The organism is Micromonospora sp. HM134, from assembly GCF_007833915.1.
Taxonomy (GTDB): Bacteria; Actinomycetota; Actinomycetes; order Mycobacteriales; family Micromonosporaceae; genus Micromonospora; species Micromonospora wenchangensis.
Window position 1 is genome coordinate 7443423 of sequence record NZ_CP041061.1, and the last position, 56119, is coordinate 7499541.

Annotated in this window: 57 protein-coding genes (1 of these 57 running past the window's edge); 40 read left to right on the top strand and 17 right to left on the bottom strand. The window is 72.9% G+C overall.

What is annotated here, in order from left to right; genetic code table 11:
* On the top strand, positions 1 to 780 hold the 3' portion of the coding sequence (locus FJK98_RS32435; protein ID WP_145922397.1) for a sensor histidine kinase. It extends 444 nt beyond the left edge of the window; the window shows 780 of its 1224 coding nt (coding positions 445-1224); its start codon lies beyond the left edge, outside the window; it ends in the stop codon at positions 778 to 780.
* Positions 781 to 797: 17 nt separating this feature from the next.
* Positions 798 to 1559 (top strand): LytTR family DNA-binding domain-containing protein, encoded by a 762-nt coding sequence (locus FJK98_RS32440; RefSeq protein ID WP_145923123.1) that lies wholly within the window; start codon positions 798 to 800, stop codon positions 1557 to 1559.
* A gap of 143 nt (positions 1560 to 1702) precedes the next feature.
* Here FJK98_RS32440 and FJK98_RS32445 read toward each other — a convergent pair whose 3' ends face one another.
* Positions 1703 to 3784, bottom strand: coding sequence for a choice-of-anchor D domain-containing protein (locus tag FJK98_RS32445; protein WP_168222597.1), 2082 nt, complete (start codon positions 3782 to 3784; stop codon positions 1703 to 1705).
* Positions 3785 to 3835: 51 nt separating this feature from the next.
* Here FJK98_RS32445 and FJK98_RS32450 point away from each other — a divergent pair, with 51 nt between their 5' ends.
* Positions 3836 to 4030 (top strand): hypothetical protein, encoded by a 195-nt coding sequence (locus tag FJK98_RS32450; RefSeq protein ID WP_145922399.1) that lies wholly within the window; start codon positions 3836 to 3838, stop codon positions 4028 to 4030.
* A gap of 33 nt (positions 4031 to 4063) precedes the next feature.
* Here FJK98_RS32450 and FJK98_RS32455 read toward each other — a convergent pair whose 3' ends face one another.
* Positions 4064 to 5449: a hypothetical protein gene (locus tag FJK98_RS32455; RefSeq protein ID WP_145922400.1), complete on the bottom strand. Its 1386-nt coding sequence runs from the start codon at positions 5447 to 5449 to the stop codon at positions 4064 to 4066.
* A 275-nt stretch (positions 5450 to 5724) separates the two neighbouring features.
* Between FJK98_RS32455 and FJK98_RS32460 the strand changes: the two genes are divergently transcribed.
* Together FJK98_RS32460 and FJK98_RS32465 are read left to right on the top strand one after the other, a co-directional pair.
* The gene (locus FJK98_RS32460) at positions 5725 to 6120 is read left to right on the top strand and encodes a hypothetical protein (RefSeq protein WP_145923124.1); all 396 of its coding nucleotides are present in this window, start codon (positions 5725 to 5727) and stop codon (positions 6118 to 6120) included.
* Position 6121: 1 nt separating this feature from the next.
* Entirely contained in the window at positions 6122 to 7762 is a 1641-nt protein-coding gene (locus tag FJK98_RS32465) for a cation acetate symporter (protein WP_145922401.1), read from the top strand.
* A gap of 135 nt (positions 7763 to 7897) precedes the next feature.
* On the opposite strand, the gene FJK98_RS32470 is transcribed toward FJK98_RS32465, so the two are convergent.
* Positions 7898 to 9025: an NADP-dependent oxidoreductase gene (locus tag FJK98_RS32470; RefSeq protein WP_145922402.1), complete on the bottom strand. Its 1128-nt coding sequence runs from the start codon at positions 9023 to 9025 to the stop codon at positions 7898 to 7900.
* Between the two features lie 90 nt (positions 9026 to 9115).
* On the opposite strand from FJK98_RS32470, the gene FJK98_RS32475 reads away from it, so the two are divergent.
* The 16 genes from FJK98_RS32475 to FJK98_RS32550 all read left to right on the top strand — a co-directional run bounded on the left by FJK98_RS32475 (position 9116) and on the right by FJK98_RS32550 (position 25233).
* Positions 9116 to 9715, top strand: a complete 600-nt coding sequence (locus tag FJK98_RS32475; RefSeq protein WP_145922403.1) for a TetR/AcrR family transcriptional regulator — start codon at positions 9116 to 9118, stop codon at positions 9713 to 9715.
* A 236-nt stretch (positions 9716 to 9951) separates the two neighbouring features.
* Positions 9952 to 10716 (top strand): ABC transporter ATP-binding protein, encoded by a 765-nt coding sequence (locus FJK98_RS32480; protein WP_088643579.1) that lies wholly within the window; start codon positions 9952 to 9954, stop codon positions 10714 to 10716.
* On the top strand, positions 10701 to 12395 hold the full coding sequence (locus tag FJK98_RS32485; protein WP_145922404.1) for an ABC transporter permease: 1695 nt from the start codon (positions 10701 to 10703) through the stop codon (positions 12393 to 12395). Before FJK98_RS32480 ends, FJK98_RS32485 begins: the two co-directional genes overlap by 16 nt.
* Positions 12395 to 12985 (top strand): SRPBCC family protein, encoded by a 591-nt coding sequence (locus FJK98_RS32490; RefSeq protein WP_228543264.1) that lies wholly within the window; start codon positions 12395 to 12397, stop codon positions 12983 to 12985. The genes FJK98_RS32485 and FJK98_RS32490 overlap by 1 nt, the downstream gene beginning before the upstream one ends.
* A complete protein-coding gene (locus tag FJK98_RS32495) occupies positions 12945 to 13619 on the top strand; it encodes a flavin reductase family protein (protein WP_240762510.1) in 675 nt (224 codons plus the stop codon). The genes FJK98_RS32490 and FJK98_RS32495 overlap by 41 nt, the downstream gene beginning before the upstream one ends.
* Positions 13620 to 13897: 278 nt before the next feature.
* Positions 13898 to 14269, top strand: a complete 372-nt coding sequence (locus tag FJK98_RS32500) for a DUF485 domain-containing protein (protein ID WP_145922406.1) — start codon at positions 13898 to 13900, stop codon at positions 14267 to 14269.
* Complete coding sequence (locus tag FJK98_RS32505) at positions 14247 to 15920, top strand: cation acetate symporter (protein WP_145922407.1); 1674 nt, start codon at positions 14247 to 14249, stop codon at positions 15918 to 15920. Before FJK98_RS32500 ends, FJK98_RS32505 begins: the two co-directional genes overlap by 23 nt.
* 187 nt (positions 15921 to 16107) lie before the next feature.
* A complete protein-coding gene (locus tag FJK98_RS32510; protein ID WP_145922408.1) occupies positions 16108 to 17085 on the top strand; it encodes a GDP-mannose 4,6-dehydratase in 978 nt (325 codons plus the stop codon).
* Between the two features lie 77 nt (positions 17086 to 17162).
* Entirely contained in the window at positions 17163 to 18392 is a 1230-nt protein-coding gene (locus FJK98_RS32515; RefSeq protein WP_145922409.1) for an LCP family protein, read from the top strand.
* Positions 18393 to 18653: 261 nt separating this feature from the next.
* The gene (locus FJK98_RS32520; protein WP_145922410.1) at positions 18654 to 19862 is read left to right on the top strand and encodes an LCP family protein; all 1209 of its coding nucleotides are present in this window, start codon (positions 18654 to 18656) and stop codon (positions 19860 to 19862) included.
* Between the two features lie 217 nt (positions 19863 to 20079).
* Positions 20080 to 21000 carry an LCP family protein gene (locus tag FJK98_RS32525; protein WP_240762512.1) on the top strand — a complete coding sequence of 307 codons (921 nt, stop codon included), beginning with the start codon at positions 20080 to 20082 and terminating at the stop codon, positions 20998 to 21000.
* A gap of 86 nt (positions 21001 to 21086) precedes the next feature.
* Complete coding sequence (locus tag FJK98_RS32530; protein ID WP_088643589.1) at positions 21087 to 21422, top strand: rhodanese-like domain-containing protein; 336 nt, start codon at positions 21087 to 21089, stop codon at positions 21420 to 21422.
* Between the two features lie 10 nt (positions 21423 to 21432).
* Entirely contained in the window at positions 21433 to 22224 is a 792-nt protein-coding gene (locus FJK98_RS32535) for a glycerophosphodiester phosphodiesterase family protein (protein ID WP_145922412.1), read from the top strand.
* A gap of 116 nt (positions 22225 to 22340) precedes the next feature.
* Positions 22341 to 23798: an ATP-binding protein gene (locus tag FJK98_RS32540; RefSeq protein ID WP_145922413.1), complete on the top strand. Its 1458-nt coding sequence runs from the start codon at positions 22341 to 22343 to the stop codon at positions 23796 to 23798.
* A gap of 53 nt (positions 23799 to 23851) precedes the next feature.
* Positions 23852 to 24298, top strand: a complete 447-nt coding sequence (locus FJK98_RS32545; protein WP_145922414.1) for an ATP-binding protein — start codon at positions 23852 to 23854, stop codon at positions 24296 to 24298.
* Between the two features lie 53 nt (positions 24299 to 24351).
* Positions 24352 to 25233 carry a DUF5926 family protein gene (locus tag FJK98_RS32550; RefSeq protein WP_145922415.1) on the top strand — a complete coding sequence of 294 codons (882 nt, stop codon included), beginning with the start codon at positions 24352 to 24354 and terminating at the stop codon, positions 25231 to 25233.
* Between the two features lie 32 nt (positions 25234 to 25265).
* Here FJK98_RS32550 and FJK98_RS32555 read toward each other — a convergent pair whose 3' ends face one another.
* Positions 25266 to 26483, bottom strand: a complete 1218-nt coding sequence (locus FJK98_RS32555) for an arginine deiminase (protein ID WP_145922416.1) — start codon at positions 26481 to 26483, stop codon at positions 25266 to 25268.
* A gap of 164 nt (positions 26484 to 26647) precedes the next feature.
* Between FJK98_RS32555 and FJK98_RS32560 the strand changes: the two genes are divergently transcribed.
* The 4 genes from FJK98_RS32560 (at position 26648) to pheA (ending at position 29729) form a co-directional block, all read left to right on the top strand.
* Positions 26648 to 27385 carry a hypothetical protein gene (locus FJK98_RS32560; RefSeq protein ID WP_145922417.1) on the top strand — a complete coding sequence of 246 codons (738 nt, stop codon included), beginning with the start codon at positions 26648 to 26650 and terminating at the stop codon, positions 27383 to 27385.
* A gap of 175 nt (positions 27386 to 27560) precedes the next feature.
* Positions 27561 to 28019 carry a hypothetical protein gene (locus FJK98_RS32565; RefSeq protein ID WP_145922418.1) on the top strand — a complete coding sequence of 153 codons (459 nt, stop codon included), beginning with the start codon at positions 27561 to 27563 and terminating at the stop codon, positions 28017 to 28019.
* A 191-nt stretch (positions 28020 to 28210) separates the two neighbouring features.
* Positions 28211 to 28762 carry a hypothetical protein gene (locus FJK98_RS32570; protein WP_370516964.1) on the top strand — a complete coding sequence of 184 codons (552 nt, stop codon included), beginning with the start codon at positions 28211 to 28213 and terminating at the stop codon, positions 28760 to 28762.
* Between the two features lie 10 nt (positions 28763 to 28772).
* Entirely contained in the window at positions 28773 to 29729 is a 957-nt protein-coding gene (gene pheA, locus FJK98_RS32575; protein ID WP_145922419.1) for a prephenate dehydratase, read from the top strand.
* Between the two features lie 118 nt (positions 29730 to 29847).
* Here the strand turns inward: pheA and FJK98_RS32580 are convergent, their stop codons facing one another.
* The 3 genes from FJK98_RS32580 to FJK98_RS32590 all read right to left on the bottom strand — a co-directional run bounded on the left by FJK98_RS32580 (position 29848) and on the right by FJK98_RS32590 (position 31607).
* Complete coding sequence (locus FJK98_RS32580; protein ID WP_145922420.1) at positions 29848 to 30567, bottom strand: AIM24 family protein; 720 nt, start codon at positions 30565 to 30567, stop codon at positions 29848 to 29850.
* A gap of 151 nt (positions 30568 to 30718) precedes the next feature.
* Positions 30719 to 31063: a metallopeptidase family protein gene (locus tag FJK98_RS32585; RefSeq protein ID WP_194821738.1), complete on the bottom strand. Its 345-nt coding sequence runs from the start codon at positions 31061 to 31063 to the stop codon at positions 30719 to 30721.
* 115 nt (positions 31064 to 31178) lie between these two features.
* Positions 31179 to 31607, bottom strand: a complete 429-nt coding sequence (locus FJK98_RS32590; protein ID WP_088643598.1) for an OsmC family protein — start codon at positions 31605 to 31607, stop codon at positions 31179 to 31181.
* A gap of 163 nt (positions 31608 to 31770) precedes the next feature.
* On the opposite strand from FJK98_RS32590, the gene FJK98_RS32595 reads away from it, so the two are divergent.
* The 3 genes from FJK98_RS32595 to FJK98_RS32605 all read left to right on the top strand — a co-directional run bounded on the left by FJK98_RS32595 (position 31771) and on the right by FJK98_RS32605 (position 34283).
* Positions 31771 to 32484 carry a hypothetical protein gene (locus FJK98_RS32595; RefSeq protein ID WP_145922421.1) on the top strand — a complete coding sequence of 238 codons (714 nt, stop codon included), beginning with the start codon at positions 31771 to 31773 and terminating at the stop codon, positions 32482 to 32484.
* Between the two features lie 165 nt (positions 32485 to 32649).
* The gene (locus FJK98_RS32600; protein WP_145922422.1) at positions 32650 to 33471 is read left to right on the top strand and encodes an HAD family hydrolase; all 822 of its coding nucleotides are present in this window, start codon (positions 32650 to 32652) and stop codon (positions 33469 to 33471) included.
* Positions 33471 to 34283 carry an HAD family hydrolase gene (locus FJK98_RS32605; protein ID WP_145922423.1) on the top strand — a complete coding sequence of 271 codons (813 nt, stop codon included), beginning with the start codon at positions 33471 to 33473 and terminating at the stop codon, positions 34281 to 34283. The genes FJK98_RS32600 and FJK98_RS32605 overlap by 1 nt, the downstream gene beginning before the upstream one ends.
* Positions 34284 to 34285: 2 nt before the next feature.
* Here the strand turns inward: FJK98_RS32605 and FJK98_RS32610 are convergent, their stop codons facing one another.
* Positions 34286 to 34873, bottom strand: coding sequence for a bacterial proteasome activator family protein (locus tag FJK98_RS32610; protein WP_145922424.1), 588 nt, complete (start codon positions 34871 to 34873; stop codon positions 34286 to 34288).
* 71 nt (positions 34874 to 34944) lie between these two features.
* Here FJK98_RS32610 and FJK98_RS32615 point away from each other — a divergent pair, with 71 nt between their 5' ends.
* Positions 34945 to 35790, top strand: a complete 846-nt coding sequence (locus FJK98_RS32615; RefSeq protein WP_145922425.1) for a S9 family peptidase — start codon at positions 34945 to 34947, stop codon at positions 35788 to 35790.
* A gap of 29 nt (positions 35791 to 35819) precedes the next feature.
* On the top strand, positions 35820 to 37034 hold the full coding sequence (locus tag FJK98_RS32620; RefSeq protein WP_145922426.1) for an ABC transporter substrate-binding protein: 1215 nt from the start codon (positions 35820 to 35822) through the stop codon (positions 37032 to 37034).
* An 82-nt stretch (positions 37035 to 37116) separates the two neighbouring features.
* Here FJK98_RS32620 and ddaH read toward each other — a convergent pair whose 3' ends face one another.
* On the bottom strand, positions 37117 to 37902 hold the full coding sequence (gene ddaH, locus FJK98_RS32625; RefSeq protein ID WP_145923126.1) for a dimethylargininase: 786 nt from the start codon (positions 37900 to 37902) through the stop codon (positions 37117 to 37119).
* Between the two features lie 107 nt (positions 37903 to 38009).
* Between ddaH and FJK98_RS32630 the strand changes: the two genes are divergently transcribed.
* Positions 38010 to 38468, top strand: a complete 459-nt coding sequence (locus FJK98_RS32630; protein ID WP_088643606.1) for an Lrp/AsnC family transcriptional regulator — start codon at positions 38010 to 38012, stop codon at positions 38466 to 38468.
* Positions 38469 to 38512: 44 nt separating this feature from the next.
* On the opposite strand, the gene FJK98_RS32635 is transcribed toward FJK98_RS32630, so the two are convergent.
* The 3 genes from FJK98_RS32635 to FJK98_RS32645 form a co-directional block, all read right to left on the bottom strand.
* The gene (locus FJK98_RS32635; protein WP_145922427.1) at positions 38513 to 39625 is read right to left on the bottom strand and encodes a YbjN domain-containing protein; all 1113 of its coding nucleotides are present in this window, start codon (positions 39623 to 39625) and stop codon (positions 38513 to 38515) included.
* Positions 39626 to 39785: 160 nt separating this feature from the next.
* Positions 39786 to 40043: a DUF6457 domain-containing protein gene (locus FJK98_RS32640; protein WP_145922428.1), complete on the bottom strand. Its 258-nt coding sequence runs from the start codon at positions 40041 to 40043 to the stop codon at positions 39786 to 39788.
* Complete coding sequence (locus tag FJK98_RS32645) at positions 40040 to 40657, bottom strand: NTP transferase domain-containing protein (RefSeq protein WP_168222599.1); 618 nt, start codon at positions 40655 to 40657, stop codon at positions 40040 to 40042. Before FJK98_RS32645 ends, FJK98_RS32640 begins: the two co-directional genes overlap by 4 nt.
* Positions 40658 to 40764: 107 nt before the next feature.
* On the opposite strand from FJK98_RS32645, the gene fdhD reads away from it, so the two are divergent.
* Positions 40765 to 41619, top strand: coding sequence for a formate dehydrogenase accessory sulfurtransferase FdhD (gene fdhD, locus FJK98_RS32650; protein WP_145922429.1), 855 nt, complete (start codon positions 40765 to 40767; stop codon positions 41617 to 41619).
* A 60-nt stretch (positions 41620 to 41679) separates the two neighbouring features.
* On the opposite strand, the gene FJK98_RS32655 is transcribed toward fdhD, so the two are convergent.
* A complete protein-coding gene (locus FJK98_RS32655) occupies positions 41680 to 41934 on the bottom strand; it encodes a flavin reductase (RefSeq protein WP_240762514.1) in 255 nt (84 codons plus the stop codon).
* Positions 41931 to 42230, bottom strand: coding sequence for a hypothetical protein (locus FJK98_RS32660; RefSeq protein ID WP_205789330.1), 300 nt, complete (start codon positions 42228 to 42230; stop codon positions 41931 to 41933). The genes FJK98_RS32655 and FJK98_RS32660 overlap by 4 nt, the downstream gene beginning before the upstream one ends.
* A gap of 460 nt (positions 42231 to 42690) precedes the next feature.
* On the opposite strand from FJK98_RS32660, the gene FJK98_RS32665 reads away from it, so the two are divergent.
* A complete protein-coding gene (locus FJK98_RS32665) occupies positions 42691 to 43497 on the top strand; it encodes a helix-turn-helix transcriptional regulator (protein WP_145922430.1) in 807 nt (268 codons plus the stop codon).
* On the top strand, positions 43484 to 43675 hold the full coding sequence (locus FJK98_RS32670) for a DUF397 domain-containing protein (RefSeq protein WP_145922431.1): 192 nt from the start codon (positions 43484 to 43486) through the stop codon (positions 43673 to 43675). Before FJK98_RS32665 ends, FJK98_RS32670 begins: the two co-directional genes overlap by 14 nt.
* Positions 43676 to 43965: 290 nt before the next feature.
* On the opposite strand, the gene FJK98_RS32675 is transcribed toward FJK98_RS32670, so the two are convergent.
* The gene (locus tag FJK98_RS32675) at positions 43966 to 45012 is read right to left on the bottom strand and encodes a DUF4192 domain-containing protein (protein ID WP_145922432.1); all 1047 of its coding nucleotides are present in this window, start codon (positions 45010 to 45012) and stop codon (positions 43966 to 43968) included.
* A gap of 153 nt (positions 45013 to 45165) precedes the next feature.
* Between FJK98_RS32675 and FJK98_RS32680 the strand changes: the two genes are divergently transcribed.
* From FJK98_RS32680 to FJK98_RS32700, 5 genes are all read left to right on the top strand, one after another.
* Positions 45166 to 46080, top strand: a complete 915-nt coding sequence (locus FJK98_RS32680) for a fructosamine kinase family protein (RefSeq protein ID WP_145922433.1) — start codon at positions 45166 to 45168, stop codon at positions 46078 to 46080.
* A complete protein-coding gene (gene moaA, locus FJK98_RS32685; RefSeq protein ID WP_145922434.1) occupies positions 46077 to 47090 on the top strand; it encodes a GTP 3',8-cyclase MoaA in 1014 nt (337 codons plus the stop codon). Before FJK98_RS32680 ends, moaA begins: the two co-directional genes overlap by 4 nt.
* Before the next feature lies 1 nt (position 47091).
* The gene (locus FJK98_RS32690; RefSeq protein WP_088643614.1) at positions 47092 to 47337 is read left to right on the top strand and encodes a MoaD/ThiS family protein; all 246 of its coding nucleotides are present in this window, start codon (positions 47092 to 47094) and stop codon (positions 47335 to 47337) included.
* Positions 47338 to 47349: 12 nt separating this feature from the next.
* Positions 47350 to 48597, top strand: coding sequence for a metallophosphoesterase (locus tag FJK98_RS32695; RefSeq protein ID WP_145922435.1), 1248 nt, complete (start codon positions 47350 to 47352; stop codon positions 48595 to 48597).
* A 126-nt stretch (positions 48598 to 48723) separates the two neighbouring features.
* Entirely contained in the window at positions 48724 to 51918 is a 3195-nt protein-coding gene (locus tag FJK98_RS32700; protein WP_145922436.1) for a UvrD-helicase domain-containing protein, read from the top strand.
* A gap of 109 nt (positions 51919 to 52027) precedes the next feature.
* Here the strand turns inward: FJK98_RS32700 and FJK98_RS32705 are convergent, their stop codons facing one another.
* Together FJK98_RS32705 and FJK98_RS32710 are read right to left on the bottom strand one after the other, a co-directional pair.
* Entirely contained in the window at positions 52028 to 52723 is a 696-nt protein-coding gene (locus FJK98_RS32705) for an A24 family peptidase (protein WP_145922437.1), read from the bottom strand.
* Positions 52724 to 52856: 133 nt separating this feature from the next.
* Positions 52857 to 53831: an EamA family transporter gene (locus FJK98_RS32710; RefSeq protein ID WP_205789332.1), complete on the bottom strand. Its 975-nt coding sequence runs from the start codon at positions 53829 to 53831 to the stop codon at positions 52857 to 52859.
* Between the two features lie 76 nt (positions 53832 to 53907).
* Here FJK98_RS32710 and FJK98_RS32715 point away from each other — a divergent pair, with 76 nt between their 5' ends.
* The gene (locus FJK98_RS32715; protein ID WP_145922438.1) at positions 53908 to 54579 is read left to right on the top strand and encodes a hypothetical protein; all 672 of its coding nucleotides are present in this window, start codon (positions 53908 to 53910) and stop codon (positions 54577 to 54579) included.
* The last annotated feature ends 1540 nt before the right edge of the window (positions 54580 to 56119 follow it).

The window sequence follows — 56119 nt, forward strand, 5'->3', positions numbered from 1 at the left end:
GGGGCGCTCGTCGCGGTGGCCGACGGGCCGCCCGCGCCCGGCCTGGTGCAGGCCACCCTGGAGACCGCGCACTGGGCCGGCAACCAGCTCTCGCTGGCCGAGCTGGACTCGTCCCGGGAGCGGCTGGCCCGCGCCGAGATCCGGGCGTTGCGGGCACAGATCAGCCCGCACTTCATCTACAACGCGTTGACCGCGATCGGGTCGTTCGTGCGCACCGACCCGGAACGGGCCCGGGAGCTGATCCTGGAGTTCGCCGAGTTCACCAGGTACTCGTTCCGGGCGCACGGGGAGTTCACCACCCTCGCCGAGGAGTTGCGTTCCATCGATCGCTACCTGACCATCGAACGGGCCCGGTTCGGTGACCGGTTACAGGTGCGGTTGCAGATCGCCCCGGAGGTGCTGCCGGTGACCCTGCCGTTCCTGTGCCTGCAACCGTTGGTGGAGAACGCGGTGCGGCACGGGTTGTCGCGCAAGCCCGGTACCGGCATGGTGAGCATCGAGGCCCGGGACGCGGGTGCCGAGTGTCACATCACGGTGGAGGACGACGGAGTGGGGATGGACCCGGCCACGCTGACCGCGGGGATCGCCGAGCTGACCCGGGCCGGCAGCGACCCGACCGACGACCCGGGCCAGCACGTCGGCCTCTCCAACGTCGACGAGCGGCTCCGCTCGGTCTTCGGCGACGGGTTCGGCCTGGTCGTCGAGACGGGCCCCGGCTCGGGTACGAAGGTGAGCCTGCGCATTCCGAAGTTCCACCCCGGCGTACGGGCCGGCGCGTGAGCGAGCGGGCCGGCGCGGTGAACGCGTCCGGGTTCCTGCGGGTGCTGGCCGTCGACGACGAGCCACCGGCGCTCGACGAGTTGGCGTACCACCTGCGGGCCGATCCCCGGGTGGCCCGGCTGCACACGGCCGGTGACGCCACCGAGGCGCTGCGGGTGCTGCGGGACACCGACGTGGACGTGGTCTTCCTGGACATCCGGATGCCCGGCCTGGACGGGATGGAACTGGCGCGGGTGCTGCGCCGGTTCGCCCGGCCCCCCGCGATCGTCTTCGTCACCGCGTACGACGACGGCGCGGTCGACGCGTTCGACCTGGGCGCGACCGACTACGTCCGCAAGCCGGTACGCGCCGAACGGCTGGCCGAGTCGCTGCGCCGGGTGATCGGTTCGCGGGTGGTGCCGTCGCACCCGGCGGCGCTGGCCCGCGCCGAGGAGGACCCGACGATCCCGGTTGAGCTGGCCGGGACGACCCGGATGCTGCCCCGCTCCGCGGTGCGCTGGGTGGAGGCGCAGGGCGACTACGCGCGGCTGCACACCGCCGACGGCTCGCACCTGGTCCGGGTGTCCCTGGCCACCCTCGCCGAACGCTGGGCGGACGCGGGTTTCGTGCGCATCCACCGGTCGTACCTGGTGCAGTTGCGCCTGATCGCGGAGCTGCGCCTGGTCAACTCCGGGTACGTGGTGCTGATCGACGCCGCCGAGTTGCCGGTGAGCCGCCGGCACACCCGGGAGTTGAAGGACAAGCTGGTCCGCGCCGCCAAACAGGACTGGACCCGCTGAGCCGGGCGCGGCCATGATCGTCGCGATGTCGGCGATGTTGCGGTGACGCAGTGCCCCGGATGCCGCAACATCGGCCCCCTGACGCGGGAACGGCGAAGGGCGCCCCGGCCGAGGCCGGGGCGCCCTTCGCCGTCGGTGGCGGGTCAGCGCGGGGAGGGGGCACCCACGCCGGAGTCGATCACCTTGAGCCCGCTGCCGGGCGACGTGGCCCGGCCCGTGGGCGGGGTGGCCGTGGCCGGGTAGAGCCAGAGCGTGCCGACCACGTCGGCGACCACATGGGTGTTACCCGAGTGGTTGTAGACGTTGAAGCCCTGCGTGGGACCGAGGATGCCCAGCACCGCGTTGGAGACGGTCTGCCCGGCGGCCGGGTTGAGGTTGCTCGCCGTGGGCCGGGTCATCGCCGAGTCGGCCGGCCACACCGTGAGCACGGTGTTGCTGGTCGGGGTGACCGCGGTGACGTTCATCGCGAGCACCTGGGTGCTCGGGGTCAGCATGCTCGCCGGTGCGGTGACCTTGCCGACCGAGGCCGGCCCGAGCACGCTCGGCAGGCCCTGGCCGATCCGGCTGTCCGCGATCCGGGTCGGCGACATCGGGGTGAACCGCAGGCCGTCCGGAACCGTGCCGTCGTCGATCACGCCCACCACGTCCACCACCAGGTGGGTGGTCTGCGAGGTGTAGATCGAGAACTGCGGTGCCCGCCTGCCGCCGCACTCGGTGCACTCGACGGTCTCCACGATGGCGAGGTTCGGCACCACCTTGCCCGCCGGGTAGTTGACCGTCGACGCGCTCGGTACGTCCCCCTGCCCGGTCCACGCCGTCAGGTAGCCGGCCTTGCGGGGCGAGACGGCGGTGATGTTGACGACCAGCGCCTTGACGTGGGTGTTGAGGTCGCCGAAGCTGAGCCAACTCCACATGATGTAGTCGGCCTTCAGGGGACCGCCCTCCTCCCGGGTGTCGTAGAGGCGGTACGGCTTGATCCACTGGTACTGGCCGCCCTGTCCCCGGCTGGAGAGCGAGTTGTTCCCGGCCCAGACGCCCGCCACGTCGACCACGACGTCCGTCGACCCGGCGTGGTTGTAGACCGACACCTTGCCGCCCGAGCCCACCTTGACGGTGACGCTGTTCGAGCCGAGCCACGACTTCGCGAAGTTGATCGAGGACGCGGTCGGGCGGCTCTGGCCGGCGGGGTAGAGGGTGAGGAAGCTCCCCGCCGTCGGGCCGACGACCGTCACGTTCAGCACGACGGAGCCGACACCGCTGCTCGGCACCCCGCCCCGGCCGGTGACCTGGAGGTCGACCTTCTTACCCGGGCCGATCTTGGCCTTGGGCGCGCCCAGGCCGGACCGGGTGTCCATCAGCCGCTTCGGTGCCAGCGGGTAGTAGCTGCCGGTGACGCCCCGGAAGCCCTCGACGGCCAACTGCACCCGGCGGGTGCCGGAGGCGCTGTCGTCGGCGAGCAGCAGGCTCGCCTGCTGCACCCCCTCTTTGGTCGGGTTGGCCGCGACCGAGACCGTACAGGTCTGCCCCGGGGTCAGCGTCCGGCCGGTGCAGTTCGAGCCGAGCAGCGCGAACGCCTCGGGCGTCGGGCCGCCGAGGCTGGCCGCCCCGAAGGTGATCGGCGCACTGCCGACGGACCGGAAGGTCACCGTCTTGGCCGCGCTGGGTACCGCGATCTCCTGGTAGTTGAAGCTGACCGGGTTGGGCTCGCCGTGCGCGACCGCGTAGTCCACGGACGAGTTCCAGCGCAGCTCACCGCTGACCGTGCCGGTGTAGTAGGTGCTGTCCCGGCAGCTGTACTCGTAGGCGGCGGCGAACGCGTCGACCCGGCCGGTGTCGCTGTCCCGGTCGGCCTGCCGGACCTTGATCCAGCCGGTGACGTGGCCGCAGCCGCGCCCGTCGGAGGCCAGGTCCATGGCGGCGGTGCCGCCGTCGCCCTGCCAGGTCGCCTGGTAGGTCTGACCGGCCGTCCACTGCTCGCCGGCCGGCGGCTGGATGGTGAGCCGCACGTAGGAGCCGGCCCGGGTGGTGTCGACCGCCAGCCGGTCGTTGTCCTGTGCGACCACGGAGACGGTGGAGTTGTCACGGTCGAAGACGTCGGACCGGTAGATCGGATAGCCGCCGGTCTGGTCGCCGACGTCGACGGTGAGGACCGTGTACGGCGCGGTGGGCGCGGCCAGCGCCACCCCCGGCAGTACGGCCAGCGCACAGGCCCCGGCAATGCTCATGCCGAGTAGAGCGCGAAAAATGCGCATGCATTACCCCGTGAAGAAGGAAGAGTGATTGTGGACCACACACTATGGGCGGTGATCACGAGCGGCAAGGCCATATCGATGGAATGCCAAGAAAGGGCATTGCGCCCTTACCGGATCGACGACCGGCACTTGAGCCGGTTCATCCACCACGGCGCGGGCCCGGCGTTCACGGAAACGCGAGAGCGCCCCGACCGGGTGGTCGGGGCGCTCTGCGGGTGACTACTGACGGTCAACCGTCGTGGCGACTGCCGGTCAGCGCCGGTTCGCGGCCGGAGCCGCGCTCGGCTTGGCCTTGCCGCCCTTCAGCGACGTGGCCGACTTGGCCGTGGAGGCCGGCGGGTAGTAGAAGGTGCCCACCACGTCGGCGACCAGGTGCGTGCTGCCGGACAGGTTGTTGACGTTGAACGCGTAGTTCGGGCCGATGACACCCAGCACGCCGTTGGAGACGACCTGGCCCGCGTACGGGTTCAGGTTGCTGGTGGAGGGCTTGTTGACCCCGTCGAAGTCGGCCGGCCAGGTGGTGATGACCGTGTTGTTGGTCGGGGTGACGGCGGTGACGTTCATCGCCAGCACCTCGGTGTCGGGCGTGACCATCTCGGCCGGGGCGGTCACCTTGCGGGTGCCGTTGGCCGGGATGGCCCCGGAGATGCCCAGGTTGGAACGGCTGTCGACGATCCGGGTCGGGCTCAGCGGAGCGAACCGCATGCCGTACGGGGACTCGCCGTCGTCGACCACACCGACGAGGTCGACCAGGACGTGCGCCGACTGCGAGGTGTAGATGCTGAACTTCGGCGCACCTGCGATGCACCAGTTGTACTGCTCGGTGCCGGTGCAGGGGGTGGTCTGCACGAAGGTCAGGTTCGGCACGTTCTTGCCGGCGAGGTAGTTCACCGTCGAGGCGGCCGGCCGGGCACCCTTGCCGGACCACGCGGTGAGGAAGCCGGACTTGGCCGGCGACACCGCGGTGACGTTGAAGACGAACGACTTGACGTGCGGGTTGTACTCGTCGCCGAAGTCGAGCGAGTATTCCAGCACCTGACCGGCCGGGGGCTTGCCCTCCGGGTCGTCGCGGCTGTCCCACATGCGCTCCGGCAGGTACCACTCGTACTGGCCGCCGGCACGGTTGGTGAGGCTGTTGTCGCCCGCGTAGAAGCCGACCACGTCGACGATCACGTCGGTCGAGCCGCTGTTGTTGTAGACCGAGACCTTGCCACCGGAGCCGAGCTTCACGGTGACGTTGTTGGAGCCCAGCCAGCCCTTGGCGAAGTTCACCGAGGAGGCGGTGGGCCGGGACTCACCCGTCGGGTAGGCGGTGAGGAAGCTGGCGGCGCTGGGACCGGTGACGGTCACGTTCAGCACGACCGCGCCGACGCCGCTGGCCGGTACGCCACCACGGCCGGCGACCTGGAGGTCGACCTTCTTGCCGGCGCCGATCTTGCCGACCGGGGCGCCGGTGCCGTCGCGGGTGTCCAGCAGGCGGGCCGGGGAGACCGGGTAGTAGGCGCCGGTCACGTCGTCGAGGGCCGCCGACTTCTGCAGCGGCGCGGAGACGGGAGCCGCGGAGGCCGTACCCGGCACCACGGCGAGTGCACATGCTCCGGCGAGACCGACGCCGAGGAGAGTGCGAATTTTGCGCATAGAAACCCCGTGTTCGATGAGAAAGGGATTGGCTGCCCCAGCGTAGGGGCCTGGGTCAATGCCGGCAAGGCCGTTACAGATGATCTCCGGGTGACGTTCCGGTGAGGACGAATCAGACGTAACGCCATGCTGGTCATCAGGTCGTCCACCGTCATCCACAGGCCGACCGCCTTGTCCACAGGTTGTCCACACCCCCGGTGGACGGCACTTGACATTCGGGTGGGGCCGACGAGACTGCCCGGGTGACCGCCGACCACGACCCCGAGCCGCTACCGGTGGACCCGGGGCCGCCGGCCGCCCGGCCGGCCGGGCGGGTACGGATCGTGCTGGCCGGCGTCTCCCGCCGGGACACCCGGGCCGCCCACACCCGCACCGAGTTGACCCAGCAGACCCGGGTCGGTGAGGCGCTGGTTCGGGGCCTGGTCCGGGCACAGCTCACCCTCGCCCTGCGGCTGAGCCTGCTGGTGCTGATCGGGTTGGGCGGGCTGCCCTGGCTGTTCGCCATCGCACCCCCGGTCGGCCGGGTCACCGTGCTCGGCGTCAACCTGCCCTGGCTGCTGCTCGGGGTGGTCTCGTTCCCCTTCCTCATCGCCGTCGGCTGGGCGTACGTGTGGCTCGCCGAACGCAACGAACAGGACTTCGTCGACCTCGTCCAGCGGCCGGAACGCTGAGATGGGCAACGGGTACGTCGTACCGGCGATCGTCGCGGTCACCCTGATCACCGTCGGCATCGGCTTCTACGGCCTGCGCCTGGCCCGGACCACCTCCGACTTCCTGGTGGCGTCCCGGACGGTCAGTCCGACCTGGAACGCCGCCGCCATCGGCGGGGAGTACCTGTCGGCGGCGAGTTTCCTCGGCATCGCCGGACTGATCCTCAAGTACGGCGTCGACGTGCTCTGGTACCCGGTCGGTTTCGCCGCCGGCTACCTGGCGCTGCTGCTCTTCGTCGCCGCGCCGCTGCGCCGCTCCGGGGCGTTCACCCTGCCCGACTTCTGCGAGCTGCGGCTCGGCTCCCGCCGGCTGCGCACCCTGGCCACCGTCTTCGTCATCTTCATCGGCTGGCTCTACCTGGTGCCGCAGTTGCAGGGCGCCGGGCTGACCCTGGCCACGGTGGCCGGCTCGCCGTACCCGGTGGGGGCGTTGCTGGTCGCCGCGGTGGTCACCGCCAACGTGGCGTTGGGCGGGATGCGGGCGATCACCTTCGTGCAGGCGTTCCAGTACTGGCTGAAGTTGACCGCGCTCGCCGTACCCGCGATCTTCCTGGCCCTCCAGTGGCAGGCCGACGCCCGCCCGGCGGTGACCCCGCCCGACGGACCGGCGTTCCGCACCGCCACCACCGTCGTGGTCGAGCACCGCGCGGCCCTCACCTTCCCCGACGGCACCATCCGTGAGGTACGCCCCGGCGACAAGCTGAGCTTCGCCGCCGGTGACCCGGTGCCCGAGGTGTCCGGGGTCGCCAACGGGGCCGCCGACTGGCTGCTGCCCAGCGCCGCCGGGGACGACGACCGGGGTCTGTTCGCCACCTACTCGCTGATCCTGGCGACCTTCCTCGGCACCATGGGACTGCCGCACGTACTGGTGCGCTTCTACACCAACCCCGACGGCGCGGCGGCCCGGCGGACCACCCTGGTGGTGCTGGCCATGGTCGGCGTCTTCTATCTGCTGCCCACCCTGTACGGCGTGCTCGGCCGGATCTACACCCCGCAACTGCTGGTCAGCGGGCAGACCGATGCGGTGGTGGTGCTGCTGCCCGAGGCGGCGCTCGGTGACGGCGTCACCGGACGGCTACTCTCCGCCCTGGTCGCCGCCGGGGCGTTCGCCGCGTTCCTGTCCACCTCGTCCGGGCTGCTCACCAGCGTCGCCGGGGTGATCTCCACCGACGTGCTGGGGCACGGCTCGGTACGCGGCTTCCGGCTGGCCACGGTGATCGCCGGCGGGGTGCCGGCGGTGCTCGCCCTGAACGTCTCCGGGCTGGACGTCTCCCAGGTGGTCGGGCTGGCCTTCGCGGTCGCCGCGTCCAGCTTCTGCCCACTGCTGGTGCTCGGCATCTGGTGGCGCGGGCTGACCGACCTCGGCGCGGCGGCCGGGGTGCTGGTCGGCGGCGGCGCGGCGATCGGCGCGGTGCTGATCACCGTGCTCGGGCCGCCGCTGACCGGCTGGCCGGCCACCCTGACCACGCAGCCCGCCGCCTGGACGGTGCCGCTCGCCTTCACCGTGATGATCGCGGTGTCGATGGCGACCCGCCGCCGCACCCCGGTCGACGTCGGAGCCACCATGCTCCGCCTGCACGCCCCCGAGTCGCTGCGCTCCTGACCGGTTCGTCCCGATCGGTCGGAACCCGTGCCCATACAGCCCGTCAGTTGCGTCGGGTTCGGAGGCTGCTGACAGTGGCCTGGTTGGGGATGACCGGTTGGGCCGGGAACGGGGACTGTTGAGCGGGTGGGACGTTCACCGGGCCGTGATGGTCGTGGCGGACATGGGTCGAGTCGACCCAGCGCCAGCCTGACCAGGTTGATGGAGTTGGCGCGGTTGACCGACACGCTGCTGATCGACACCGACGGCGTGTACGACCTGGCCAACGTCAACGACCGCATCCTGCCCGGGCTCAAGCAGGGTGACGACCAGCTTCCCGGTTGTGTGCAGGCGGACGAAGTCCACGCATGCTTGAACGCCGTCGTCGAGGGTGTAGCGGCGGCCGATGGTGGCCGGTAGTTCGCCACGGACCGCCAGTTCGCCGACCTCGCGCATTCCGCCAAATGTGCCGTCCCTATCGAGTACGAAGTGCAGGCGCACGTCGTCGCGGCCGATCCACTCCTGCCGCGGCACCGGGAGGGTGATCGTGAGGAGGCGTCCACCTGGACGAATGGCGCTTGCAACTGCGGTCAGGTGGTCGCTCGGCAGGGTCAGGTTGAACGCGACGTCGGCGCTGGACGGGTACTCGGCTTCCGCGTACCCGATGGTCTGGTCGGCGCCGAGGCCGCGAAGGATGTCGGCATCGGCGTCGGTCGCGGTGGCGATCACCCGAGCTTTCGCGGCGGCGAGCAGCGGGATCACCGCGGTGCCGACACCGCCGGTGGCGCCGATGACCAGGACGGTTTCACCGGGCTGGATCTTGGCGGTGGCCATCAGCGCTCGTGCGGTCAGGCCGATGGTGGGCAGGGCCGCTGCCTGCTCGATGTTGAGGCCGGCCGGGCGGTGTGCCAGGAACTGGGTGTCGGCCTCGAAGACCGCGTACTCGGCCAGCGAGCCGGTGCTCAGCGACGGCCGGGTCGCACCGGCCATCGCGCGCAGTGCCCGGGGAACGGCCTGGCCGAAGATCTCGTCGCCCACCTGGTAGGCCGTCACGCCAGCACCGACCTCGCTGACGGTGCCTGCGAAGTCGTTGCCGGGCACGTGCGGGAATGCCAGTGGCATGACGTCGCGGAAATCGCCGCCGGGCAGCCGGACGTCCGCCGGGTTGATCGAGGCGGCGGCGATCCGAACCTGGATCTGCCCCGGACCGGGTCGGGGCACCGGTACGTCGGCCACCGTGTACTTCTCGGGTGGTCCGTAGGCGGTCGCGACAACTGCCTTCATGCATTCCCCCAAAAACGGACCGCGCGGTCATGTTGTTGCGGTGAAGCTAGCAATAAGCGGACCCGGCGGTCAACTTGCTAGTGTGCGGAAGTGACCTCAACCCGTCCCCTGCGTGCCGACGCCGCTCGCAACCGGGAGTTGCTGCTGGCTGCGGCTGCGGACGAGTTCGCCGAGCGCGGCCTGGACGCCTCAGTCGCCGATATCGCCCGCCGGGCCGGCGTCGGGAAGGGCACTGTATTCCGCCACTTCGCCACGAAGGATGACCTGATCGCCGCGATCGTCCTCGACCGGATCCATGCGCTCAACACGGTCGGCGACCGACTGCTCGACGCGGCGGATCCAGGCGCGGCACTGCTGGAGTTCCTCACCGTCGCCGCGCATCAGCGACAACAACGCGACCTCTCGTTCCTACAGGAGGCCGGCGAGCTGAACGCGGAGGTCACCCAAGTCCGTTCGCAGATGTTCGACACCGTGCACACGCTGGTTGACCGGGCACGCGAGCACGGCGCCGTGCGGGCCGACGTCACCGGCACGGACGTCATCCTGCTGATGTGCGCGCCGAACTACGTCACCAGCTACGTGCCGGACGCCCCGCCCGACCTGTGGCAGCGATACCTCGCCATCATCTTCGACGGCCTACGCCCCGAAGGCGCCCACCCGCTGCCCCACCCGCCGCCGCTGGCTCCTTGACGCCGCGAACACAAGGTCTGACCGCCGGCGCCTGCTGACGCCTCCGGAGCGTACGCGGCTGAACGTCCTCATTTGGTGCAATGCGCGCTGCGCGGCTCGATCGTTGAAGCACAGGGGTCAGGGCGGCTTGGCCCCTGGCGACACTGACGCCGCACCGGGGGCGTCCGTCTCGGGGATGAACCGGGATCGTCCCCTGGCGGGAGCGGCCCCTCGCCCGGTCCGGATACGGTCGGGGCATGACTGGTGAACACCCTGCGCTGGCACTCCGTGGCCTGGCCAAGCAGTTCGACGGCAAGGTGGCGGTCGCCGGGGTGGACCTGGCCGTCCCCGCCGGCTCGTTCTACGGCCTGCTCGGCCCCAACGGCGCCGGCAAGACCACCACCCTGTCGATGGCCGTCGGGCTGCTGCGGCCCGACCACGGCAACGCGTGGGTGCTCGGGCACGACGTCTGGGGCGACCCGGTCGAGGCGAAACGCCTGCTCGGCGTCATGCCCGACGGAGTACGCCTGTTCGACCGGCTCAGCGGCGCGGAGCTGCTGGCGTACCACGGTCTGCTGCGCGGCATGGACCCGGCGGTGGTCGACCAGCGGGCGGCGGAACTGCTCGACGTGCTGGCCCTCACCGACGCCGGCCGGACCCTGGTGGTCGACTACTCCGCCGGCATGAAGAAGAAGATCGGCCTGGCCTGTGCGCTGCTGCACGGCCCCCGGCTGCTGGTGCTCGACGAGCCGTTCGAGGCGGTCGACCCGGTGTCGGCGGCGCTGATCCGCGACATCCTGCACCGGTACGTGGTCGGCGGCGGGACGGTCGTCTTCTCCAGTCACGTGATGGAGGTCGTCGAGCGGCTCTGCTCACACGTGGCGATCCTCGCCGAGGGCACCATCAAGCGGGTCGGCACCCTCGCCGAGGTACGTGGCGACCGCTCCCTGGAGGACGTCTTCGTCGAGGTCGTCGGCGGCCGGACGGCGACCGGTGAGGAGCTGGCGTGGCTGTCCCGGTGACCGCGCCCGCGCCCCCCACTCGGGTCCGCGCGGTCTCCCCGCGCCACTTCGTCCGGCTCAAGCTGCGGGTGATGGGCAACAACTTCCGGGGCCAGGGCTGGCGGGTCGCCCTGTTCGTGACCGGCGTGCTGGTCGGGCTCTGGTTCGCGGCCGGCGGCTTCCTCATGTTCGCCGCCCCCGGCTTCGCCGACGAACCCCGCTACGCGGTGATGGCGGCGGCCTTCGGCGGCGGGGTGCTGGTGCTCGGCTGGCTGCTGCTGCCACTGGTCTTCTTCGGCGTCGACGAGACCCTCGACCCGGCCCGCTTCGCCCTGCTGCCGTTGTCCCGCCGCACCCTGGTCACCGGGCTGTTCGCGGCGGCCCTGGTCAGCGTCCCGGTGTTCGCGGTGCTGGTCGCGGTCACCGGGCTGGTGGTCAGCGCCGCGCTGCTCGGCGGCGCGGTCGCCGGTGTCGTCGCCGCCCTCGGCGTGGTCGCCGGGGTGCTGCTCTGCGTCGCCGCCAGCCGCGCGGTGACCAGCGCGTTCGCCACCATGCTGCGGTCCCGGCGGGTACGCGACCTGGCCGCCGTGCTGCTCGCCGTGGTCGCCGCGTCACTCGGCCCGTTGCAGCTCGTGGTGCTGGCGGCGGTCCGCACCGCCGACTGGGACCGGCTCGTCGGGGTGGCCCGGATCGTCGGCTGGACCCCGTTCGGCGCACCCTGGACGATCGGCCTGGACGTGGCCGAGGGCCGGGCCTGGGCGGTCCCGGTCAAGCTGCTGATCACCGCGGTCACCATCGGGGCGCTGCTGCTCTGGTGGTCCCGGTCGCTGGAGTCGGCGATGGTCGGCGCGGCGAGCGCCGCCCCGGCCAAGGCCCGCCGGGCACCGACCGGCGGCGCGGTCGCCCAACTCTTCCCCCGGGCGGTCGGCTGGGCCCGCCGGGACCGGTTCGGCGCGCTGGTGGCCCGCGAGTGCCGCTACTGGTGGCGGGACGCCCGACGACGGGCCAATCTGATCACCATCGCGGTGGTCGGGATCTTCGTACCGGTGATGGTCAACCTCGGTGGCGCGGGGTTCGCCGTCGGCGAGGAGGGCTTCGAGGCCACCGGGGACCCGTCGCCGGTGCTGCTCAGCATCTCGATGCTCTTCGTCGGCGTGCTCGCCTCGGTGACCCTGGCCAACCAGTTCGGCTTCGACGGCAGCGCCTACGCGGCGAACGTCGTGGCCGGGGTGCCGGGTCGGCTGGAGCTGCGCGCCCGGATGACCGCCTTCTCCGTGTACGTGCTGCCGATGCTCGGCGTCGTCTCCCTGATCATCAGCGGGGTGCTCGGCCGACCGGAGTGGTTCGGGGTGGCGGCGGGCGCGCTGCTCGCCTCGTACGGGGTGGGGCTGGCGATCAACGGGTTCATCTCGGTGCTGGGGGCGTACTCGCTGCCGGAGACGAGCAACCCGTTCGCGATGAACGGTGGTTCCGGGGTCGCCAAGAGCATGCTCACCCTGCTGTCCATGGTCGGCTCGGCGGCTGCCGCCGTACCGATGGTGGTGGCCGCCGGGCTGCTCGGCGACGGGTGGCTCTGGCTGGCCCTGCCGGTCGGCGCGGCGTACGGGGTGGGGGCGGCGCTGCTCGGGGCGTACCTGGCCGGGGACGTGCTGGACCGTCGGATGCCGGAGCTGCTGTCGACCGTGACCCCCCGCCGCTGATGCCTGTCGTCGAGGCGGTGACCACCGTCGGCATTCCCCCGGACCTGGCGTTCGCGGTGTCGCAGACCGTCGCGCCGGTGCGCTACCGGTGGGACCCGTTCGTCCGCGAGCAGCACTTCGTCGACGGGGCCACCCGCCCCGGCAAGGGGGTACGAACCTTCACCCGGTCCCGGCACGGCCTGGTGATGATCAGCGAGTACGTCTCCTTCGCCCCGCCGACGAACGTCGGGATGAAGATGGTGCGCGGCCCGTGGTTCTTCGAGATGTTCGCCGGTGGCTGGCGGTTCGCCCCCGCACCCGAGCCGGGCCACACGGTCGCCACCTGGCGGTACAGCTTCCGCTGCCGGCCGGCGTTCCTGCGGCCGGTCGCCGACCGGATCGGCGTGTGGCTGCTCACCCGGGACATCCGCCGCCGGATCGCCGGTTACGCGGGCGGGTGCGCCGACCCGCAGGTGCTCGCCGCCGCCCGCGCCACCCTGCCCGGCGGGACGGACGGCACGCCCCGGACGGCGGGCCGCACCCCTCGGGGTGCGGACTCTGCCCCTCGGGATGCAGCGGACCACGACGCGGGACCACCCTCCGGTAGCTGATCCGCCAGCCGGTCGTCGACGCTCAGTGGCCCGCACGTCGTCCCTCCGGCGCGGGCGGTCGGGTGCGGACGATCATGGGACATGCCGGGCGGCGGGGGCCACAATGTTTCACGTGAATCCAGAACCGGGTGCCGAGATCCACCACACCGACCCGTTCGCGGTGCCGACCGGGCAACGCTCGCCGGCCCGTCGGCTGCGGGGGCGGCTCGCCGCGCCGGTGACGCTCTGGACCGCTCCCGGCCCGGCCGGGCTGACCGTGTCGTCCACCCTGGTCGCCGAGGGAGAGCCGGACCGGCTGCTCGGCCTGATCGACCCCGAGGCCGACCTGTGGACGGCGATCGAGGACGCCGGCCGGTTCGCGGTGGCCCCGCTCGGGCCGTCCCACCGGCAGCTCGCCGACCGGTTCGCCGGGCTCTTCCCCTCGCCGGGCGGCCTGTTCGCCACCGACGCGTGGACCGACACACCCTACGGGCCGGTGCCCGCCGACGCCGGGAGCTGGGCCGGCTGCCGCCTCGACACCGCCCGGGAGTACGGCTGGGCCCTCCTCGTCGAGGCCACCATCGAGACGGTCGAGATCGTCGCCGACACCCCGCCCCTCCTGCACCACCGGGGCCGCTACCACCAGCTTCCCTGACCCGAGCCGCCCGAGCCGCCCGAGCCGCCCGGGGTGGCATCGCCATGTCGCCGATGTAGCGGCGTCCTGGGCGGTCGGATACCGCCATTCCGGCCCACGAGAGTCGATCGAGGGCAGGCGGGGTGGGCCGGTGAGCGGGGTGACGTGGGTCACTGGGCGCAGGTGGGGGACCGTTCGGCGCAGGGGATCGCCGGGATCGATCTGCACCTTTTCTCGCAGGCAGGCCGCTCTCTACGGTGCGCGAAACTCCCGATGCCTGTGAAGGTGGTGATCCACAGATGTCCACGGACACACCCACGCCCGCCCCGGCCGACTCGGCGGCGGAGCGTTATCTGGCCGTACAACGGTCGGACGAGTTCGTCGGGTTGCGCCGCGCGCTGCGCAGCTTCGTCTTCCCGATGACCGTCGCGTTCTTCCTGTGGTACGCGCTCTACGTGATCCTCTCCGCCTACGCGCGGGACTTCATGGGCACGAAGCTCTTCGGCAGCAACATCAACGTGGCGCTGATCTTCGGCCTGCTCCAGTTCGTCTCGACGTTCCTCATCGCCTGGCTCTACTCCCGGTACGCCGACCGGAAGCTCGACCCGACCGCCGACCGCATCCGCGCCGAGATCGGGGAGGTGACCCGTGAACACGGTCCTCGCGGTTGAGGCGGGCGGCGGCACCGCCCGCAACCTGACCATCACCCTGTTCCTGGTGTTCGTGGCGGTGACGCTGGCGATCACGATCTGGGCCAGCCGGCAGACCAAGACGGCCACCGACTTCTACGCCGGCGGCCGGTCCTTCTCCGGTTTCCAGAACGGCATGGCGATCGGCGGCGACTACATGTCGGCCGCGTCGTTCCTCGGCATCGCCGGCATCATCGCGCTGTACGGCTACGACGGCTTCCTCTACTCCATCGGCTTCCTGGTCGCCTGGCTGGTGGCGTTGCTGCTGGTGGCGGAACTGCTGCGCAACTCGGGCCGCTACACGATGGCCGACGTGCTGGCGTTCCGGATGCGTCAGCGGCCGGTGCGTACGGCGGCGGCGGTCTCCACCATCACGGTGTCGATCTTCTACCTGCTGGCCCAGATGGTCGGCGCGGGCGCCCTGGTCGCGCTGCTGCTGGGAATCAAGCCGGGCACGACGTTCCTCGGTATGGACGCCGACACCGCCAAGGTGGCCACCATCATCATGGTCGGCGCCCTGATGATCATCTACGTGACCGTGGGCGGCATGAAGGGCACCACGTACGTCCAGATCGTCAAGGCGTTCCTGCTGATGACCGGCGCGCTGGTGATGACCGTGCTGGTGCTGGCGAAGTACAACTTCAACCTGTCGGCGCTGCTCGGTGACGCCGCCGCCACGTCGGGCAAGGGCAGCGCGTTCCTCGAACCCGGGCTGCGCTACGGCGTCGAGGTGGCCGGCAACTCGACCCAGACCTTCTACAACAAGATGGACCTGCTGTCGCTGGGCATCGCCCTGGTGCTCGGCACCGCCGGCCTGCCGCACATCCTGATCCGCTTCTACACGGTGCCGACCGCCAAGGCGGCCCGCAAGAGCGTGCTCTGGGCGATCGGCATCATCGGCACCTTCTACCTGTTGACGCTGGCCCTGGGCTTCGGTGCGGCGGCGCTGGTCGGCGGCAAGGAGATCATCGCGCAGGACAAGGCCGGCAACACCGCCGCGCCGCAGCTCGCCGAGGAGCTGGGCAAGTCCTTCCTCGGCGGCGACCTGGGCGGGGCGACCCTGTTGGCGATCATCGCGGCGGTCGCGTTCGCCACCATCCTGGCGGTGGTCGCCGGCCTGACCCTGGCCTCGTCGTCCAGCCTGGCGCACGACTTCTACGCCAACGTGATCAAGAAGGGGCAGACCTCCGAACGCCAGGAGGTCCGGGTGGCCCGAATCTCGGCCCTGGTCATCGGCGCGGTCTCGATCGCCCTGTCGATCTACGCGCAGAGCCTCAACGTGGCCTTCCTGGTGGCGTTGGCGTTCGCGGTGGCCGCCTCGGGCAACCTGCCGGCGATCCTCTACAGCCTGTTCTGGAAGCGGTTCAACACCTCGGGCGCGGTCTGGGCGATCTACGGCGGCCTGATCTCGGCCGTGTTCCTGGTGTTCTTCTCACCTGTCGTCTCCGGGGCACCGACCTCGATGTTCCCGGACCACGACTGGCAGTGGTTCCCGCTGTCCAACCCGGGCCTGTTGTCCATCCCGTTCGGGTTCCTCTGCGGCTGGATCGGCACGGTGATCTCCAAGGAGCACGACGAGGACAAGTACGCCGAGTTGGAGGTGCGTGCCCTCACCGGCGCGGGCGCGCACTGAGCAACCGGCGCACCACGGGCCCCCGACGCGACCGCTCGCGTCGGGGGCCCACCCCGTCGGCCCGGCTCGGTCGCCCGGTGACGCACCCGGGAAGCACCCACGAAGGCAGGGACGGGCAGGGTACGGGGCACGCCACTGCCTCGGGTCGACCGGACCCCGGGCGGCGGGGAGAAGTAGGCTGGCCGCCATGAAGGTTGCCCAGCGGTTCGGAAACGGTCACCGCGTCCTGGTCACCGGCGGCGCCGGGTTCGTGCCGTCGCACCTGGTGGACGCCCTGATCGAGCGCGGGTGCACGGTGGTCGCGCTGGACAACTTCGTCACCGGCTCCAAGGACAACGTCGCGCACCTGGCCGAGCACCCCCGGTTCACCCTGGTCGAGGCGGACATCTCCGACGGCCTGCCCACCCACCAGCCGGCCCTGGCGCAGCGCTTCGACGCGATCCTGCACATGGCGTCCCCGGCCAGCCCGACCGACTTCGCGAAGCTGCCGGTGGAGATCCTCCGGGTCGGTTCGGTGGGCACCCTGCACCTGCTCGACCGCGCGGTCGCCGACGACGCCCGGTTCCTGATGGCCTCCACCTCCGAGGCGTACGGGGACCCGAAGGAACACCCGCAGCGGGAGACGTACTGGGGCAACGTCAACCCGATCGGGGTGCGCAGCGTCTACGACGAGGCGAAGCGGTTCTCCGAGGCGGCCACCATGGGCTACCACCGCAGCCGGGGGCTGGACGCGGCGATCGTCCGGATCTTCAACACGTACGGCCCGCGGATGCGTCCGGACGACGGCCGGGCGATCCCCACCTTCATCTCCCAGGCGTTGCGCGGCGAACCGATCACGGTGCACGGCACGGGCGAGCAGACCCGGTCGATCTGTTACGTCGACGATCTGGTGCGCGGCATCCTGCTGCTGCTCGACTCGACGCAGACCGGCCCGATCAACTGCGGCACCGAACACGAGATGACGATGCGGCAACTCGCCGAGACGATCGTGTCACTCTCCGGCAGCACGTCACAGGTGACCTACGTCACCCGCAGCGCGGACGACCCGGAGATGCGCCGCCCCGACCTGACCCTCGCCCGGGACCTGCTGGGATACCAGCCGGAGGTCTCGCCCGATGAGGGCCTGCGACGCACCATCGACCATTTCCGCGACCGGCTAGGGTAGCTCCCCCGCGCCACGCGGGACGGCCGGCGGGCTTCACATTCAGCGAACGCTCGACCCGCCTACGTACGCTGAAACGCATGTCAGCGACCTCGTCAGCCGGCGCCTCGCTCCCTTACCTGCACCGCAGCGCGGGCCGGGCCTCGGTGCCCGGCGCCGACCGGGGCCCCACCGGGCGCTCCGGGCAGTCCGACGCGCAGTGGTACCCGTCGTACCAGGAGAGCCAGCCCCGGTCGGGCGGACCGGGCGGCCCCGGCACACCCTCGGGGCCGGGCGGGCCGGGGAACTACGGCCGGCGCGGGCCGCGCCCGCGCTGGGGGCGGATCGCCCTGGTGGCCGGCGTGTCGGTGCTGGTCCTGGCGCTGCTCGGCGGGGTCGGGGCGTGGTTCTACACCCGCAACCTCAACGACGACCTGGCCCGCACCGACCCGTTCTCGGAGATCACCGGCGGCCGGCCGGCGAAGGCGGTCGACGGGGCACTCAACATCCTGCTGGTCGGCTCGGACTCGCGGGACCCGGACGCGCCGGTCGACAAGCAGGGCGAGTGGCGGGCGGACACGCTGATCGTCATGCACATCCCGGCCGACCACAAGTCGGCCTACCTGGTCTCCGTCCCGCGTGACCTGTACGTGCCGATCCCGCAGGTCGACGGCGCGGAGTGCACCTCCGAGCGGCGCGCGAAGATCAACGCGGCGTTCGCCTTCGGTGGCCTGCCGCTGGCGGTACGCACCGTGGAGTGCTTCACCGACGTCCGGATCGACCACGTGATGGCGATCGACTTCGGCGGCTTCAAGGAGGTCACCGACGCGGTCGGCGGGGTCGACCTGAAGGTGGACCAGAGCATCACCTCGATCCACAAGCCGTACCGGAAGTTCACCAAGGGCACCATGCACATGGACGGCGCGACGGCGCTGGACTGGATCCGGCAGCGCAAGCAGTTCCCCCAGGGTGACTTCGCCCGGATGCGCCACCAGCAGGAGTTCCTGCGGGCGCTGATGGACAAGGCGGCCAGCACGGGCACGCTGACCAACCCCAAGAAGCTCAACGACTTCCTCCGCTCGGTGACCGCGGCGGTGACCGTCGACCAGGAGTTCTCCCTCGGCGACATGGCCATCCAGTTCCGCAACCTGCGCGGGGAGAACCTGACGTTCCTGACCAGCCCGAACCTCGGCAGCGACACCATCAACGGCGAGTCGGTGGTGGTCTCCGACCGGGAGAAGGCGCTCGCGATGTACAAGGCGATGTCGGCCGACACGATGGCGGACTGGGTGGCGGCCGACAAGAAGGCCGCCGCCGGCAACGGCAACTGAGACGTCGCCCGGCACGGGGGCGGGCCGGCCCGGTCCGCCCCCGTGTGTCAGGCAGATTTCGACGGACGTCATCAGAGGTCGTTTCCGGACCGCTAGATCATCGGACGCCAACAGCCGTCCGGTCGCATCGATTCGCCCGAACGGATGAATCATGGGGCTAAAGGTCAGGTTGTCTGGGATTTGTGCGTGTGACGACCTCGCCTTGCCGGGAAGCGGTACGTAAAGTGGTCCCGCCCCCCGATCACGCGAGCTGGAGCACGCATGCCGGTTCAGACCAGCCCCCGCCCATCGTCGCTGAGCGCCGACCCCTACCGGGCGTCGGCCGCCGTCCCGTCACCGGGCGGTCGCGGCGGTCGGCCCTCCACGACGGCCCGCAAGCGCGCCCGGCGCAAGGACCCCCTCTGGGCGCGGCTGACCGTGGTCTTCGGCGCGGTGCTGATGCTGACCAGCGGCGTGGCGATCGTCGGCAGCAAGGCGCTGATCAGTCAGGCCACCGGCAACATCGCCCAGCGCAACCTGCTCGGCGGGGCGGGCAAGACCGAGGCCGAGGGCGGCGCCAACCTCGACGGCCCGATCGACATGCTGCTGCTCGGCGTGGACGCCCGGGAGCGCTGGGCCGCCGACGACGTCCGCTCGGACAGCATCATCGTGTTGCACATCCCGGCCAGCCACGACCAGGCGTACCTGATCTCGATCCCCCGGGACACCGAGGCGCAGATCCCGCCGTTCAAGAAGAGCGGGTTCAAGGGCGGCACCGACAAGATCAACGCGGCGTTCCAGGCCGGCGCGCGCAACGGCGGCGGCTGGGAGGGCGGCGCGCAGTTGATGGCGCAGACCATCAAGAACATGACCGGGGTCAGCTTCGACGGGGCCGCGATCATCAACTTCGGCGGCTTCAAGAACGTCATCGACACCCTCGGCACGGTGCGCATCTGCGTCAGCCACGAGGTGAAGTCGCACCACATGATGATCGTGGACGGCAAGCAGATGTGGAACGCGGACGCCAAGAAGACCGGCCGGCCGATGACCCCGGTGGTCTACAAGAAGGGCTGCCGGGAGATGAACGGCCTCCAGGCGCTCGACTACTCGCGGCAGCGCTACGGCCTGCCGAACAGCGACTACGACCGGCAGCAGAACCAGCAGCAGCTGATCAAGGCGATGGCCCGCAAGGCCACCGACAAGGGCATGCTGACCAACCCGGTCAAGGTCAACCAGTTGATCAAGGCGGCCGGTAAGGCGTTCATCCTGGACACCGGGGGCGTGCCGGTGGCGGACCTGGTGTTCACCATGCGTGGGGTGACCGCCAACGAGTTGACCATGCTGCGGACCAACGGCGGCACGTTCAACGGCAACGCCAACAACCGTGAGGCGCTCAGCCAGCAGACGCTGGACATGTTCCAGGCGATCAAGGAAGACCGGCTGGGTGAGTTCGTGTACGCCAACCCGAGCGTGCTGTCCACCCGTAAGTGACCGGCCGGTAGTCGCGCGAACCGGCCCGGGAGCCGGCCGACCCGCCGTAGCCTGACGTGAGAGATATTCACGTTGCGGCCACGGGGAGGGCGTCACGGCCAGGTCAGCGCGATCCGACCGGGGGCGGGGCACACCGCCTCCCGGCCGGCGCCGGGCACGCTGGCCACGGGCCCTGCTCGGCGTCGGCCTCGCCCTGGTCCTGCTCGCCGGACTCGCCGTGGTCGGGGTGCGGCTGCTCGCCCACCGCTACGACCGCACGGTCAGCAAGGAACAACTGCTCGCCCCCGACGCCCGGCAGGCCCGCACCGAACTGGACACCGGGCTGAACTACCTGATCGTCGGCTCCGACCGACGCCCCGGCGCAGCCGGGCCGGACCAGCGGTCGGACACCATCCTGATCGTGCACGTGCCGCCCGGCCTGCGGCAGGCGTACCTGATTTCCGTCCCCCGGGACCTGCTGGTCGCCATCCCCCCCGACGGCGTCGGCTACGGCGGGGGCCAAGACAAGATCAACGCGGCGTACGAGCACGGCGGCGGCGGCGAGGGCGGCACCCGCCTGCTCTCGGCCACCCTGACCCGGCTCACCGGCATCCGCTTCGACGGGGCGGCCCTCGTCGACTTCGCCGGCTTCCGGCAGGTCATCGACCTGCTCGGCGGCATCCGGATGTGCGTCGACACCGAGGTCCGCTCGATCCACACCGGCGTCGTCTTCCCGGTCGGCTGCCAGCAGATGGACGGCGCACGGGCGCTGGACTACGCCCGGCAGCGCTACGACCTGCCCAACGGCGACTACGACCGGCAGCGGCACCAGCAGCAGATGCTGCGGGCGATGATGGACCGCGCCGGCGAAACCCACCTGCGCACCGACCCGGTGCAACTCGACCGGGTGCTGCGGGCGGTCGGCAGCGCGCTCACCGTCGACACCAACGGCGTACCCCTGGACGAGCTGCTGTTCGCCCTGCGGTCGCTGCCCGCCGACGAGCTGCACGGGGTGCAGCTCCCGTCCTACCCGCAGACCATCGACGGCATCTCGTACGTGGTGCTCGACAACGGCGGCGGCGGACTCTTCGACGCCGTCCGCACCGACCGGCTGCCCGACTGGTCCCGGGCCAACCCGCGCTGGGTCAACCGGCTCTGACCGTCCCGCCGCGCCCACCCGCCGACAGGTCGCCACGCCGAGCGCTGACGTGCCGCCGACGGCACCGAGGATCTAGGCTTTCGACCGTGTTCGGATCCCAGGTTCCCAGTGTCCCCGTGACCGCGATCGACGACGACACCTACCTGCTCGACGTCCGCGAGGACGACGAGTGGGCGGCGGGCCACGCGCCCGGCGCGCACCACGTACCGATGATGGAACTGCCGGCCCGGCTCGCCGAGGTGCCCACCGACCGCGACGTCGCGGTGATCTGCCGCTCCGGCGGGCGCTCCGCCCAGGTCGTCGGCTACCTGCTCGGCAACGGCTGGGAGCAGGTACGCAACGCCGACGGCGGGATGCGGCAGTGGGCGGCCGTCGGCAGGCCGGTCGTCACCGGGGACGGGCAGCCCGGCCAGGTCATCTGAGCAGCGGAGGATGGCTGAGCCACTGGTCTTCGCGCACCGGGGCGCGTCGGCCGACCTGCCCGAGCACACCCTGGCGGCCTACCTGCGGGCCCTCGACGAGGGCGCCGACGGGTTGGAGTGCGACGTCCGGCTGACCCGCGACGGGCACCTGGTGTGCGTACACGACCGGCGGTTGAACCGGACCAGCAACGGTCACGGCCTGGTCAGCGCCCGCACCCTGGCCGAGCTGGAGACCCTGGACTTCGGCTCCTGGCATCCCGGCTGCGCGCCGGCCGACGGCGACGCGGCACCTGACGACACCCGTACCCGGCTGCTCACCCTGGACCGGCTGCTGACCGCCGTCCGTGACGCCGGTCGCCCGGTCCGGCTGCTGGTGGAGACCAAACACCCGTCCCGCTACCGGGGGGACGTCGAGCGTCGGCTGGTGACCCTGCTGCGTCGGCACGGGCTGGCCGAGCCGGGCCCGGACGATCCGGTCCAGGTCACCGTGATGTCGTTCTCCCCGCTGGCGGTCCGCCGGGTCCGCGAACTGGCCCCGGCGCTGCCGACCGTGCTGCTGCTGGAGGTGCTGCCGCGCTGGCTGCGGCTCGGCCGGCTGCCGTTCGGGGCCCGGATCGCCGGGCCGGGCATCGGCCTGGTCCGGGCCCGCCCGGAGCTGGTGCCCGCGCTGCGCGCCGCCGGCCACCCGGTGTACGTCTGGACGGTCAACGAGCCCACCGACCTGGAGCTGGTCCTCGACGCGGGGGTGGACGGGGTGATCACCGACCGGCCCGCGCACACCCTGGCCCGGCTGGGCCGGTGACGCCCGGCTCACACCGGTCCCCGGCCGACGCCGGGCGGTCGGGTCGGCACCGGCTGCCGGAGCCCGGTGACCTGCGGGGGGTGCCCGAACCGCCTCGTACGGGGCAGACTCGGGGCATGCCGGAGCGCCCCGATCTCGCCACCCTCATCACCGACCACGGCGCGGTGATCGAGATGATCAACTCAGGTGAGGCCGGCCTGCCGGTGCTCACCTCGCTGCTCCGGGCGGCCCGCCCCACGCTCGGCGCGGCCTGCGTGGCCTTCGTCGAGTTCGCCCCGACCGGCGGCCGGGTGATCGCCGCCAGCGGCTGCGCCGAGTGGACCATCGGCCGCCCGCTGCCCGCCTCCGACCCGGCCACCGTCTGCCTGCTCACCGGGCCCCGGGTCCGGCAGGCCCGGCTGGACCACCTCGACGGTCCGCTCGCCGCGGAACTGGTCGGCGACGGCCTGCGCCGCATGATCGTCGCCCGCGCCGAACTCAACGGGCTCACCGTCGGCACCCTGCACGCCCTCTACACCGACGACGACGAGACCGAGGACCGCGTGCAGCACGCCACCCTCGGCTACCTCGCCTCCTGCATCGCCCACATGTACGGCGACCAGAGCGGGCTGCCGGTGCACGGCGACGGCCCGGTCGTCGCGGCGCTGGCCGACGGCCTGGCCGTGGTCGACCGGGACGGCCGGGTCCGGCTGTGGAACCCGGCCGCCACCCAGGTCACCGGGCGCAGCACCGGTGACGCGATGAACCGGCCGCTGCCGTTCCCGCTCCCGCCGGCCGGCCAGGTGCTCGACCACCAGCTCCCGGACGGGCGGTGGCTGCGGATCACCACCGGCGAGCTGGTCGGGCCGGGCACGCTGCGGGTGATCACCTTCCGCGACATCACCGACCAGCGACGCCGGGAGTCCGACCGCGACCTCTTCGTCGCGGTCACCAGCCACGAGCTGCGCACCCCGGTCACCGTCATCAAGGGGTACGCCGACACCCTCACCGACCACTGGGAGTCGCTCACCGACCACGACCGGCGGCAGGCGGCCCGGGTGATCGGTCAACGGGCCAACGAACTGGCCCGGCTGGTCGACCGGCTGCTCACCTCGGCCACCGACGTACGCTCCGACGGCGAGCCGGCCGTACCGTTCGACCTCGGTGAGGCGCTGCGCGCGGCGGTCCTGGACCTCCCCGGCGACCTGCGCCGACGCCTGTTCCTGCACGCGCCGGCCGACCTGCCCAAGGCCCTCGGGGACCGGCACAGCCTGACCACCGTGCTGACCGAACTGTGCACCAACGCGGGCAAGTGGGCACCGGCGGACTCCCCGATCGAGGTGTTCGCGTCGGCCGACGGGCAGACCGTGTCGTTCCGGGTGACCGACCGGGGGGTGGGTATCCGGCCGGAACACGTCGAACGCGCCTTCGACCGGTTCTGGCAGGGCGAGTCCGGCGACCGACGGGCCTATCCGGGTGCCGGACTCGGCCTCTATCTCGTCCGCCGGATCGTTGAACAGCAGAATGGATGGGTATCCCTACGTCCACGCGACGGTGGCGGTACCGTCGCAGAGGTGCGGCTCCCCCGCGGGTGAGCCGCCGGTGGGCCGGACGACCCACCGCGGGCACGGGCCGAGAAGGAGCCGGGGTGTCGACGGGACGAGTCGAGCGTTCGTGGTGTGTGGTGGTCCCCCACCACGCCACCGGCGCGCGGCTGGCCCGGCACCGGCTCGCCGACGAACTGGCCGACCTGGTGCCCCCACCGCTCCTCGCCGACCTGGTGGCCGTCCTGGCCGAACTGGTCGGCAACGCGGTCCGGCACGCCGACCCGCTGCCCGGCGGGGTGGTCCGGGTCGCCTGGCGGCTGCGACCGACCCGGACCGGGCCGGGTGTCTCCGTCCGGGTGACCGACGGCGGTGCCGGGGCCGGCCCCCGGATGCGGGCCGCCGGCACGGACGCCGTCGACGGCCGGGGCCTGCACATCGTCGCCGGGCTGGCCAGCCGCTGGGGGGTCGACCGGGACGGCCTGGGGCAGAGCGTCTGGGCCGAGTTCGACCCCGCCGACTGCCGGCCGGACCTGGTCGCCGCCGGCTGACCGGGGCGGGTCCTTCCCCCACCGCCGCCCGGCGGGCTCTAGGCTGTCTCGCCGTGAGCAAGCGTCGAAAGAACCAGCGCGCCGAGGCCGCTCCCCGCCGGGAGAAGATCCGGGACGTCTTCGTCCCCCGTCCGTTCGAGGGGCTGGCGGACGAGCCGGAGTGGATCGCCCTGCGCGAACTCGTACCGGCCGCCTCGGCACCGCTGCGGCTCACCCCGGACCTGGTCGAGGAGCACGGCGACCGCCCGGTCACCCTGGCGACCGTGCTGCCGATGGCCGCCCCGGCGATGACCAAGCCGGACGGTCGGGTGTTCATCGGCCTCCAGCGGCACCAACAGTCCGGCGACGTCTCCCGGGACCTGGCCGACGCGCTGCTCTGCGCGCTGCGTACCGAGCCGGGCGGGGCGGTGACGGTGCCGCCGCTGCCGGGCCCCGGCCCCCGCCTCCAGGACATCCTGGTGGACGGCCCGCTGGAGATCACGATGCACGACGGTTTCGAGTTCTGGCTCGATCCGGGCGCGGCCGACGACCCGACCGTGCAGGCGTCCCTGGAGCGGGCGAACGCGGCGATCTATCCGACCGTGAAGCTGGCCGCCGCACGGGCCGCCTACTGGTGCCAGGTGCCGGAGAAGGCGCACGTGCGCTGGGTGCTCGGCGACGACGAGGACGCCGCGCTGGACGCGCTCTCCCGGCTCTCGGTCGCCGGTGCGCTCACCCTCGGCGAGGGCACGAAGTTCGCCGGCATGTTCCGGGCGCACGGCCGGCTGGCACCCGTGTGGGACCTGCCGGAGGACGTACCGGCCGCCGAGTGGGAGGAGCCGGTGGCCGCGTTCGCCAAGCGGTACGCCGACGCGCTGGCCGAGAAGGAGCCGTTGGACGCCGCCGGCCGCCGGGCCCGTCAGGGCCTGCTCGGCCGCCAGCTCACCCTCCGCTAGGCGGCCGGCCGGGTCGGCCCGGGTGGGGCGGTTCAGCCGGCGGGCGGGCACAGCGGCTCGCGGACCAGCGGGCAGGACATGCAGCGGGGGCCGCCCCGGCCGGAGCCCAGTTCCGAGCCGGCGATCGGGATGACCTCGATGCCGGCGCGCTCCAGTTGGGCGTTGGTCTCCACGTTGCGTTCGTAGCCGACGCAGAGCCGGGGGGCCAGGGCGAGGGTGTTGTTGCCGTCGTCCCACTGCTCGCGTTCGGCGGTCACCGGGTCCAGGCCGGTGTCGATCACCCGGAGCTGGTCGAGGTCCATCGCGTCGGCCGCCGCGCGCAGGAACGGCGCGGGGCCGTCCATCCGGGGCTCGCCGTCCGGCCCGGCGATCACCGTGTACGCGGACAGCGTGCTGGCCACGTTGGGGTACATCAGCACCGCGTCGACGTCGACCATGGTGCAGACGGTGTCGAGGTGCATGGTGGCCCGTTCCTGGGCGATCGGCACCACCAGCATGGTGTGCGCCAGGCCGGCGGCGAAGACCTGCCGGGCCAGTCGTTCGGCGCCGGCCGGGGTGGTCCGCTCGCCCACCCCGACGGCGAGCACCCCGGGGGCGAGCAGCAGCACGTCGCCGCCTTCGAGGTGTTCCAGGCCGGGGTGGTAGACGGTCCGGGTGCCGACGAAGCGGGGGTGGTGGCGGTAGATCGCGTCGGTCAGCGTGGTCTCCCGGCGGCGGGCCGGCATGGCGAGGCTGGTGACCCCGACCCGGTCGCCGATCCACAGTGACGAGTCCCGGGTGAAGAGCAGGTTGGGCAGCGGGTCGATGACGAAGTCGTGCCGGTCCATCATCGTCCAGACCAGGCCGCCGGGGCGCTCGGCGCTGATCCGTACCTCCTCGTGAGCGAGGCCGGCGATGAGCACGTCGGCGAGCGCGGCGGGGTCGAGGTAGGCGAGGTGGTCGGCGACCCGGCGGCGCAGGGTGTCGCCGAGCCGGGGCGACGCGAGCACCTGCTCGGTGAGTTCGGCGCGGGCCTCGGCGACGGCGAGCGTCTCGGCGAGCAGGGTGGCGAGGTAGAGCACCTCCACGCCCCGTCCGCGCAGCTCGGCGGCGAAGGCGTCGTGCTCCTCCTGGGCCCGGCCCACCCATGGGATAGCGTCGAAGAGCAACGAGTCGTTGTTGCGGGGGGTGAGGCGGGCCAGTTCCGGACCCGGTCGGTGCAACAGCACCGTGCCGAGTCGACCGACCTCGCTGTCCACGTAGTGGGTCACCCCCGCAGCGTAGGGCAGTGATGAACGATGTTCAGCGGAAGAACTGCGGATGAATATGGCATTCATCCGCACTCATTCCGGCGTTCCAACTTGCCGAACCCCCACAGTGGCGACGTAGGGTAGTGAGAACATAACTTTCGAGGGACCTTTTGCCGGAGGTCGCGATGACTGTCTTTCCCGCTCGTCGAGCCGTACCCACCCGGGCACTGCCGCCCGTGGCGGTGCCGCACCCCCGTCCCGACGGGTCCGCGGCTCTCGATCCGGCCCGTCCGACCCCACTGGAGTGGGCACGTCGACGCCGGGCCGAGCGGGGCGCCCGCCGGCTGGAGGCCGCCGGTGCGCGGGCGCTCGGTCAGCTCGACCACCTGGGCCCCGCCTGGCACGTCATCGAGTGGCCGCGCACCGACGTCTCCGACGTCCTGCGCGACCACGGTCAGGACGAACGCGCCGGGTTCCTCGCCATCGGCCCCAGCGGGCTGTTCGCGGTCAGCATCGCCGACCACGGCCGGGCCCGGGTGCTGGTCGCCGGGGACGTGGTGCAGATCAACGGCAAGCGCCCGCCGTACGTGGCCGAGGCCCGGCGGGACGCCAAGCGGGCCAGCAAGGCGCTCACCCAGGCGGTCGGGCTGCCGATCCCGGTGACGCCGGTGCTGACCTTCGTCGGCTCCGGCGTCATCAGCGTCTACGGCCTGCCGAAGGACTGCATGATGGCGACCCACCGGGAGCTCGACCGGCTCCTCGTCGCCGGAGGCAACCGGATCAGCCCGGCCACCGCCGAGAAGCTGTCCCGGGTCGCCCAGGCCCCGCAGACCTGGCACAACGGCACGTACCGTCCCACCGGCGACTACCGGTGGTACGACGAGGGCCGAACGGCCGCTGACAAGCCGGCGGGTCGCCGGTAACGTCACCGGCGACGCCCCGCGGTACCGGTCCCCCCGACATGCCGGTCCGCGCCGTCGCCGGCCGCCCACCAGGGCACTTGATCCCTCCACCGGCGGCCGGTGGCTCCCGCGCGGTCGGCGACCGTCACGAAGACCGGCTAGCGTGGACAGACCGTCGGTGTACCTAGGAGGCGCGGTGGCCCACGTCGAACTCTCGCTCCCGGACGTGTTCGTGCCGGCGGCGCGGACGCCGACAGGGCCGGGGTGCGACAACGTCGGGAAGTGGTCGGCGAGCGTCTCGCACGCCGAGGAGCCCTGCCTGCTGATCGACGCCGACACCCTCGTGGTCGCCATCTCCGCCGCCGGCTGCGAACTGCTCTGCCTCGGCGCCCCCGAGGACGTGGTCGGTCTGCCGCTGCTCGAAGGCGGCCTGCGGCTGCTCGACTTCACCGCCGCCCGGCACGAGCTGCCCGAACAGGAGACCGACAAGATCCCCCCGCTACTCGCCCTGCACTCCGGTCGACTCGCCCGGGGCCTGCTGCGGGTGCAGCCGGCCGGCGACACCAGCACCTACGCCACCGTCGACGCCGTCTCCACCCCGATGCTCACCGGCGGCTCTGTCGCCGGTTCACTCACCTTCTTCTCCCCGATCTGACCGGCACCGCCCCGCGCCGATCCGCCCGACGTCGGGGCGGCGGCGTCGGGCGTCGCGCCGGCCTTCACCGGGCGGGCGGTTTTTCCTACGATGGGCTCACCCCCACCGGCCACACGACCGGCCCCTCCCACGGTCCGTGACGGCCGGCCCCGTCGCGACGCCCCCGCGCCCGAATCCCCGAGGACCGGCCCGTGCCGCCTGACCCCGCCCACCGCCCCCCGTACCGGCGGCCGGTCGCCGCCCGGCTCGCCGTGGCCCTGCTCGTCGTGTCGCCGTTCACCGGCTGCGCCGCCCCGCCCGACCGTGAGCTGCCAGCCCCGGTCGCCCCGCCCACGCCGGCGGTGACCCTGCCGCCGTCGACGTCGCCGCCCGTCCTGCCGCTGACCCCCACCCTGCCGCCGACGTCGGCGCTGCCGACCCCCACCGTCGCGGCGGTCGCGGTGGCCTGCGCCGGCCGCCCCTCGGCCGACCGGGTGATCGGGTTGCTCCGCGGGGACGTGCTGCCCCGCGACGTGACGGTGCGGGCCGTCGAGGGGCCGCTGTGCGCCGACGGCTGGCAGTACACCGTGCTCTCGGTCAGCGGGCACGAGGAACTCCAGGCGGTCAGCCGGGGGGAGCCGGGCGCGCTGCGGCTGGTCACCGCCGGTACGGACGTCTGCTCGATCGAGGTGAAGGCCGTCGCGCCGCCCGCCATCCGGACGTTGGCCTGCGACGCCGGGACCGGGCTGCCACCGGGTGCGTAGGCTGGGCGGCATGCCCGGAACACCGCCGACCCGCTACGTCTACCTGGGCCCCGAGGGCACCTTCGCCGAGCAGGCGTTGCGTACCGTCCCGGCCGCCGAGCGCGGCAGTCGTACGCCCGCCCGCAGCGTCGGCGAGGCGCTGGAGAGCGTACGGGCCGGTGCGGCGGACGCGGCGCTGGTGCCGATGGAGAACTCGATCGGCGGCGCGGTCGGGGTGACCCTGGACGAGTTGGCCGAGGGGGACCCGCTGGTGATCACCCGGGAGGTGATCCTGCCGGTGGAGTTCGTGCTCGGTGCCCGCGCCGGCACCGAACTCGCCGGGGTGCGGAGCGTGGCCGCCCATCCGCAGGCGTCCACCCAGTGCCGCAACTGGCTGCGCGCCCACCTGCCCGACGCCACGGTGATCGACGTGCTGTCCAACGGCGCGGCGGCGGCCGGCGCGGCCACCGGCGAGTACGACGCGGCGATCTGCGCCCCGATCGGGGCCACCCGGCACCGGCTGGCCCTGCTCGCCGACAAGATCGCCGACCATCCGGACGCGGTGACCCGGTTCGCCCTGCTGTCCCGCCCCGGCCCACCCCCGCCGCCCACCGGCGACGACCTCACCTCGCTGGCCGTCTACATCGCGCACGACCGGGTGGGCGCGCTGCTGTCGGTGCTGATGGAACTGGCCGTGCGGGGGGTCAACCTGACCCGGATCGAGTCCCGCCCCACCGGGGAGGCGCTCGGCCGGTACGTCTTCTTCCTCGACTGCACCGGTCACGTCGCCGACGCCCGGCTCGGTGAGGCGTTGCAGGGGCTGCGGCGGGTCTGCGCCGAGGTGCGGTTCCTCGGGTCGTACCCCCGGCACCGGTGGGCCGACGCGGCGGGTGACCGGCCGGTCCCTGCGCCGGCCGGGCTCTCGGACACCGACTACACCGACGCGGCGGCCTGGCTGGCCCGGCTGCGCTCCGGCGAGCTGAACTGAGCCCACGCCGCCGTCTCGACAGCAGCGCGGCACGGACCCGCACCGAGCGGCCGGGCGACGGCCGCACAGACGAAAGGGGGCGGTCCCGGCCGGGACCGCCCCCACGTCGCGCCTGCGGTCAGCTCAGCAGGCCGCCGAGCAGACCCTGTTGCTGCTGCTGGCCGCCGCTGCCCTGGACCGGCGGCTCCTCCGACGGCTGGACCACGACGAAGCCCTGGCCGGCGAAGCTCATGGTGAACGCCTCACCGGTGCTGCGGCCGAGCAAAGTGCCCAGGCCGAGCTGCTCGGCCCGGTGGTAGCCGGTCTGGAGGTTGGCCGACCAGCACACCGCCGCCTGCGGGTCGACGTAGGTGGGCGCGTCGACGTTGAGCACGACCGGCGTGCCCTTGGTGGTGATGGCGATCCGGCCGTAGCCGCTGAACACGCAGTTGAACAGGCCCGACGAGGCCATCCCCGCGCCGCCGACCATCTTGATGTCGTACGACAGGGTGGAGTCGAAGGCCAGCACGCTGGACCCGTTGATCGACAGCGCGTCGCCCGGCTCCAGGTCGATGATGTGCACGTCCTTGGCCAGCTCGGCCAGGAAGACGTCGCCATGGCCGGTGAGCTTCATCAGCGGCACGCCCTCGCCGGTGAGCCGCTGCTTGATGAACTTACCGATGCCGCCCGAGCCCAACGCCTGGAACTGCACCTGCCCCTGGTAGGCGACCATCGACCCGACCCGGGCCATCGCCTCACCGTTGAGTTCGATCTTCAACATCTTGGAGTTCTGCAGCCGCATGCCGGGCTGGGCGGACTCCTTCTCCAGGTTCTCCGCGGAGAACAGCGCGCTGCGCATTGGGTCTTCCTCCTGATTGGGGGTGTGCTCACCACACGGTAGGCAGCCCCCGCAAGCCGCCGCATCGGCCGAGCGGCGCGCCGGCCCGGCCCCGCGCACGGAACCGGTCAGGTGCACGCAGACGACCGGCCGCACGAGGCGGGCGGCGGGCTCAGCCCCAGCCCAACGCGTGCAACCGCTCGTCGTCGATGCCGAAGTGATGGGCGATCTCGTGCACCACGGTCACCGCCACCTCGTCGACCACGTCGTCCTCGGTGGTGCAGATCCGCAGGATCGGCCGGCGGTAGATGAAGATCCGGTCGGGCAGCACACCCGAGTAGTTCCAGCCGCGTTCGGTCAGCGCGTGCCCCTCGTAGAGGCCGAGCAGGTCCTCCCCGGGCGGTGGGTCGTCCTCGACCAGGATGACCACGTTGCTCATCAGCCGGAGCAACTCCTCGGGCACCTCGTCGAGGGCCTCGCCGACCAGCTCCTCGAAGCGTTCACGGCTCATCTCCACGGGCACCTCACCCATTGTGCCCGACCGGCCGCCCGCCCACCGGTCCCGCCGGAGCGCCGCCCGTACCCCGTCGGCCGTCCGGCCCCGCGCGGGGCCGGACGGCCGACGGGACGGATCAGGCGAGGCGGGCGGTGAGGCTGATCTGCGCGCCGGGGGAGAGCAGCCGGGAGATCGGGCAGCCCTCCTTGGCGGCCTCGGCCAGCTTGGTGAACTGGGCCTCGTCCAGGCCCGGCGCCTGGCCGACGGTCTCCAGGTCGATCCGGGTGACGGTCATCCCCGCGTCGGTCTTGTCGAAGTGCACCTTCGCGGTGGTCTCCACCGAGGTGCCGGACACCCCGGCGTCGGCGAGCTGCTTGGAGAGCGCCATCGAGAAGCAGCCCGCGTGGGCGGCACCGATCAGTTCCTCCGGATTGGTCCCCTCGCCCTCCTCGAAGCGCGACTTGAAGGAGTAGTTCCCCTCCAGGCCACCCTTGCCGGTGCGGACGGTCCCGGCGCCCTCGGTGAGGTTGCCCTGCCAACGTGCGGATGCGGTACGGATAGGCATACCCGAACGCTAGTCGAAAGCCCCGCCCGCGGCGACCGACCCGGCGAGGCCGCCGGCCCCCGGCAGCGGTCGGCGTGCGCCGCTTCGGGGCCCCGGCGCTGCCGGCCCGGGGCGGGCCGGCGTGGGATGATGCGGGTCAGGCCCGCGACGCGGAAGGTGGCCGATGTCCCAGGATCTCCCCATCCCGAGACAGGACGACCGCTCGGACGACACCCCGGTGCTGGAGTGGGGTGCCCCCGAACGACCGGCGGGCGGCCGGTTCGGGCAATGGCCCGCCGCGCTGCGCCGGGACCGGCGGCTGCCCCCGGTGCTGGTCCTGCTCGGCGCGGTCGCCGCCACGGCGTCGATGGCCGGGGAGTGGCTGGTGATGACCGTGCCGAACGGGGGCCCGGAGGGCAGCGGCACCATCCGGGTGCCCGGTGGTGTGGCCGAGGTGGGCGGCTTCGGGATCGCCTACCTGGTGGGGCTCCTGCTGCTCAGCGTCGCGGTGGCGCTGGCCCTGCGCGGGCGGCCGGCGGTCCGGCACGACGCCCGGGTGGCCGGGCTGGCCGTGGCGGGTGCCCTGGTGATCCTGCTCACCGTCACCGCCTTCTCGTTGGACGACTCGGGCCAGCGGGCGCTGTTCTACTCCCCGGAGGACGGGTTCCGGGTCGACTACGGCCGGGGCCTGGTGATGGCCTTCGTCGCCGTCGCGCTGGTCGGGGCGGCGCTGCTCGCCACCGCCCCGCAGCCGGACGGTCCGCCGGTCGACACCGCCGGTCCGCAGGCCGAACCGGACGGGGTCGTCCCGGACGGGGACGACGACCGGCCGGCCGCGCCCGCCGGCCTGACCGTCACCCCGACGGTTCCATTCGCCCGCCGCGAACCCCACCCCTGAGCCCCGCCGGGGCGGCACGCCGGGCCACCGCGCGGCGGTCACCGGGCGTTGCCTGCTGATTCGCCCGGAAGCCATGGTTGCGACCCGGACGGCGAGGTACGGTTGCTGCCCGCCGTCACACCGGGTCGGACGACCGGTACGGACGGCGGCGGGCAAGGAGGAACGATGACCCGCCCGGGACTGCCCAAACTCATCGCCACCGACCTCGACGGCACCCTCGTACGCAGCGACGACACCGTGTCGGCGTACACCCACGGGGTGCTCGACCGGGTGCGGGCCGCCGGTATCCCGGTGGTCGGCGCCACCGGCCGTGGCCCCCGGTTGAAGGAACTCACCCGCAACGACATCCGGGCCGCCGACTTCCTGGTGATGGCCGGCGGCGGCTGCGTGGTCGACCAGAGCGACCCGACCGGCCCGGTGGTGCTGCGCGACGAGCGCCTCTCCGCCGAGGTGCTGGCCGGTCTGCTGGCCGACCTGGAGGCCGCCGTCGGCCCGCTGACCGTCATGGTCGAGGGATCCGACGAGCACGACGCGCCGCTCTGGGGCGACTATCACCCGTCGTGGCCCTACCCCGAGCTGTTCGAGGCGCGCAGCCGGGCGGAATGTCTCGCCCTCGACGTGATCAAGGCGTTCGTCCGGACCGCCGAACACGACGTCGACGAGTTGCTGGCCACCGCCCGCCGGATCGTCCCGCCGCAGGTCGCCACCCTCACCCAGGCAGGGCTCGGCTTCGTCGAGATCACCCCGGCCGGGGTGGACAAGGCCAGCGGCCTGACCGTGGTCGCCGAGCGGCTCGGTGTCGACCCGGCCGACGTGCTGGTCTTCGGGGACATGCCCAACGACCTGCCGATGTTCGCCTGGGCCGGCTGGTCCCGGGTGGCGGTGTCCAACGCGCACCCGCTGGTGCGGGCCGCCGCCGACGAGGTGACCCTGCGCAACGACGACGACGGGGTGGCGGTCTACCTCGACCGGCTACTCTCCCGGTGATGGCAGAGACACCACGGCTGGTCGCCAGCGACATCGACGGCACCCTGCTCGGCGACGAGCGCCGGCTCAGCGCCCGCACGGCGGCGGTGCTGGAGCGGATCGCCGCGGCGGGCACGCCCGTCGTGCTGGTCACCGGCCGCCCGATCCGCTGGCTCCAACTGGTGTACGACCAGCTCTCCGCGCCGCTGCCGGCGGTCTGCGCCAACGGCGCGGTGGTGTACGACCCGGACACCGACCAGGTGCTGCGGGCCGACCCGCTGGCCCCGGAACTGCTCGCCGAGGTGGCCCGGCGGCTGCGGGCGGCGGTGCCGGAGGTCAGTTTCGCGGTGGAGATCGTGGACAGCCGGGAGATGCGGCACGAGGCGCACTACCCGCTGCGCTGGGACGCCGACCACGAGGCCATCCGGGCGATCGAGTCGCCGGAGGAGCTGGCCTCGGTGCCGGCGGTGAAGCTGCTGGCCCGCGCCGGCACCCAGGACCCGGACGCCTTCGTGCAGGTGGTGGCGGGGGCACTGGAGGGGCTGGCCGAGGCGACGCACTCGTCGTACAGCGGGCTGGTGGAGATCTCCGCCGCCGGGGTGACCAAGGCCGCCGGGCTGGCCTGGTACGCGGCCCGGGTCGGGGTGGCGCAGGCCGACGTGCTCGCCTTCGGTGACATGCCCAACGACGTGCCGATGCTCACCTGGGCGGGGCGGGCGGTGGCGGTGGCCAACGCACACCCCGCCGTGCTGGAGATCGCCGACGAGGTGACCGGCGCGAACACCGCCGACGGGGTGGCGGCGTACCTGGAGAAGGTCTTCGGGGTGGGCTGAGGTCAGAGGTACTGGCCGGTGTTGTGGCCCTCGCCGCCGGGCTGGCCCATGCCGGGCATGCCGGGGATCATCCCGCCGGGGCCGCTGGGCAGGGCGGCCCGGCCGCCGGAGCGCATCTGTTCCAACTGCACCCGGGCGGCCATCTGCTGGGCCACCAGGGCGGCCTGGATGCCGTGGAAGAGCCCTTCCAGCCAGCCGACGAGCTGGGCGTGGGCGATCCGCAGCTCGCCCTCGCTGGGTGCCTGGTCCTCGGCGAACGGCAGCGAGAGCCGTTCCAGCTCCTCGCGCAGTTCGGGGGCGAGGCCCTCCTTCAGCTCGACGATCGACCGCTGGTGGATCTCCCGCATCCGGTGCCGGCTGGCGTCGTCGAGCGGGGCGGCCTTGACCTCCTCCAACAGCTGCTTGATCATGCTGCCGATCCGCATCACCTTGGCCGGCTGCTCGACCAGGCGGGTCGGGTCCTCGCCGGTCTCGTCGGTCTGCACGGTGCCGACCGGGCGGCCGTCCGGGCCGACCACGACCACGGTGCCCGACTGCCCGTCGGGGCGGCCCGGCTCGTCAGCTTGTCCAGTGGGGTGCGCTTCGGTCATGGCCCCATCTTTACCCACCCGCTCCCGTCGCACCCACCCGGACCTCCACCAGCCGCGCTACCGTCGCCGGCATGGCCCACGACCCCCGGGCGGTGCTCAGCCGGCCCGCCCCGCCGCCGGACCTGACCGTCGCCTACGGCGACGGACCGGAGCAACTGGTCGACCTGCGCCGGCCGGCCGGTGGCGGTCCGGTCCGGCCGCTGGTGGCAGTGGTGCACGGGGGCTTCTGGCGGGCCGAGTACGACCGCACCCACACCGGCCCGCTCGCCGCCGCCCTGGCCGAGGCGGGCTGGCCGGTGGCGCAGCTGGAGTACCGGCGCACCGGCCAGCCGGGTGGTGGCTGGCCGAACACGCTCGCCGACGTCCGGGCCGGGGTGGCGGCGCTGCCCGGGGTGGCGGCGCAGGCCCTGCCGGGGCTGGTCGCGCCGGGGCCGCCGCTGCTGCTGGGGCACTCGGCGGGTGGGCAGCTCGCGCTGCACGTGGCGGCGCACGCCCCGCAGGACGTGGCCGGGGTGCTGGCGCTGGCCCCGGTCGCCGACCTCGCCGAGGCGTACCGGCTGGATCTGGATTCGGGGGCGGTGGCCGCGCTGCTCGGCGGCGGCCCGGCCGAGCAGCCGCAGCGGTACGCGGTGGCCGACCCCCGCCGGTCGGTGCCGCCACGGACACGGACGGTCATTCTGCACGGGGGCGAGGACCGCCAGGTGCCGGCTGCTCTGAGCAGGTCATATGCTGCCACCGCACGGGCCGCCGGCGCCCCGGTCACCCTCATTGAGCTGCCGGAATGCGAGCACTTCGGGTTGATCGACCCGCTCTCGGCGGCCTGGCCGCAGGTAAGGGCTGCGTTGCAGTCGCTGCTTGAAGATCAAGATCCATTGACGCAGGGTCGCCCACCAGGTAGAACGCCGGAGGGGCGGTGACGCCCGGCAATGCTTCCGGAAGGATTTCGGTGTCGCAGATGAACCGCAGGCGGGCCCTTCAACTGCTGGCCGCGCTCGGCACGACCGGACTCGCCGCCGCCTGCGGCACGGACGACACCGAGACGCCGGCCCCGGGCAAGCCGATCAAGATCGGGCTGATCCGGCCGGAGAACGGCGACGGCAAGGCGATCGGCATCGACATCGAGAACGGCTTCCAGCTCTTCCTGGCGATGAACGGGCAGCAGCTCGGCGGCCACCCGGTGACGGTGGTGACCGTCGACGAGGGCGACAACGCCAAGAGCGGCCAGGCCGCCGTCGACAACCTGCTCACCCAGAACGTGCTCGCGATGAGCGGCGTGGTCAACTCGACAGTGATGTCCGGCATCCGGGACGCGGTGGAGAAGGCCCGGGTGCCGCTGATCGGGTCCAACGCCTCCCCGCCCAGCCTCCAGAGCGTCGTCTACATCTGGCGGACGTCGTACGTGCTGGACGAGCCCGGCCGGGCGCTCGGGTCGTACCTGCGGCGAACACTTCCCACCGGAAGCCGGCTCGCCATCGTCGCCCCCGAGGGCACCGCCAGCCAGGACGTGATCAACGGCTTCCGGGACGGCTTCGGCACCGACGACCCCCGGATCATCGGCGACCCCATCCTCACCACCGCCAACCCCGCCCCGGGCGACAACGAGTTCGGCGCGCAGATCAGCGAGGCGCTCAGCCGCCAGCCGGACGGGATCTTCTGCTTCTACTCCGGCACCGCCGGTGAGCAGTTCATCAGGCAACTGCGCCGTAGCCGCTGGTTCGGGGACATCTACGCGCCCGGCTTCCTGACCGAGGGCAGCATCCTCACCGACCTGCGGTCGACCCTGGTCAACGCGGACGAGAGCCTCAAGGCCGGCACCATCCAGACCGCGCTGAACTACTCGGCCGACCTGAACAACAACGCCAACCGGATCTTCGCCTCGGCCTACCGGAAGACCTACAACGTCTCGCCCACCACCTACGCGATGGCCTCTTACGACGCCGCGCAGGTGCTCGACAAGGCGATCCGGCTGGCCGGCGCCGAGCCGACCGCGCAGCAGGTCAACCTGGCGCTGGGCAAGATCGGTCAGATCGACAGTCCGCGCGGGCCGTGGCAGTTCAACCAGCCGCGCACCCCGCAGCAGAAGTGGTACCTGCGCAAGGTGCAGTTCGACGGCCGGCTGCTCTCCAACGTCCTGATCAACGAGATCGCCACCCTCGGCTGAGCCGTGGGCGGCGGGCCGGCCCCGAAGTGGGACCGGCCGTGCGGGTGCCGCACCGGTCGGGGCCGGCCGGTGCCGGGACCGGTCAGGGACGCAGCTCGGCGATGCAGCACTTGACGCTGCCGCCGCCCTTCTTCAGCTCGGCCAGGTCCACCGGCACCGGGGTGTAGCCGGCGGCCCGGAGCTTGCCGGCCAGCCGGGTCGCGTCGCTGTTGAGCACCACGTTCGCCCCGTCGCTGACCAGGTTCAGGCCGAAGGCCAGCGCGTCCTCGTCGTCGGCGAGCACCGCGTCGGGGAAGAGCTGGGCGAGCACCCGCTGGCTGGCCGCCGAGAACGCCCCCGGAAAGTACGCGACGTTGCCGTCGTCGATCGAGGCGAGCGCCACGTCCAGGTGGTAGAAACGCGGGTCGACCAGGCGCAGCGACACCACCGGCCGCCCCAGCGCCTCCTGCGCCTCGGCGTGCGCCGGCAGCTCGGTGCGGAACCCGTGCCCGGCGAGGATCAGCCCGCCGTGCGCCTCGGGCAGGTAGGCGAAGTCGCCCTCACCCTCGTTGGTCTCGCTCGGCGCGATGAAGTGCCAGCCGTGCTTCTGGTAGAACTCCCGGTGCGCGGCGGCCTCGGCGGCCCGCTGCTCGTGCTTGAACTGCGCGCCGTAGACCGTCCCGTCCACCACGAAGGCCCCGTTGGCCGCGAAGACCATGTCCGGCAGTCCCGGCTGCGGGGTGAGCACGTGCACGTCGTGACCGAGGCCCACCAGTGCGTCCCGCAGCCGGTCCCACTGTTTGACCGCCTGTGCCACGTCGACGCCGACGGTGAGGTCCATCCACGGGTTGATGGCGTACTCGACCGCGAAGTGCTCCGGGGCACACATGAGATATGTCCGCTTTCGCGGCACACGCTGCTGGTTCACGGTCACCAAGGGTAGGTAGCGTAGAACTTTGGTAACAGCCAGAACCATTGCTTCCCCGAGGCGGAACGTTGCAGATAGACGCGGTCGACCAGCGAATCATTGCGTTGCTCGTGGCGGACGCCCGAACCTCGTACGCGGACATCGGCGCCCGGGTGTCACTCTCCGCTCCGGCGGTCAAGCGACGGGTGGACCGGCTGCGGGCCAGCGGGGTGATCCGGGGCTTCACCGCCGTGGTCGACCCGGCCGCCGTCGGCTGGACCACCGAGGCGTTCGTCGAGCTGTTCTGCGCCGGCCGGACCACACCCACCCAGCTCGGGGTGGCCGCCCGCCGGCACCCCGAGGTGGTCGGCGCGTACACCGTCTCCGGTGAGGCCGACGCGCTCGTGCACCTGCGGGCCGCCGACATCTCCCACCTGGAGGAGGCGCTCGAACGGCTCCGGGCGGAGTCGTTCGTCACCTCCACCCGGAGCACCATCGTGCTGTCCCGGCTGGTCGAGTCGCCCGGCGTCGGCCCGTCCACCCCCTGACACCCGGCCGGAGTCGGGCCGGTGCCCCGGCGCAGGGCGGTGGATCAGAGGTACATGCCGGTGCGGTGCTCGCTGTCGCCCCGGCCCGGCTTGTCGCCCTCGCCGAAGAACCGCTTGCCGCCGAACTCGCCGTGCAACCGGTCGTCGAGTTCGTCGGCGAGCCCGGTCATCACCTGCACGGCCAGCATCAGGTGGGTGGCCTGGAAGTTGCGCCCGAAGACCGGGATGGACGCCCAGACGGTGTCGTCGGCGCAGTACAGCCGGCCGATAGGCATCCGGTTGGTCAGCTCGGACAGCTTCACGTACAACCGTTCCGTCGGCTCGACCTCGGTCAGCACCGGCGAGAAGACGTCCACCAGCGGCGGATTGTCCCGCACCCGGACGAAGACCATCGCCGACCCGGCCCGGATGTTGATGTCCCCGTCGGAGTCGATCTGGAGGTGGTCGGACGTCGACTTCAGCATGGTCGACACCACCGTCCGGACCCGTTCGGGCAGGTCCAGCACCTCCTGCTCACCGCTCTGGGCGCTCGCCGCGGCGGCCAGCGCCTCGTCCAGGTCGGCCTCGACGTCCCGGTCGGGGCCGAACTCGCTGCGCGCGGTGCCGAGCGCCTCGATCGGCAACGACTCCCCGTCGGCGTCCTGGCTGAGGTAGACCAGGAAGGCCGGGTGCGGTGCGCCGTACACGTCGCGCAGGGTGCGGGAGAGCAGCCCGGCCAGCTTGCTGGCGTCACCGGTCGACCCTTCCAGGCCGAAGTGCTCGCCGGAGCCCGCCACCACGCCGGGCGGCGACCAGCCGAGCGCGATCATGTCGGCCACTGCGGCGCGGTCCAGCCGGAAGCCCTGCGGCAGGGTGGCGTTGCCGACCGCCCGCGCGGAGAGCCGGCCACCCTCACCGACGGCCACGCTGATCGAGTAGACGGCGTCGCCGGTGCCGGAGGCGGTCGGGTCCAGGGTCACTTCGAGCTGCGCCCCGGCGGGCAGCTCACGCAGCCGTTCGGCAAGCGCCCGGGCGAACTCCCGCCACGCCTCGGTGACCTTGGCCCGCAGGTCGGCCGTGCTCGGCTCGTCCAGCAGGACCGACTCGTGGTGGTCGTGGTGCGCCGGCGTGGTGCCGGGCTGATCACCGGTCGGCTTCGAGGGGTGGTCCGCCGTCATGATCGCCTCCGTCCGTCAAGGTCACCCTACCCAGGCGGGCCGGAGAACGAATCCACCGCGACCGGCATCGGACAACCTCGCCCGTCCCCGTCGCCCGTCACCGCCCGGGGCACGGCGTACCGGATCGTGCGCCGGTGTCCGCCCGGCCGCACCCGCCCGGTCAGGAGGCGGGATGCTCACCGCCCAACTCCACCGGCCACTGGGCGGCCAGCCCGCTGAGCCGGGCCGCCGCCGCTGCCGGGTCCGCGCCGCGTCCGACCGCCACCCCCAGCAGGTACGCGGTGACCGGCGCACCTGGGCGCAGCACCTGGTGCGCGACGTCCCTGGCCAGGTCCAGCACGGTCGGCACCGACACCTCGGCCGGGTCGAGACCCAGCTCGGCGCAGGCCGCCGTCACCCAGTCGTCCAGCACGGTCATCGCGTCCACTCCTCCGCCCGGCGTACGTCGGAGTCAGTGTCGCAGTCGAACCACGGTGGCGGGCCGGCAGCGGACCAGGCCAGCTCGCGTACCGTCAGCTCGCCCAGCAGTTCCCGCATGGACGCCCCGGCCAGCGCACTAGCCTGGGCTCGGCGGGCGGCGACCCGGTCCAGCGCGGCGCGCAACGCCGGCACCCGCCACACCCCGCACAGCGGCTGGCGTCGCCCCCGGTCGTCGACGAGGCAGACGCCGTCCGCCGCCGCCGGACCGGATTCGGCGGCGAGCGCGTCGAGCAGCACGCCGACGGCCGGGCGGGTGAGCAACGGCAGGTCGGCGGCGAGCAGGGCGACGACCGTCGTACCGGGACCGAGCAGGGCCAGCCCGGCGGCCGTGGCGGCCACCGGCCCCCCACCGGCCGGCTCCTCCCGGGTCACCAGCACGTCGGCCGGGAGCGCCCCACCGGGCCCGACCAGCACCCGGGGCACGGCGTCGGCGACGGCGGCGAGCACCCGGTCCCGCATCGGCCGGCCGTGCACCGGCACCGCCGGCTTGTCCCGCCCGCCCATCCGGCGGGCCGCCCCGCCGGCCAGCACCACCGCCGCGTACGCCGTCACCCGGATCACGGTAGCCGCCCGGCCCGGCCCGGCCACCGTGCTCCGGGTAGGCCGCAGCCGGGGTGGTCACCGTGCGGGGGGCCGGGTGGGCGGGGCAGGATGGCGGGATGGGACGGGCCACTGACCGGCGGAGCGTGCTCCGGATCGACCTCGACGCGGCGGACGACGCCCGGGTGGCGCTGCGCCGGCCGGACACGCTGGCCGTGGAGGAACCGCTGGAGATCCGGGTCGGTCCGGGCGGCCCGGGTCGACGCCGCCCGCTGGCGGTGACCATGCGTACCCCCGGTGACGACCTCGACCTGGCCATCGGGTTCCTGCTGACCGAGGGGCTGATCCGCGGCGACGCCGACGTGCACACCGCCCAGCTCTGCTCCGGGGCGGAGACACCCAACACGTACAACGTGGTCGACGTGGTGCTCTCCCCCGGCGTGCCGGCGCCGGAGACGGACCCGGCGCGCAACTTCTACACCACCAGCTCCTGCGGGGTGTGCGGGAAGGCCAGCATCGACGCGGTGCGTACCCGGTCCCGTTTCGCCGTCGCCGACGACCCGCTCACCGTGCCGGCGAAGCTGCTGGCGGAGCTGCCGGACCGGCTGCGCGCCGCGCAACGCGCCTTCGACCGCACCGGCGGCCTGCACGCGGCGGGCCTGTTCACCCCCGACGGGGAACTGGTGGTGCTGCGCGAGGACGTCGGCCGGCACAACGCCGTGGACAAGGTGGTCGGCTGGGCGGTCCGGCAACAGCGGCTGCCGCTCGCCGGGCACCTGCTGATGGTGTCCGGCCGGGCGAGCTTCGAGCTGACCCAGAAGGCGTGGATGGCCGGGCTGCCGCTGCTGGCGGCGGTCTCCGCGCCGAGCACCCTCGCCGCCGACCTGGCCGACGAGGCGGGCCTGACCCTGGTCGGCTTCCTGCGCGGCCGGACGATGAACGTCTACACCGGCGCGCAGCGCGTCACCCCCTGAACCCCGCAGCCCTGTCCCACCGGTGGAAGGTCGGCGACACGTCGACCCGGGCTGGGAAGGTCAGCGGTCCGGCGGGCGGACCCAGGCCAGGAAGCGGTCGGTCACGTCGATCCGGCGACCGTTGTCGAGCTGCGTCAGGTGGTCGGTCGCCTCCGCCGACAACCCGGTGAGCAGGGCGAGCAGTCCGGGCAGGTCGTCGGCGTACCGCGCGAGGAGGGCGAGCTTCGCCTCCCCGCACGGCCACGGGTTCGCGTCGACCCGGCACAGCCAGATCGGCCGCAGCGGCGTGTGCCGGCCGGGCAGCGGCCCGGTCACCGCGTCCCCACCGGCCTGAGCCGACGCCCCCGCCCGCCCTGCGGGAGCGACGCCTGTGCCGGCCGGTCCGGCTGCGCGAGCCGGCGCGCGCCCGCCGGCATCAGGAACAGGGTCCGCCGCCGGACCGCGTCGCCTGCGGCATTCAGCTCGTACGCGTCGATCCACACCCAACCGTGGTACGTGTGCCGGTCGGCCAGCACCCGGATGACCCGGACCGTGACCGGCCGGATGAACTGCACACTGGCGGTACGCGAGAGGTGCAGGACGTCTCCCGACCTGACCTCCGGCGGAGTCACCGGGGTCCCTGGTTCCGGCCGTACGACCAGCGGTGTGCCGGCACGACGCCGGTCATCCGCCCCGGCCCCCGGTACGGCGGCACGAACGGTCCGATCGGTCCGGGCACGATCGGGCGCGCGGGCGGCCCGGGATCGGGTACGGGTTCGGGGCGGGGTGCGGGCTTCGGGCTCCTGTCGGGCTTCGGCTTCTCGCTGGGCACGGCGTCTCCTTTGCGTTCGGTGTGTCCGTGTCGGTGTCCGTGTCGGTGTGGAGGAGGGGCCGGCCGCCCTTCCACGGACGGCCCCTCCGGCAGACGCCGCCGCCAGCTCTCGACCACTACCGACAGCGCCGCCCCGGTGACACTCTGATGTGGATGTCACTAGGCTCGGAAGGTGCGACGAGGGTTCGGGCTGAAGCGGATGAGGAACCGCCGACGAGGTGGCGACATGAATAGTCGATCTTCAGATTGGGGCGCCGTGCATGACTGACGTACCAGATCCGCTCGCCGATTTCGTCGTTGCCGAGATCCGCCGTGCCCGGGGGGCCGCCGGGATGACGCAGGAGACGTTCGGGCGGGGTGCCGGATTCAGCGCGTCGCACGTCAGTGCCGTCGAGGGTGGCACCCGGGCGCTGACCCTGGATTTCATCAAGGGAGCTGATCGGGCGCTCAGCACCGGCGGGCTCTTCGAGCGGCTGGTGAGCAAGCTCGGCACACCGTCGTGGTTCCTGCCGTGGCTCGACGCCGAACGCAACGCGACCCAACTCAGGTATTTCGAGCCGAACCTGATTCCCGGCCTACTACAAACCGAGGCCTACGCCCGCGCGGTGCTTCGAACCGTCGACAGCCTCACCGACGATGAGGTGGAACAGCGGGTGTCGGCACGAATCGACCGACAGAGAATTCTGACCGGCGCGCATCCCCCGCAATTGGTTGCAGTGCTCGACGAGAGGGCGGTGCGCCTCGCCGGAGAGGGCTTCGGTGTCGTCATGGGTCAGCAGATCACGCAACTCATCGCCAGGGCGGAGCTGCCGCATGTTCATGTGCACGTCATCCCGGTAGTCACCGGGCTGCATGTCGGGCTGTCTGGACCATTCGCCCTGGCGCGCTCCGGCGGTGGAGTGTGGGTCGGGCACCTTGAGAACCAGCTTGGCGGCGTTGTGGTCGACAAGGATGATGAGTTGGCTACGCTCCAAGCGCGGTGGGAGAACGTCCGGAACGAGGCCCTTCCGCGTCGGCAGTCAATCGATCTGTTGAAGGAAGTTGAGAGCCAACATGGACCTCAGTAACGCCACGTGGCGGAAGTCCACCCGCAGCGGCGCGAGCGGCGGGAACTGTGTCGAGGTTGCCGACAATCTTCCCGGCGCGGTCGCCGTGCGGGACTCCAAGGACCCGGACGGGCCGGCCCTGACGTTCATCCCGACCTCATGGCGCACGTTCGTCGCCGGGCTGGCCGCTCGCGCCTGACCGACCTGCTCGGTGAAATGCCTGCCCCGAGGTCCGGGGCAGGCATTTCACGTCAGGGAGCGACCCGGCATTCCATCGCTGACGTGCCCGACCCGGCCGATGGAGAGCATGGGCGGCTATCACTCCGGCCAGGTGCCGACCGTGTCCGCCCCGACACCATGCCACTGACAGCCGTATGCCTGTCAGGCATGAATATGACTGCCAGGAATACTTCTCTCCGAGACCACATAGCCCCGACCATCCTCACCGACAGTGACCCTGCAGCCGCCCGCATCAGCGGGGGCGGCGGGTCAGCGGGGGCGGCGGGGCCGGCGACGACGGCGGCGCAGCACCTCCGGCTCGGTCACGGCCGGCCACCCGTCCAGGTCGGACGGCGGAACACCGCGCCTCAGCAGATCGTCGAGGAGCCGGGCGAGGGTGTAGTCGGGGCGGATGGCCAGCGCCCGCTCCAGGGCCACGGCGGCGAGCGCGCCCTGGCCGGCCCGCCAGGCGGCGAAGGCGAGCAGGCAGGCGGGGGCGGGCACCAACTCCTCTTCGCTGCGGCGCAACACCTCGCTCCACAGGGCGATGTCCTTCTCCCGGCCGTCGGTGCGTTCCCACGCGTGGTCGCGTACCGGCAGGTGGGTCAGGAGCAGGGTCAGCCAGGCCACCTCGTCGTCGGTGAGCCGGTCGCCGCGCCGGTGCCGGCGTTGCGCCTGGCGTACCGCCGTGGTGCCGGCCCGGCGGATCGCCCGTTCGCCGAACTCGTCGCTGGCGGGGGCCGCTTCCAGCAGTGCCAGCAGGCGGCGTTCGGCCCGGTCACCAGCCTGGCGCAGGGCGACCCGGTCGACGCCCCCGGCGGGGGCGACCTGCGCGGCGAGTGCCGCCCGGTCGGGGAGCGCCACCTGACCGGCGTAGACCGCGGCGGCGGCGACCTGGCTGGCATCCGGGTCGTACGGGGTGCCGTCGGGTGGGCAGCAGTCCGGCGCTTCGCAGAGGTAGGACCAGTAGCGGCGACCGGTCACCCGCAGCGCGTCGAGCACGGGCAGGCCGAGGTCGGCCAGCGCCGACCGGACGGCGTCCACCGCCGGGGTGACCCGTTCGGGCGGGCCGAACCCGATGACGGTGGTGGATTCGGCGTCCTGCCGGCCGATCACGTCGCCGAGGTGTCGCGCCGGCAGGGCCGGGTCGGTGCCCGGTCCGGGCAGGTCGGCACGGGCGGCGAAGATGATCCGCCGGCCCCGCATCGCCACCACCACGATGCTGTCGACGGGGTGGAAGCCGATCAGGTACGGCACGGCGGTGATCAGGTCGGCGGGCGAGCGGACGGTGAGCCGGGGGCGGTCGGTCGCGTTCATGTCCGGCAGCGTGCGGCGGGTGGGCACAGCGCCGACAGGCCCTGTGGACGACACACGGGTTATCCACAGATACGGAGAGTATTTGCACAGGTCACCGCGATTCCGGAGGTTATGCGGCCCACCGGGGTCGGTCCGAGCGGCTACCTTGCGCTCATGGACCTGGCGTACCTGCGGGCGCACCCGGAGCACCTGCCCACCTTCCTGACCCACCAGCGCATCCGGGAGACCCCGGTGGCGGGCGGGGACAGCTGCGTGGCCTCCCGGTTGACCCTGGACGACGGCCACTCGGTCTTCACCAAGACCTGGCCGGAGCGCGCCGGTCGACCCGTACCGGCGGGCTTCTTCGACACCGAGGCCGCCGGGCTGCGCTGGCTGCGGGAGGCCGGCGGGGTGGCCGTACCCGAGGTGGTGGTGGCGCTGCCGGAGCTGCTGGCGCTCGACTGGGTCGACCCCGGCGAGCCGACGCCCGAGGCGGCCGAGCGGTTCGGCCGGGAGCTGGCCGGCACGCACCGGGCCGGCGCCGACCGGTTCGGGGCGGCGTGGCCCGGGTTCATCGGCACCCTCGCGCAGGACAACACCCCCGACGACGGGCCGTGGCCGGACTGGTTCGCCCGGCGACGCCTCCTGCCGTACCTGCGGATGTCGGTCGACGGCGGCGCGCTCGACGGCCCGGACGCCGCGCTTGTCGAGCAGGTGGTGGCGCGGATCGGCGAGTTCGGCGGCGACGAGCCGCCGGCCCGGCTGCACGGCGACCTGTGGCCGGGCAACCTGCTCTGGGGTGCGGACGAGCGGGTGTGGCTGGTCGACCCGGCGGCGCACGGCGGGCACCGGGAGACGGACCTGGCCCAGCTGGCGCTGTTCGGTGGCCCGCCGCACCACGACCGGATCATGGCCGGCTACCGGGAGGCGTGGCCGCTGGCCGACGGGTGGCGGGAACGGGTGCCGCTGCACCAACTGCACCTGCTGCTCGTGCACACCGCGTTGTTCGGCGGGGCGTACCGCGATGCGGTCGTCGGTGCCGCCCGAGCGGCGCTGCGGGGCGTCGGCCGCGCTACGGTCGACGGGTGACCGCCGCCCCGACGACCGCCGGCGTCCTCGTCGACCGGTACGGCCGGATCGCCCGGGACCTGCGCGTGTCGCTGACCGACAAGTGCAACCTGCGCTGCACCTACTGCATGCCGGCCGAGGGGCTGCCCTGGCTGGCCGGGCCGCAACTGCTCACCGACGAGGAGATCGTGCGGCTGGTGCGGGTCGCGGTGCAGCGGCTCGGGGTGACCGAGGTGCGGTTCACCGGGGGAGAGCCGCTGATCCGGCCGGGGCTGGTCGGCATCGTCGCCGCCGTGGCCGCGCTCACCCCCCGCCCCCGGATCTCGCTGACCACCAACGGCCTCGGGCTCGACCGGCTCGCCCCGGCGCTGCGCGACGCCGGACTGGACCGGGTGAACGTGTCGCTGGACACCCTGGACGCGGCCCGGTTCGCCACGCTGACCCGCCGGGACCGGCTCGGCGACGTGCTCGCCGGGCTGGCCGGGGCCGCCGCCGCCGGGCTCGCCCCGGTGAAGGTCAACGCGGTGCTGATGCGCGGGGTCAACGACGACGAGGCACCGGCGTTGCTGCGGTTCGCCCTCGACCACGGCTACGAGCTGCGGTTCATCGAGCAGATGCCGTTGGACGCCCAGCACGGCTGGGACCGGGCCACGATGGTCACCGCCGACGAGATCCTCACGTCGCTGGCCGCCGAGTTCGCCCTCACCCCCGACCCGGCGCACCGGGGCGCCGCCCCGGCCGAGACCTGGCTGGTCGGCGGCGGCCCGGCCCGGGTCGGCGTGATCGGCACGGTGACCCGGCCGTTCTGCGGCGACTGCGACCGGACCCGGCTCACCGCCGACGGCCAGATCCGCAACTGCCTGTTCGCCACGGAGGAGTCCGACCTGCGCGGCGCGTTGCGGGCCGGCGTGGACGACGCCGAGATCGCCCGGCGCTGGCAGGCCGCCACGGTGGTCAAACGGGCCGGGCACGGCATCGACGACCCGACCTTCCTGCAACCCGTCCGGCCCATGTCGGCGATCGGAGGCTGAGGTGGACCTCACCGTCCGGTACTTCGCCGGGGCGCGGGCCGCCGCCGGCCGCAGCGAGGAGACCGCATCCGCCGGCCGCCCGCTGGACGAACTGCTCGGTGAACTCGCCCACCGGCACGGCCCCCGGCTGGCCGCGGTGCTCCAGGTGGCGAGTTTCCTGGTCGACGGGGTGGCCTGCCATGATCGTCAGACACCGTTGCCGGCCGGGGCCACGATCGACGTGCTGCCTCCCTTCGCGGGCGGCTGAGGAAGGGCTGCCGTGTTGGCGATTCTGGGGTTCGTGGGCACACTCGCCCTGATCACCGGCCTGATCCACTTCTACCTGTGGAAGCGGCTGGTCAAGGACACCACCGGGCCGGGCCGGTGGCGGCGGGTCGGCACGGTCGTCGCGCTGGTGCTGGCGGTGCTCGTCCCCGCGACGATGGCCGGCACCCAGATCGCCGGGGCGTTCTGGCTGGCCTGGCCCGGTTACCTCTGGCTCGCGGTGATGTTCTATCTGCTGATCGTGCTGCTGGTGCTGGAAGTGCCGATGGTGGTGACCCGGCTGGTGCTGCGTCGCCGCAGCGCCGCCGCCGAGGCGACCACGGCCGCCCCGGAACCGGCGCTGGTCGGTGCGGCCGGCAGCGCCGACCCGCCGGCCGCCGAGGCGGTGGACCGCCCCGACCACGACGAGTCCCGCCGGTTGCTGCTCGCCCGGGGGGCCGCCATCTTCGCCGGGCTCACCGCCGCCGGCATCACCGGGTACGGGGTCCGCACCGCGCTGGGCCCCCCGCAGCTCGACCGGGTACGCATCCCGCTGGCGAAACTCCCCCGCAGCATGGACGGCCTGCGCATCGCCACCGTCTCGGACATCCACCTCGGCCCGTTGCGCGGTCGGGCGCACACCGAGCGGATCGTCGCGATGATCAACCGACTGGACGCCGACCTGGTCGCGGTCGTCGGTGACCTGGTCGACGGGTCCGTCGCCGCGTTGGGCGAGGCCGCCGAGCCGCTGCGTGACCTGCGGTCCCGGTACGGCAGCTTCTTCGTCACCGGCAACCACGAGTACTACTCCGGCGTCGAGGAGTGGGTGGCCGAGGTCGACCGGCTCGGCCTGCGGGTGCTCCAGAACGAGCGGCAGGAGATCCGGGCCCGGGGCGGGGTGCTGGACCTGGCCGGGATCAACGACGTCACCGCCGACGGCACCGGCGTCGCCGGCCCCGCCGACTTCACCGCCGCGCTCGGCGGCCGGGACGTCAACCGCCCCGTGGTGCTGCTCGCCCACCAGCCGGTCGCCGCGCACGAGGCGGCGAAGTTCGGCGTCGACCTGCAACTCTCCGGACACACCCACGGTGGACAGTTGGCCCCGTTCAACCTGGCCGTCAAGCTCCAGCAACCGGTGGTCTCCGGCCTCGGCGAGGTCGACGGCACCAAGGTCTACGTCACGAACGGGGCCGGTTTCTGGGGTCCCCCGGTCCGGGTCGGCGCACCGCCGCAGGTGACCCTGGTGGAGCTGCGTGCCCCGTGACCTGCCCGGACGAGCCGGGGTCGCGCACATAGCGCGTCCGGCCGGTGGAGTCCAGCACCGGATTGCTCAGGTCACGCGTACGCGTGGCGGCAGGCGGGTAGTGGACCAGCCGTGACAGGATGCGGCGTGCCTCCGTTCAACGCCGCTCCCCCTGGTGGCGTCCCCCCGTTCGTCGCGGACCTGCACATCCACTCGAAGTACTCCCGCGCGTGCAGCCGCGATCTCACCCTGCCCAACCTCGGTTGGTGGGCCCGACGCAAGGGCATCGGGGTGCTCGGCACCGGGGACTTCACCCATCCCGCCTGGTACGACCACCTGCGGGAAACCCTGCAACCGGCCGAGCCCGGCCTGTACCGGCTCGGCCCGGAGGCCGAGGCGGACATCGCCCGGCGGCTGCCACCCCGGCTGGCCGACGCGGCGGAGGCCGACCCGGTCCGGTTCATGCTCAGCGTGGAGATCTCCACCATCTACAAGCGGGACGACCGGACCCGCAAGGTGCACCACCTGATCTACCTGCCCGACCTGGACGCGGTGGCCCGGTTCAACACCGCGCTGGGCCGGATCGGCAACCTCGGCTCGGACGGCCGGCCGATCCTCGGCCTGGACTCCCGGGACCTGCTGGAGATCACCCTCGACGCCAGCGAAGACGGCTACCTGGTGCCGGCGCACATCTGGACGCCGTGGTTCTCCGCGCTCGGCTCGAAATCCGGCTTCGACGCGATCGCCGACTGCTACGCCGACCTCGCCGAGCACGTCTTCGCGGTGGAGACCGGGCTCTCCTCCGACCCGGCGATGAACTGGCGGGTCGGCAGCCTGGACCGCTACCGGCTGGTGTCCAACTCCGACGCGCACTCCCCGCCGGCCCTGGCCCGGGAGGCCACCGTCTTCTCGTCGGCCCGCGACTACTTCGCCATCCGGGACGCGCTGCGTACCGGGGACGGGCTGGCCGGGACGATCGAGTTCTTCCCCGAGGAGGGCAAGTACCACGCCGACGGGCACCGGCTCTGCGGCGTGAACTGGGCACCGGAGCGGACCCGGGCGGCCGGCGGGCGCTGCCCTGAGTGCGGCAAGCCGTTGACCGTGGGGGTGCTCAGCCGGGTCGAGGAGCTGGCCGACCGGCCCGAGGGGCACCGTCCGGAGCACGCCCGCGAGGTGACCCACCTGGTGCCGTTGGCCGAGATCCTCGGTGAGATCAACAAGGTGGGCCCCCGGTCCAAGAAGGTCGAGGGGAAACTCAACGAGCTGGTCGCGGCGCTCGGCCCGGAGTTGGAGATCCTGACCCGTACCCCGGTCGACGAGATCGGCCGGGTCGGCGGGGAGTTGCTCGCCGAGGGCATCGGCCGGCTGCGGCGGGGCGACGTGCGCCGGGTGCCCGGCTACGACGGCGAGTACGGCGTGATCACCCTCTTCGACCCGGCCGAGCTGGGCGGGGCCGCCGGATCGGGGCAGGAGACGCTGTTCGACGTACCGGTGCCGGCGCAGCGCAGGCCGACGGAGCCGGCGGCGAAACCGAAGGCCAAGCGCCCGGCGGTGGCGAAGGCCGAACCGAAGCCGAAGCCCGCGCCGACCCCGCCGCCACCACCGATCGCCCCGACGCCGTCGCCGCACGAACCGTTCGAGCCGATGCTCGCCGGGATGGAGGAGGTCGGCACCGGGCTGCTGGACCGGTTGGACGCGATGCAGCGGGTGGCCGCCTCCGCGCCGGGCGGCCCGCTGCTGATCGTGGCCGGGCCGGGCACCGGCAAGACCCGGACCCTGACCCACCGGATCGCCTACCTCTGCGCCGAGCTGAACGTCTTCCCCGAGCAGTGCCTGGCGATCACCTTCACCCGGCGGGCCGCCGAGGAGCTGCGGCACCGGCTCGACGGGCTGCTCGGCCCGGTCGCCGAGGACGTCACCGTCGGCACCTTCCACTCGCTCGGGCTGAGCATCCTGCGGGAGAACGTCGCCGCAGCCGGGCTGCCGGAGGGTTTCCGGATCGCCGACGACGCCGAACGTGCCGCCGCGCGGACGGAGGCCGGCGACGACCCGGCCCGCTACACGGCGCTGCTGCGCAAGCAGGACCTGGTCGACCTGGACGAGCTGCTGACCCTGCCGGTCGCACTGCTCAAGGGCGACAGGAAGCTGGTCCGCGACTACCGGGAACGCTGGCGGTGGATCTTCGTCGACGAGTACCAGGACGTCGACCCCGTCCAGTACGACCTGCTGCGGCTGCTCAGCCCCGCCGACGGCAACATCTGCGCGATCGGCGACCCGGACCAGGCGATCTACTCGTTCCGGGGGGCCGACGTCGGCTACTTCCTGCGTTTCTCCGAGGACTTCACCGACGCCCGGCTGGTCAGGCTCAACCGCAACTACCGCTCGTCCGCGCCGATCCTGGCCGCCGCCGTCCAGGCCATCGCGCCGTCGTCGCTGGTCCGGGGCCGCCGGCTCGACCCGGCCCGGCTCGACCCGGAGGCCCCGCTGGTCGGCCGCTACCCGGCGGCGTCCGTCGCCGACGAGGCCGACTTCGTGGTACGCACCGTCGACGACCTGGTCGGCGGCCTCTCCCACCGGTCGTTGGACTCCGGACGCATCGACGGCCGGGCCACCAGCCTGTCCTTCTCCGACATCGCGGTGCTCTACCGCACCGACGCCCAGGCCGCCCCGATCGTGGACGCGCTGGCCAGGGCCAACATCCCGGTGCAGAAGCGGTCCCACGACCGGCTCCGGGACCGGCCCGGCGTCCTGGCGATCGCCCGGGAACTGCGGCACGCCGACGGCCTCGCCGGTGGGCTGCCCGCCCGGGTCCGGGCCGCCGGGCAGGTGCTCGCCGAACGGTTCGCCGCCCCCACCCTGGACGCCGCCGGCACCGTACGCCCCGAGGACGTGCGGACCGCCGTCGACCTGCTCACCCCGCTGGCCCGGCGCTGCGGCGTCGACCTGGAACTCTTCCTCTCCCAGCTCGCCACCGGCGCCGAGGTCGACGCGTTGGACCCGCGCGCCGAGGCGGTCACCCTGCTCACCCTGCACGCCGCGAAGGGGCTGGAGTTCCCGGCGGTCTTCCTGGTCGGCGTCGAGGACGGCCTGCTGCCGCTGCGCTGGCCCGGCTCCACACCGGACGACGACGCGATCGCCGAGGAACGGCGGCTGTTCTTCGTCGGGTTGACCCGCGCCCAGGACCGCCTCTACGTCAGCCACGCCGCCCGCCGGGTCCGGCACGGAACGGAACGCGACTGCCGGCCGTCGCCGTTCCTCGACGTCGTCGACCCGGGCCTGTTCGAACGGTTCGGCGAGGCCGAGCCACGCCGCCCCAAGGACCGTCAACTCCGCCTGATCTGACGCCCCTCGATCGACTCATGGGGGTCGGAGTAGCGGTATCCCGGCCGACCTGACACCGCTCGATGCGCGACATAGCTGTCCGCCCCCGGCGGCCGGGCGCGGTGCGCGGTCAGGCGAGGAGGGCGGCGAGCCAGGCGCCGGTGAGCAGGGCCGGGCCGAACGGTAGGGCGGTGTCCCGGCGTACCCGGCCGGCGGCCAGCAGCGCCAGCACCAGCACCCCGTTGAGCAGGTGCGGCAGCAGCAGGCCGAGCCAGAGGGCGGGCCAGCCCAGCCAGCCCAACGGCAGGCCGAGCACCGCCGCCAGTTTCACGTCACCGAAGCCGAGCCGGGACCGGGGCAGCAACGCCAGCACCACGTACAGGAGGAAGGAGAGCGCGGCACCGACCAGGGCGAGCGCCAGACGGCCGGGAGTGCCGGCGGCGACGGCGGCCACGGTCAAGGCGGTGCCGCCGCCGAGCGCCGCCGCACCCACCAGCGGGTCGGGCAGGCGGAGGCTGGCCAGATCCACCACCGCCAGCACCACCCCCACCGCCGCCACCAGCAGGAACGCCGGCAGCGCCGGCTCCGGGCCACGCGCGGCGGCCAACCCGCCGCAGACCACCGCCCCCACCACGACCGGAGGCGTGCCATGTCCGGCCGACCGGGCATCCGGTTCCCTGGCCGGTGGGGGAACGGCGTTCCCGGGCGGCGACGGTCGCGGGGTCGCGGGCGGTGGGAATGCGCGGGCGATGCGGGGTGCGGCAAGGCCGGCCAGCACACCGAGCGTCGCCGCTGCGGTCACCAGGCCGACCGACGTCCCGGTCATCGTGGCTCCGGGCGGCCGGCCGCCGGGCAACGTGCGCCCGCGTGGGCACCACGGTCAGCCGTGCGCTTACGTGCGGGCGGCGGGCCGGGCCGCGCGCTCGGGGTCGGCGGGCCGAGGGGCACGGCCGTCGACGTTACTGGCGGGACGGCTCCGGGACCGCCCCGTCGACGGCCGGCCGGCGCGGCCGTTCGGTGGTCACCACCAGCGCCACCCCTGCCACGATCACCGCGCCGCCGAGCAGCACCTGGCCGGTCACCGGCTCGGCGACCAGCAACGCGCCGAGCGCCACCGCCACCACCGGATTGACGTACGCGTAGGTGGCCGCCAGCGAGATGGGGGCGTTCGCCAGCAACCAGACGTACGCGGTGAAGGCCACCAGCGACCCGGCCACCAACAGGTACGCCAGCGCGAGCCAGGACCGGGCGGTCACCTGGGCCGGCGAGAACCCGCGCAGCTCACCCCGGGCCAGCGACAACACGGACAGGGCCACCGCCCCGGCGACCATCTCGTAGACGGTGGCGACGAACGGATCGGCGGGCATCCGCAGCCGGTTGGACAGGAACGACCCCACCGACCAGCAGACCGCCCCCGCGACCACGGTCAACGCCCCCACCAGCGGCACCGCACCGGACCCGCCCCGGGGGAGCACCAGCAGCACCAGCCCGAGGAAGCCCAGCGTCACCCCGGCGAACGTCCACCCCGGCGGGCGGTCCCCGGTGACCGTCCGCAACAGCACCACCAGCAGCGGGACGGTGGCGACCAGCAGCGCGGCGATCCCCGACGGCACCGCCACCCCGGCCGGACCGGACTCGGCGAGCACCACCAGACCGTTGCCCCCGGCCAGGAGCAGCACCCCGACCAGCGCGGCGGAACCGAGCTGCCGGCGGTCGACCCGCAGCGCGCCCCTGCCCCGCCGCAGCCGCAGCACGACCGCCAGCACCAGCGCGGCACCGCCGAAGCGGGCGGCGGCCGACCCGAGTGGCGGCATCGACTCCACCACGACCCGGATACCGAGGTACGTGGAACCCCACAGCACGTAGACGAGGATCAGTGCGGTCCAGATCAGGGCTGGTCGGGCGGGTGTCGCGGCCGAGGGAGATGAGGTCATCGCAGGACCACGCTACGGTGACCACGTCGGTGGCGTCCTTCGGATGGCCGGCATCTCGGCACGCGGGAGGACGGGCATGGCGAACTACGGACCACCGGGGGGTTCCCCGGAACCGTGGGGTGGGCGACGCCCGGACGACCGCTGGAGCCAGCCCGCCCCGGAGCAGCCCCCGACCGTGCCGTCCCAGCCGTCCGGCTACCCGTCGTCGTACGACCCGTCGTACCGGCAGCCGGAGCCGTACGGGCCAATGGACCCGTACGCGGTCAGCGGGCCGGCGGCGTACCCGGATGCCCCGACGCCGGGGCGCGGCCGTGGTCCGCTGGTCGCGGTGCTGGTCGTGCTCGCGGTGCTGGTCGTCGGCGGTGGCCTCCTGTGGTACCTGCTGGCCGACGACGACGGACCGCCGTCCACGACCGAGGCCGTCCTGCCGACGACGCCTGTCGAGCCGGACGGGGCGACCTCCGGTCCGGCAGCCACCACGCCCGCCCCCGCCTCGTCAGCCGACCCCCGGTTCGTCAAGGCGGGCCAGTGCGTCCGCAACGAGGGCCCGGCCGGCGGCAAGCCCAAGCTGCTGATCACCGGATGCGCTCCGAAGACGTACGAGGTGCTCCGCCGTTTCGACGGGGCGACCAGTGGTGAAAGGGACGCCGAGGCGAAGTGCGGCGTGGTGGAGGGCTACACCAACTGGTACTTCTTCGACAGCGAGCTGGACACCCTCGACTTCGTCCTCTGCCTGAAGCAGCGCTGAGCCCACCCCTGGGGAGAGAGATTGTCAACCTTCGGCCCACCCGACTCCGGCCGTCCCGACAAGGAACACCGGCCCACGGCCTCCGAGTCCGAGCCACCCACCGAGCCCCTCGGCTCCGAGCCGCCCACCGCGCCGATCTCCCCGGAACCCGCGACGGAACCCATCGGCCGGTCCGAGCCGGAACCACCGACCGCCCCGATCTCCCCGGAACCCGCGACGGAGCCGATCGGCCGGTCCGAGCCGGAGCCGCCGACCGCACCCCTCGCGCAGTCCGGCTCCGAGCCTGCGACCGGGGGAGTCCCGTCCGACGCGGACACGCCGACGGCGTCGATCCCGGCGGAGCCGGACGAGTCGCCGACGGCTCCCTTCGCCCGCGACCAGGACGAGGCACCCACCGCGCCGACCACCCCGGTCCCGTCGACCGCCGACGAGACGCCGACCGCTCCGATCTCGTCGCCTCCCCCGCACCCGGCCGACGAACCGCCGACCGCACCCATCGCGGCCGACCCCGACCACCAGCCGACCACGGTTCTGTCTGCCGGGCCGGCCGGGCAGGTCCCGACCGGCCAGGACGACGAGCCCACCGCTGTGTCGGCCGGACCGCTCGCCGGTCCGGCCGAACCCGACACCGCACCCGCCGAGGCGGCGACCGAGCCGATCCGGGCGCACGACCCGGAGCCGCCGACGGCACCGATGTCGGCGACCCCGCCGGAGCCACCGACCACGCCGATCTCCGCCGCAACGCCGGAACCGCCGACCGCACCGATCTCCGGCACCGCACCGGAGCCACCGACCGCCCCGATCTGGGCCGGTACGGACGACGCACCGACCACGGCGCTGCGCAGCGAGCCGCCGACCGCCCCCGTGACCGGTGATGCGGCGACCGCCCCGATCGCCACGTCACCGGAACCGCCGACCACCCGACTGCCGGTGTCGGGAGCCGGGCAGCCGGCCCCGCCCCCACCGGCCGGTGGCTACTCTCCGACCACGCAGATGCCCGCGCCGACCGGCGGGTACTCCCCGACCACGCAGATGCCGGCAGCGGAGGCCCCCCAGCCACCACCCTCGTCGGGAGCGGGGTACCCGCCACCGCCGACGTCAGGGGCGGGCTACCCGCCACCGACCTCGGGGGCCGGTTACCCGCCACCGCCCACGTCGGGGGCGGGCTACCCGCCGCCGGACACCTACCTGCCGCCGACCGGTCAGCCGGCGGCGTCGTCGGGGGCCGGCTACCCGCCGCCGGGGCCGTTCCCGCCCGCCGGGCCGACGGCCGCACCGGCGGCGGGCGCGTTCAACGCACCGGCGTCGCCCCCACCGACCGGTTACTCCGGCCAGGCCGCGCCACCACCACCGTCCTCCGGGTTCCCCGGAGCAGCCGCGCCCACGTCCGGCTACCCCGGCCAGTCGACGCCACCACCGTCCTCCGGGTTCCCCGGAGCAGCCGCACCGGCGGCCGGTTATCCCGGTCAGGCCGCGCCCGGCTACCCGGGACAGCAGCCGCCGCCGGGCTTCCCGGGGCAGCCCGGACCCGGGTATCCGA

What these genes read in the sequence shown, in the direction of transcription:
- FJK98_RS32445 (WP_168222597.1), bottom strand. Translation starts at nt 3,784, where the DNA reads ATGAGCATTGCCGGGGCCTGTGCGCTGGCCGTACTGCCGGGGGTGGCG.
- FJK98_RS32455 (WP_145922400.1), bottom strand. Translation starts at nt 5,449, where the DNA reads ATGCGCAAAATTCGCACTCTCCTCGGCGTCGGTCTCGCCGGAGCATGT.
- FJK98_RS32465 (WP_145922401.1), top strand. Translation starts at nt 6,122, where the DNA reads ATGGGCAACGGGTACGTCGTACCGGCGATCGTCGCGGTCACCCTGATC.
- FJK98_RS32470 (WP_145922402.1), bottom strand. Translation starts at nt 9,025, where the DNA reads ATGAAGGCAGTTGTCGCGACCGCCTACGGACCACCCGAGAAGTACACG.
- FJK98_RS32480 (WP_088643579.1), top strand. Translation starts at nt 9,952, where the DNA reads ATGACTGGTGAACACCCTGCGCTGGCACTCCGTGGCCTGGCCAAGCAG.
- FJK98_RS32490 (WP_228543264.1), top strand. Translation starts at nt 12,395, where the DNA reads ATGCCTGTCGTCGAGGCGGTGACCACCGTCGGCATTCCCCCGGACCTG.
- FJK98_RS32495 (WP_240762510.1), top strand. Translation starts at nt 12,945, where the DNA reads ATGCAGCGGACCACGACGCGGGACCACCCTCCGGTAGCTGATCCGCCA.
- FJK98_RS32500 (WP_145922406.1), top strand. Translation starts at nt 13,898, where the DNA reads ATGTCCACGGACACACCCACGCCCGCCCCGGCCGACTCGGCGGCGGAG.
- FJK98_RS32510 (WP_145922408.1), top strand. Translation starts at nt 16,108, where the DNA reads ATGAAGGTTGCCCAGCGGTTCGGAAACGGTCACCGCGTCCTGGTCACC.
- FJK98_RS32515 (WP_145922409.1), top strand. Translation starts at nt 17,163, where the DNA reads ATGTCAGCGACCTCGTCAGCCGGCGCCTCGCTCCCTTACCTGCACCGC.
- FJK98_RS32520 (WP_145922410.1), top strand. Translation starts at nt 18,654, where the DNA reads ATGCCGGTTCAGACCAGCCCCCGCCCATCGTCGCTGAGCGCCGACCCC.
- FJK98_RS32535 (WP_145922412.1), top strand. Translation starts at nt 21,433, where the DNA reads ATGGCTGAGCCACTGGTCTTCGCGCACCGGGGCGCGTCGGCCGACCTG.
- FJK98_RS32540 (WP_145922413.1), top strand. Translation starts at nt 22,341, where the DNA reads ATGCCGGAGCGCCCCGATCTCGCCACCCTCATCACCGACCACGGCGCG.
- FJK98_RS32560 (WP_145922417.1), top strand. Translation starts at nt 26,648, where the DNA reads ATGACTGTCTTTCCCGCTCGTCGAGCCGTACCCACCCGGGCACTGCCG.
- pheA (WP_145922419.1), top strand. Translation starts at nt 28,773, where the DNA reads ATGCCCGGAACACCGCCGACCCGCTACGTCTACCTGGGCCCCGAGGGC.
- FJK98_RS32580 (WP_145922420.1), bottom strand. Translation starts at nt 30,567, where the DNA reads ATGCGCAGCGCGCTGTTCTCCGCGGAGAACCTGGAGAAGGAGTCCGCC.
- FJK98_RS32590 (WP_088643598.1), bottom strand. Translation starts at nt 31,607, where the DNA reads ATGCCTATCCGTACCGCATCCGCACGTTGGCAGGGCAACCTCACCGAG.
- FJK98_RS32595 (WP_145922421.1), top strand. Translation starts at nt 31,771, where the DNA reads ATGTCCCAGGATCTCCCCATCCCGAGACAGGACGACCGCTCGGACGAC.
- FJK98_RS32600 (WP_145922422.1), top strand. Translation starts at nt 32,650, where the DNA reads ATGACCCGCCCGGGACTGCCCAAACTCATCGCCACCGACCTCGACGGC.
- FJK98_RS32605 (WP_145922423.1), top strand. Translation starts at nt 33,471, where the DNA reads ATGGCAGAGACACCACGGCTGGTCGCCAGCGACATCGACGGCACCCTG.
- FJK98_RS32610 (WP_145922424.1), bottom strand. Translation starts at nt 34,873, where the DNA reads ATGACCGAAGCGCACCCCACTGGACAAGCTGACGAGCCGGGCCGCCCC.
- FJK98_RS32615 (WP_145922425.1), top strand. Translation starts at nt 34,945, where the DNA reads ATGGCCCACGACCCCCGGGCGGTGCTCAGCCGGCCCGCCCCGCCGCCG.
- ddaH (WP_145923126.1), bottom strand. Translation starts at nt 37,902, where the DNA reads ATGTGTGCCCCGGAGCACTTCGCGGTCGAGTACGCCATCAACCCGTGG.
- FJK98_RS32635 (WP_145922427.1), bottom strand. Translation starts at nt 39,625, where the DNA reads ATGACGGCGGACCACCCCTCGAAGCCGACCGGTGATCAGCCCGGCACC.
- FJK98_RS32640 (WP_145922428.1), bottom strand. Translation starts at nt 40,043, where the DNA reads ATGACCGTGCTGGACGACTGGGTGACGGCGGCCTGCGCCGAGCTGGGT.
- fdhD (WP_145922429.1), top strand. Translation starts at nt 40,765, where the DNA reads ATGGGACGGGCCACTGACCGGCGGAGCGTGCTCCGGATCGACCTCGAC.
- FJK98_RS32665 (WP_145922430.1), top strand. Translation starts at nt 42,691, where the DNA reads ATGACTGACGTACCAGATCCGCTCGCCGATTTCGTCGTTGCCGAGATC.
- FJK98_RS32670 (WP_145922431.1), top strand. Translation starts at nt 43,484, where the DNA reads ATGGACCTCAGTAACGCCACGTGGCGGAAGTCCACCCGCAGCGGCGCG.
- FJK98_RS32675 (WP_145922432.1), bottom strand. Translation starts at nt 45,012, where the DNA reads ATGAACGCGACCGACCGCCCCCGGCTCACCGTCCGCTCGCCCGCCGAC.
- FJK98_RS32680 (WP_145922433.1), top strand. Translation starts at nt 45,166, where the DNA reads ATGGACCTGGCGTACCTGCGGGCGCACCCGGAGCACCTGCCCACCTTC.
- FJK98_RS32705 (WP_145922437.1), bottom strand. Translation starts at nt 52,723, where the DNA reads ATGACCGGGACGTCGGTCGGCCTGGTGACCGCAGCGGCGACGCTCGGT.
- FJK98_RS32710 (WP_205789332.1), bottom strand. Translation starts at nt 53,831, where the DNA reads ATGACCTCATCTCCCTCGGCCGCGACACCCGCCCGACCAGCCCTGATC.
- FJK98_RS32715 (WP_145922438.1), top strand. Translation starts at nt 53,908, where the DNA reads ATGGCGAACTACGGACCACCGGGGGGTTCCCCGGAACCGTGGGGTGGG.